A 57671-nucleotide genomic window follows, 5' to 3' on the forward strand; every position below is an offset into this window, starting at 1 on the left:
ACCGAGGGCATTATCGCTTGCGGTGAAGGGGGGCGGATAAGTTTGGCTGAGTTTTCTCCCCACACACCGTCATCCCGGCGCACGCCGGGACCCGGAATGCGACGCAAGCTGTTGCCATGTTTGACAAATCGAGTTTGCGAGACTGGGTCCTGACTTTCGTCAGGATGACGGTTTTAAAGGCGCTGGGCGGGGATAAGCGCGCGTTTCTCCGCCTAGCCTCCACAGCCTCCGCAAATCCAAACACATTTTTCCCGGCCGCAGCCCCGCAAAAGCGGGGCGGAGAGCCGGGACCAACGAAACGCTCCGGCAAGCAATGAGTCTCCCGTTGGTCCCGGATGGCGCTGCGCGCCTCCGGGAAAAATGAAAAGAGGAGACGGCAAGCGCTAGTCAATGTGGCTCGGCGTATAGGCGTGCGGGCCCATCGTGACGCCGACGAAACCGCCGGCGGTGCGGGTGGAGAGGATGGTGCCGTCGGCACCGCGCAGCAGGTTCTGCCAGCCGCCATCGGGCAAGCGATAATCGAAATCATAGTGCGGGCCGCGGGCCGTGGCCCGGACCTCGATCAGGGCGCCCGCGTTCAGTGCGACCTGTGCGGCAGCGATCACCATGCCGTCTGACGGGTCGTCACTGCCAGCGCGGCGGCGCAGGTGGATGGCGAGCCCGTCTTCGGTCTGCTCAAGACCGATGAAATACCAGTATTCGTCATTCTGCAGCACGGCGAGGCCGGCGCGGGCGCCGGGTGTGTCGGGCGTGAAGCTGAAGGCCAGCTCTGCCAGCCCGAACATGTGTTGCTGGCGCCGTCCGAAATAGGACGGGTTGGCAAAATCGCCCAGTCCGACCGGGCGCGGTTCAAGCAGCAGTGCGTCGCCGTCGAGTTGCCACCAGGTCTCGCGCGGATTGCGCATCATCATCCAGTCCGGCCCCATGGCCTCCGAGTCAAACTCGTCGACCACCGTGAAGGCGCCGGTCATTGGCGCTATACCCGGATCGCCGGCCGGCAGGTCAGGTCTTGCCGCGGCATGGGGAATGGCCTCGCCCGGTCCTGTGATGCGCGGCCAGCCGTCTTCCCAGCTGACCGGCATCAGGAAGGTCTCGCGGCCGGTATTGTACTGGTCGTCGCCATAGGGACGCACGGCGAGGAAGGTCGCCCACCAGTCCCCGTCGGGTGTCTGCACCAGATCGGCATGGCCGGCCGAAGTGATCGGATTGGCGCGGTCGCGCGGCAGGTCCCGCTGGGTCAGGACCGGATTGTCGTCATAAGGCGTGTACGGGCCCGTCGGCGCGTCACCAACCAGCACGACCTGGGAGTGGTTTTCCGCCGTACCGCCCTCGGCTGCCATCAGATAGTAGCGGCCATCGACCTTGTAGATGTGAGGCCCCTCGATCCAGATCGGCTGTTCCGAGAAATCGACGCCGCCATCGATCAGCACGACGCGCTCGCCGAAGGTTTCCAGGGTTTCGAGATTGAATTCCTGGATCCAGACGGCCCGGTGGCCTTCATACTCGGGTTCGCGGTCCGGTGGGCCGTTATTGAGGAGGTAGGCGCGACCGTCCTCATCGACGAAGAGTGACGGGTCGATGCCCCATTCCAGATCGGGCAGCCAGACCGGGTCCGACCAGGGTCCGGCCGGGTCGGTGGCGGTGATCAGGAAATTGCCACCGCAATCGACACAGGTATTGAGGATGTAGAACAGACCGTCATGGAATTCGATGGCCGGGGCGAACAGGCCGCGCGACAGGCCGAGCGTGCCGAAATCGACCTGGTCGGGCCGGTCGATCGCATTGCCGATCTGCTCCCAGTTGACCAGGTCGCTGGAGCGGAAGACCGGCAGTCCCGGGAAATAGGAAAACGTCGAGGTGACCAGGTAGTAATCCTCGCCGGCGCGGGTGTTGGAGGGATCCGGATAAAAGCCGCCGAGCACCGGGTTGAGATAGGTGTCTGCGTCCTGAGCCACCCCCTCATGGACCGGGTCGCCGCCGGAATAGGTGAAGCGCTCGAAACGGGCCGGGGTGATGCCCGGAGTCGGGGATCCGGCGGTTTCTGCGGCGCAGGCCGCGAGTGTGGCGAGGCCGGTGCACAGCAACAGGTGGCGGATCATGTCATGGGCTCCATTTCGGCGGCGCAAGTCTTGGCGATGAAGTCGGCATGGGCGGGCATATGATCCGAGGAGGTCTGCATGGCTTGTCGGATCTGGGCCAGGCGGCGGCGCGTCTCGTCCTCGGACAAGCATTCCGCCACCGGATCGAAGGAGCGCGGCTTCAGGCCCTGGCCGATCATGACGGCGAACCAGCTGGTGTCGTTGAAAAGCTCGTCATTTTCCCGGAAGACCCGGCCATAGCTTTCGAAAATGCGATACTTCTCGGCCAGTCCCGGCGGGATCTGCATGGTCCGGCAATGATCCCAGAAGGGCGTGTCATCCCGCGTCGTGGCGTTGTAGTGCAGGATGATGAAGTCGCGCACCCGTTCGAATTCCTCCTTGGTGCGGGCGTTGAAGCGGTCGATATCGGCTTGCTCGAAAGAGGTGCGCGGGAACATTTGCAGGAGTTTGGCGATCCCGCTCTGGATCAGGTGGATCGAGGTCGATTCCAGCGGTTCCAGGAAGCCCGAGGACAGGCCGAGAGCAACGCAGTTTTTCACCCAGGCCTGTTTGCGCCGACCGGTCACGAAACGCAGCAGGCGCGGCTCGGCGAGCGGTTTGCCGTCGAGATTGGCCAGCAGGGTGGCCGCCGCTTCGTCGTCGGAAATATGGTTGGACGAATAGACATAGCCATTGCCGACCCGGTGTTGCAGCGGAATGCGCCATTGCCAGCCGGCCTCGCGCGCCGTGGCGCGGGTATAGGGTGTGATCTCCTCCGACCCTTCACACGGCACAGCCAGCGCCCGGTCGCAGGGCAGCCAGTTGGTCCAGTCCTCGTAACCGGCCTTGAGGGTTTGCTCGATCAGCAGGCCCCGGAAGCCGGAACAATCGATGAAGAGTTCGCCCTCAATTCGTGTCCCGTTTTCCAGCTCGACGGCTTCGATGAACCCGTCCTCGCCGCGCTGGTGGACCTGGTCAATCTTGCCCTCGACGCGTTTGACCCCGCGCTCCTCGGCAAAACCGCGCAGGAATTTGGCATAGAGATGGGCGTCGAAATGGAAGGCATAGGCGATCTGACCGAGCGGGGAGGTGCCGGCATTGGCGATCGGGCGCATGAATTTGCCGTTTTCGCCGGCCACGGACTGCACCGAATAATCGGTGATCGGGTAAGGCTCGCCCAGCTGGTTCATGCGCAGCCAGAAGGCGTGGAACGAGACGCCTTCCATATCGACGCCGAACGGGCCGAACGGGTGGAAATAGCTGTCACCCTTGCGACCCCAGTCACGAAACTGGATGCCAAGTTTGAAACTGCCCTTGGTGTCGCGCATGAAACGGTCCTCATCGAGACCGAGCATGGCGTTGAAGATCTTAATCTGCGGGATGGTCGCTTCGCCGACCCCGACAATGCCGATGGCGTCACTCTCGACCAGGGTGATGTCGGCATAGTCCGGACCCAATACCTTGGCCAGCGCGGCGGCGGTCATCCAGCCGGCCGTTCCGCCGCCGACAATCACGATTTTGCGGATGCGTTGATCGGTCATTTTGTCCTCATGCGGGTGGTGCCGTCATGGCGGCGCGGCAATGCTGGTCGATGAAGGTCTGGTGTTTGGGCATGGAGGCCACAGCTCCGGCCACGGCCTGGTGCATTTGTCTGAACGCGTCGATGATACGGTCTTCCGGCGCCGCATCGACCAGCGGGTCATAGCCGTCGGGCATTACATTCTGGCCCAGCAGGACTGCGTGCCAGCTCGACTCGGCAAACAGCTCGTCCTCATAGCGGAAGAGGCGCCCCTTGAGCCGGAACAGGTCGAGCTTGCGCTGCAATGTCTCGGGGATCGCCATGTTGCGGCAATGATCCCACAGCGGCACGCCATGACGCTCATTGGCGTGATAATGCAGCACGATGAAATCGCGGATATGGCGGTAGAGATATTCCGCCTGGCGATTGTACTCGGTAATGCCCGCCGGATCGAAATCCTTGTCGGGGAACAGCGCCATCAGCCGGGAAATCCCCGCTTGCGTGATGTGGATCGAGGTCGATTCCAGAGGCTCCAGGAAGCCGGATGCCAGCCCGATGGCGACGCAATTCTTGATCCAGGCCTGTTTGCGGCGGCCGGTCGTGAAGCGGATCGGCTTCGGGGTGTTCAGCGGTTCGCCGTCGAGATTGTCGAGCAGGACGCTGGTCGCTTCATCCTCCGACAGATGGTCGGCGGAATAGACGAATCCGGAGCCGATCCGGTGTTGCAGCGGGATGCGCCATTGCCAGCCGGCATCGCGGGCCGTGGAGCGCGTGAAGGGGGTGAGTTCGCCGGCGCTGGCCGAGGAGACGGCGATCGCCCGGTTGCAGGGCAGCCAGTGGGTCCAGTCCTCGAAGCCGGATTTCAGCGTCTGCTCGATCAACAGGCCGCGAAAGCCGGAACAGTCAACAAACAGGTCGCCGGTGATGCGGTCGCCGGATTCCATCTCGACCGAGGCGATGAAACCGTCTTCCGGACGCTGATGGACATCGACCACCTTGCCTTCGATCCGTTGCACGCCGCGCTGTTCGGCATAGCGGCGCAGATGGCGGGCATAGAGTGAGGCGTCGAAATGATAGGCCCAGTGCAGGCTGGAGACCGGCGATTGTCGGTCCCGGGCCACCGGCCCGAAGCGGTTCTGCCGCGCCGCGACATCACACAGATTATACTCGCCAAAGGCTTCAGCCTGGCCGAGCTGGCGCAGTTTCAGCCAGTATTGGTGAAACTTCACGGCATTCATGTCGGCACCATAGGTCCCGAACGGGTGCAGATAGGTGTGGCCCGGCCGGGTCCAGTCGACAAATTCGATGGCGGTCTTGATCGTGCCCTGGGTTGCCCGCAGGAAGTCGCGCTCGTCCAGGCCCAGCAATTCATTGAAATGACGGATTGGCGGGATGGTCGCCTCGCCGACACCGACAATGCCGATGGCCTCGGACTCGATCAGCGTGATCTTGGTATGGCCATTGCCGATCAGGCGGGACAGGGCGGCTGCGGTCATCCAGCCGGCGGAACCGCCACCGACAATGACAACCTGATCGAGGGTTCTCGGATTGATCATGCGGGTGGCACTCCAGCCTTGAGGCGTGACAGGGCGGCTTGGTGGTCCGGCATGGCAGCGGCGGTCTGCTCTGCGAGCGTCCGGATTTGCGTCAGTCGTGCCGATGCGGCCGCCGGGTCCAGCCGGTCGGCCAGCGGGTCATGGCGGCGGGGTTTGACGCCCAGCCCCAGCCAGGCGGTGACCCAATCGCCTTGGCGGTAGATATCGTGTTCGCGCGCGGCAATACGGCCCCGCGCCTTGAACAGGGCGGTCGCGTGGGCAAGCCGGTCGCTCGGTGCGGCGTCGCGGCAGGCCTGCCAGACCGGTTCGGAGCGCGTTTGCGAACCCAGCACCAGGGCGCTGAAATCACGCGCGGCGTCGCTTTCCCGGGCAAAGGCCCGATTGTGGACATCGGCTTCTGCCCGCATGTCGGGGCCGGTGGGCAAGAGGCCGGGCAGGCGCAGGAGTGTGCGGGCCAGCAGCGGCAGGTCGGCATCGGCCAGCGGATCCGGGCGGCAGGCAGCGGCGCCGACGGCCAGACAATTGCCGGACCAGGGCGTGCTCAGGCGTCCGGGTGTGAGCCGGGCAGTATCGCCGTCATCCGCCGTCGCCGTGAAGCGGCGGGTCACGGTCGCATCGGGCAGGGCGATGGCCATGTGCCAGCCCGCCGGGTCGGCGATGATGCGGGTCGCGGGGGTAAGTGGCGACCGGGGCGTTTCCAGCCGGGTCGCTTCAAACAGGAAAGGCGTGTCGTCTGACCAGTCCTCGCAGGCCGCGTTGATCGCCGCCGCCAGTTTCATCTCCGGACCCGTTGCGTCGATATAGAGGTCCGCTTTGAGATATCGACTCTTGTCCAGCGTGACCCCGGCGAGGCCGGTCTCGTCCGTCTCGATGGTCGTGACGCGGCCCGCACAGGCTTCGATGCCGCGTTGCCGGGCGGTGTCGCGCAGCAGGGCCGTATAGGCGGCGCAATCCAGATGAAAGCCGAAGTCCAGCGTCGACACGAAGTCACGCGGGTTCGGCGAGGGCGGTGCAAAGCGGGCCTGTTTGATCGCCTGCGCGGCGAGCGCGTAGTTGGCATAGTCATCGGTGCCCGGGCCATGGGCTGCGACTTGCTGGTGGAAATGGACCGGTCCCCAATTGGCGCCGATGGCGCCATGCGGCTGGACGAAGTCCGGTTCGCCGTCGCCGCGCCAACCGGAAAACAGCCGGCCAAGCCGCGCTGCGCCGCCGGTGCGCGCCAGGATGTCGCCATCATTGAGGCCGAGGCGGCCGTGCAGCATGCGTAAATCGGGCGGCGCGCTGAGCGCGGGCGCGCAGACCGGCCCCTCTTCATGGACAATCCGCACCGAGGCACCCGGCAGACCCGCGACGGCTTGATGGGCCGCGAGCGCCGTCAGCCAGCCGTCCGGACCGCCGCCGATGATGAGGATGGAGAGGGGATTCGCGGCCGGTTCGGTCATGCTAGTCCGCCGTTGCATGGGCGTGGGCGGACAAGACTTCGGCGTGGCCCGGCATGGCGGTCGCGATTCGCGTCAATTCGGCCGCCAGCGGCCGGATCCCGGCGGCGGCATTGACGGCCCGCGGATCGAGCCGTTGCGGTGTGATGTGCTGGCCGAGGAAGACGGCCTGCCAGCTCGGTTTGAGGAAAACCCCGTGCTCATAGTCCGCGATCAGGCCGCGCTCGCGGAAATGCTCGATCTTGCCGGCAAGGCTGTCGGGAATGTCCATCTCGCGGCAGTGGCGCCAGAATTCCGTGTCGTCGCGCTGTGTGGCCTTGTAGTGCAGGATCAGGAAGTCGCGGATGCGGGCATATTCCTGGTCCATGACACGGTTGAATTCGTCGGCCTCGGCCGGGTCCCATTCGCCGGTGGGGAAGAGGTCGAGCAGATGGCCAATGGCCGACTGGATGAGGTGGATCGAGGTTGACTCAAGCGGTTCGAGAAAGCCGGACGACAGGCCGATGGCGACGCAATTGCGGTTCCATTGCCGTTTGCGCTTGCCGGCCAGGAAGCGCAGCCGGTTTGGTTCGGCCAGGGCTTCGCCTTCCAGCTGGTCGCGCAGCAGGGTTTCGGCGCGCTCATCATCCATGAAGGCGCTGGCATAGACATGACCATTGCCGACCCGGTGCTGCAGCGGAATGCGCCAGGCCCAGCCGGCCTCGAGCGCCGTCGCGCGGGTATAGGGTGGCAATTCGCCTGTCGCGGCGGATGGCAAGGCAATCGCCCGATCACACGGCAGCCAGTGCGACCAGTCTTCATAGCCGGTCGCGAGCGCCTGTTCGGTGATCAGTCCGCGAAAGCCCGAGCAATCGATGAAGAGATCGGCCTCGATCCGCTGTCCGCTCTCGAGGCTGACATTGCGCACATGCCCGGTCTCACCATCCACTTGCACGTCGGTGACGCGGCCTTCTGTGCGGATGACGCCGCGGGCTTCGGCAAAATCGCGCAGATAGCGCGCATAGGCCGCGGCATCGAATTGGAAGGCGTAGGCGTAGGTCGAGGCGAGATCGCGGGGATCGGAGGCCGGTCGCGCAAAACGTTGGCCGCGTGCCATCGCGATCGGCAATGAGTAGTCATCGATCGAACCAAGGGCGGTCTCGCCGCCGCTGCGCAACCAGTCATGATGAAAGTCGACGACCGCGCCGGGCACGCCGAAAGCGCCAAACGGGTGCATGTAGCTATCGCCGATGCGACCCCAGTCCCGGAACTCGATCGCGAGCTTGTAGGTGGCGTGGGTGCGCGCCATGAAGTCGGCTTCGTCAATTCCGAGGCTGGCATTGAAGTGACGGATATGGGGAATGGTCGACTCGCCGACCCCGACCGTGCCGATACCCTCGGATTCGACCAATTCTATGCGAACCCGGTCGGCCCGGAGGCGGTGGGAGAGTGCCGCGGCACACATCCAGCCGGCGGTTCCGCCGCCGATAATCAGGATGTGATCGACCTTATTGTCTGACATTGCAGCCCGGCCTCCCCGCCGTTCTTCACGTGAGCTTATCGGCCCACGACAATCGACGTCAACGTTCTGTGTCTGTGAAATAGCAAGCAGGAATAGGGTTCTAGCTATCAATTGACAACGTGGACAACTTCGTTAGCGTTGCAATCGGGGAACACCTAAGTGCGAGGTTCGAATCTATTGGGGGTGAAGGCTTGCCATGCCCGGAAACTAGGGTTACCCATTTAATTAATCAGACATTTGCGACAAGCAAAATTAGTAGCGCTAACAATTGCGCATCAAAGGGGAGGAAGTCTGATGGAAAGATCATCAACGTTACCCGTGTATCTGACGGGACGTGGCCGCAGCCGGGGCTGGAAGGAAGGCGTATCCGCCTTTGCTCTGACCGCGCTGTTGGCCGCAACACCGGCCTATGGCCAGGAAACCGAAGCAACCGATGACACCGATGATGCCGAAGTCATCCAGGTCACGGGCTTCCGGTCCAGCCTGCAGACATCACAAACAATCAAGCGCGACAGCGAAGTGGTGGTCGACTCGATCACCGCTGAAGACATTGGCGCCCTGCCGGATCGTTCTGTCACCGAGGCGCTGCAGCGCGTCCCGGGTGTGTCGATCGACCGTTTCCGGGCTGGTGTCGATCCGGACCACTTCTCGATCGAAGGTTCCGGCGTCGTCGTTCGCGGTCTGACCTGGGTTCGTTCGGAACTCAATGGTCGCGACACATTCTCGGCCAATAATGGCCGCATCCTCAGCTTCTCCGATGTTCCGTCCGAACTCATGGGCGGCGTCGACGTGTTCAAGAGCCCGTCCGCCGACATGATCGAGGGCGGGATTTCCGGCACGATCAATCTGCGGACCCGTCGTCCGTTTGACGGCGCGCCGACGATTTCTGCCTCTGTTGAGTCCAGCTATGGCGACTTTGCCGAGGAATGGGCGCCGACCTATTCCGTGATGGCGTCCAATCGCTGGGACACCGGGACGAGTGGCGAGTTCGGCCTCTTGTTCAACTATGTGAACTCCGAACTGATCTCACGTTCTGATGGTCAGCAGATTTCCAACTACGCGGAGCGCACGCTCTATGACAATGGTGATGTGGTCGATCCGGGTGCGGGTACGGCCGTGGGCCAGGTCTACTTCCCGCGTGGTGCCGCCTTCCGTTCACAGATCTTCGAGCGTCAGCGCGAAGGCCTCGGGGCTGCAGCCCAGTGGCGTTCGGAAGATCGCACGATGGAAGCCACGCTCCAGTATCTGCGCTCCGACTCGCAACAGGCCTGGACCGAGCATGCGATGGAAATCGCGACCGATAATGTGGCGTCATCAGGCGACTCCCGTGCTGTGGCAGGGACGCAGCTGACATTCGGGCCGACCGGCTTGTTTACCGGCGGTGCCATCACGTCCGACGACAATGGCTGGCGCGATGACCAGAACGGTGCCGATGCTCGCTCCCCGATTGGTGGCCTGCAATCGAACAATATCCGTCGCGATGTCATGCAGAACTATCTGACCGAGGATATTGGCTTCAATTTCAAGTGGACACCGAATGAAAGCTGGTCATTCAACTTTGATTTCCAGCGTGTCGAATCCGAGGTTGAGGTCGAAGATATCGGTCTGTGGGCGTCGACCTACCAGAACGTCGTCATCCAGATGAATGGCGATGACATTCCCGATATCAGCTTCACACCTCCCGGCCTCAACGGAGTGCCGTGTGCCGGTGATCCCGGTACAGCGAACTGCCCGGGATATTTCCGTGCGCCGCATGACAGCTTTTCGGATCCGTTCAACTCCTTCCCGCGGGCTGCGATGGATCACATCGAGCAGAGCGAAGGGACGCTCGACTCCTTCCGCGCCGACGGTGAATACCATTTCAACAATCCGGATCGTTGGGCTGAATCCATCCGCTTCGGCTATCGTCACGCTAACCGTGACCAGATCACACGTTTTTCAACCTATAACTGGGGTGTGATCTCCGAGCAGTGGGGCAATGGTGGCCCGGTTTGGCTCGATGGCAATGTCGCCGGTGTCGGTAATCTGGCGGACTATTTCTCACCATTCGCCTTCGACAACTTCATGCAAGGCGATGTTCCTTCCCCGACTGGAAGCACGCCACCTGTGTTCTGGAATTCGAACATTCTTGAGAACTACGACACGTTTGCCAATTTCGCGTCTACGGTGGCCAATAGCTGGCGTCCGACGACGACCTGTGAAAACTGGGAGCCGCTCGCGGAGCGTTGCGGCCAGATGGAGCCGGGCACACCTTTCCTCCTGCAGGAAATCAATCCGATCCAGGAGACCTCAGACGCGCTCTACGCCATGCTGCGTTTCAATCAGGACGTCGGCGATGGTGTTGAAGTGTCAGGGAATTTCGGTCTGCGCTGGGTCAGCATGAACCGCGAAACGCAGGGCTATCATTCCTTCACTGACGTGACGTTCGCCTCAGATGCGGAATGTGCGGCCATCCCGGCGGGGCAGACGCCGCCGAACTTCTGTCTGCTCAGTCAGGGGGATCGTGATGCCGCCCGTAACTTCGCGGACGGCTCGATCACACCGAACACGACCAGCCACGACATGGAATACTACCTGCCGAGCTTCAACATCGTCGCTCGGATGGAAAACGGCTGGCAGTTCCGCTTCGGCGCTTCCAAGACCATCACCATGCCGGATGTCGGCCTGACGCGGAACTACTACAACATCACCCTTCAGGGACCGGAATTCGGTCAGAACAATGAGTTCCTCGGCCCGCGGATCAATTCCACGGTCGGCAATCCCTATCTCGATCCGATCGAGTCGATGAATTTCGACGCGTCGGCCGAATGGTATTTTGCCGATGTCGGCTCGCTGACCGTCGCGTTGTTCTACAAGCAACTCGACAATGTCATCACGAATGGCACCGAACGTCTGGTCTTCACCAATAATGGTGCGACTTTCGACGGTATCGTGACGACCCCGTCGAACTCGCCGGAACAGGGTACGGTCAAGGGCTTCGAGATTGCCTACCAGCAGACCTATGACTTCCTGCCGGCTCCGTTCAACGGTCTCGGCATGAATGCCAGCTACACCTATGTCGACAGTGAGGGCGTGGTCCAATCCACCCTTTCCGCGACCGACCCGGATGTGGCAGCTGGTCGGGTGGCGAATATCGACACCAGCCTGCTCCCGCTGCAGGGCCTGTCCGAGCACACCTTCAATGTGTCCGGCTTCTACGAGACGGACCGGGTGGCGCTGCGCCTTGCCTACGCCTGGCGGTCTGATTTCCTGGTCACGGTCCGTGACGTGATCGTGCCCTACTCGCCGATCATGCAGGAAAGCGGCGGCCAGCTTGACGGGTCGGCCTTCTACACGATCAACGACAATATCCGTGTCGGGGTCCAGGGCGTGAACCTGCTTAACCAGGTCACCCGCACCAGCCAGGTTCTCAATGACGACCTGCTGACGGCGCCGCGGTCCTGGTTCATGAACGACCGCCGGGTGACCTTCATCCTGCGCGCGACCTACTAGTCGCATCGATCAAGGGGGGCGCAGGTGCCGGTTCGCCGCACCTGCGCCCCCTTTTTGTCCGGTAACAGGCCTTGGAGGGGCACATGACCAAGATATTCAATCGGCGCGAAGCCCTTCTCTTGGCTGCTGGCGGTCTGGCTGCCTGTGCGGCTCCCGGCCTGCTGGCCGAGGAAACACCGTCCCTCCATGCGCTCGCCGAGGCGAAGGGAATGCGTTTTGGAACAGCGGTTGGGATGGGGCGGCCCGGCACGTTGACCGGCGCTTTCAATGACCCGGGCTACCGGGCGCTGATCGAACGGGAATGCGGCATCCTGGTCCATGAGAATGCCCTGAAATGGTATGTCATGCGTCCCGATGCCGGGACCTTCTACTACGACCCGGCCGACCAGCTGGTCGAGTTCGCGACCGAGCAGGGCATGGCGATGCGCGGTCACACCCTGTTGTGGAACCGCGAGGAGTTCTCGCCGGCCTGGGTCAATAATTACGATTTCGGCAGCCGTCCCGGCACCGAGGCCGAGCGGCTTGTGGTCGAGCATGTCCGGGCCGTGGTGGCGCGCTATCGCGGTCGCATCACCTCCTGGGATGTCGTCAACGAGACCATTGATCCGGCGACCGGCCAGCTGCGGGAGACCTCGCTGACCCGCCATCTCGGCGAGAACATTATCGATATCGCCTATCACGCCACTCGCGAGGCCGATCCGGACGGGCAGATCGTCTACAATGACTATATGAGCTGGGAGGCCGGTCACGAGACCCATCAGGACGGCGTGCTGCGCTTGCTCGATGGCATGGTGGCGCGCGGCGTGCCGATCGATGCGCTGGGGGTCCAGAGCCATATCGGGTCGGGCAATTACGACACGTCAGTCGGTTTCGACACCGCTCGCGATGAGCATTGGCGCGGCTTCCTCGACCATGCCACCGGGCTGGGCCTCGATCTCGCAATCACCGAATTCGATGTGCACGACAAGAACCTCCCATATGATTTCGCCGATCGCGACCAGGCGGTCGCCGACCTTGCCCGGCGCTATCTCGACCTGATGTTCAGCTATCCGCAGACCCGCGACGTGCTCGTCTGGGGCCTGTCCGACCGCTACACTTGGCTGCAGGGACTTTGGCCGCGGGCCGATGGCGAGCCGAAACGCCCGACCCCGTTTGATGCCGACTTCCAGCCCAAACCCCTGCGGGCGGCGATAGCTGCGGCTTTCGAGGCGGCGGCGCCGCGCGGCTAAGCGGAACCGGCCCAGGCGCTACATCTTGATGCAAGGCGGAACTGTCTGTCACCCTGGTGTGGACACCAACCGGCACGCGCTTACTTCAATACTTGCCTTTGCGCGCCTGTGGGCCATTTATGCGCTCAGGAGAATGCCATGCGTCGTGCCAGTTTCTTGATTGTTGTCCTTGTCGCCTTTGTGGCGATGACCGTCATTGTTGCCGTCCGGGCCTTGTTGCCCGGCGGGGATGAGATGGCGGGACGTGGCGAGCGTGTCCTGCCAGTGGCCGTTGCCGCAGTGCCGAGCGTCGAATTCGCCGATGTCGTCGAGGCGCTCGGAACCGCGCGGGCCAATGAGACCGTGACGGTCACGGCGCGGGTGACCGATACGATCTCGCGGATCAATTTCGAGTCCGGCCAGCATGTCGCCGCCGGTGCAATCCTGGTCGAGCTGACCGATACGGAAGAGGCCGCCGGCCTGGCCGAGGCGCGGACCACGCAGCGCGAAGCCCAGCGTGATCTTGATCGCACCAATGACCTGATCGCGCGCGCCGTTGTGCCGCAATCACGATTCGACGAGGCGACCGCTGCGCTTGAGCGGGCGCGGGCCCGGGTGGCGTCGATCGAGGCGCAGCTGGCTGATCGCATCGTGCGGGCGCCCTTCGCCGGCATTGTCGGCCTGCGCGAAGTCAGTCTTGGTGGCCTGGTCCGCCCGGGCGACACGATTGCGCGGCTCGATGATACCAGCCGTATCAAGCTCGACTTCACCGTCCCGGAGCGCTTCCTGTCGGTGGTGAGTGCCGGCATGCAGGTGGCGGCGGAGACCTCGGCCTATCCCGGTGAGGTTTTTACCGGCGAGATCGCCCAGATCGACAGCCGGATCGACCCGATCACGCGCAGCGTCACCATCCGCGCCGAAATTGAAAACCTCGACGGCCGCCTCCTGCCCGGCCAGTTGATGACCGTCGCTGTTCGGCGTGATGTTCGCAGCCATCCGGCGGTGCCGGGCGCTGCCCTGACCCGCTATCTCGACCAGACCTTCGTCTATGTGGTTGAAGAGGCGGCCGAAGGCATGATTGCACGCCAGCGCAGTATCGAGCTGGGCCGCCGCGCCGGTACCATGGTTGAAGTGCTCGACGGGCTGACGGCCGGCGAGCAGATCATTTCCGAAGGCGTGCATCGCATTCGCGACGGCGCCGCGGTTGAAATTACCCGCGAGATGCGCCTCGGCGCCAATGGCGTGATGGCCGGGGTCGCGGCAGGTGGGAGCAGCGCGGCCCAATGACACTCTCCGATGTCGCCGTCCGTCGGCCGGTCCTGGCCTTTGTCTTCTGCGCCCTGATCGTCGTCTTCGGCGTCCTCGGCCTGCGCGGCCTGCCACTGCGCGAACTGCCGGATGTCGACCGGCCGGTGGTGTCGGTATCGGCGGATTATCCCGGTGCCAATGCCGAGGTGGTCGAGAACCGCGTCACCCAGATCATCGAGGATCAGCTGTCCGGCATTGATGGTGTCGACACCATCACCTCCTCCTCGCGCGACAGCTCGTCCCGGGTCACGATCACGTTCTCGCTTGATCGCAACATCGAGGCCGCGGCCAATGATGTCCGCGACGCCGTTTCACGCATTATCGATCGGTTGCCCCAGGATGTGGAACAGGTCGAGGTCCGCAAGCAGGACAGCGATGCCCGGCCCTTCATCTGGTATAATCTCCTGTCCGATCGGATGACGTCGGAGGAGCTGTCGGACTATGCCGAGCGGGCGCTGCTGGACCGGTTTTCGGTCATTGATGGCGTCGCCCAGGTCCGTATTGGCGGCCAACGCCGCTACTCGATGCGGATCTGGCTTGATCCGCAGGCCATGGCTGCGCGCGGCGTCACGGTGGCGGATATTGACGGCGCCCTGCGTTCCCAGAATGTCGAAGTGCCCGGCGGTTCGGTGGAAACGCCCGACACCCAGATCGTGGTCCGTGTCGAGCGCCTGTTCGCCGACCCTGAGGCCTTTGCTCGCCTGCCGATCTCGCGCACCGGCGAGGGCCATGTCGTGCGCCTTGCCGAAGTCGCCGATGTCGAACTCGCCGCCGAGGAGCCGCGCACCTTGTTCCGCGGCAATGGCCAGAACATGATCGGGCTCGGCTTCGTCCGCCAGAGCCAGGCCAATTCGGTCGAAGTCGCCGATTCCATCGCGGTCGAGGCAGACCGCGTCCGCCTCACCCTGCCGGAAGGCATGGAGATGATTTCGGCGTCGGACGACACGGTCTTCATCGAGGAATCGATCAAGGAAGTCTGGCGCACCCTGGCCATCGCCGCGACCCTGGTCGTGCTGGTGATCTATCTTTTCCTCGGCAGCCTGCGCGCCGCCATCATCCCCGCTGCCGTGGTGCCGGTCTGCCTGATCGGCGTGTTTGCCGTGCTCGCCGTCGCCGGCTTCTCGATCAACATCCTGACCCTGCTGGCCCTGGTGCTGGCGATCGGTCTGGTGGTCGATGATTCGATTGTCGTGCTGGAAAATATCCAGCGCCGGGTCGATCTCGGCGAGCCCCCGGCCCTGGCCTCCCTGCGCGGCGGGCGTCAGGTCTTTTTCGCAGTGATCGCCACCACCGCGGTTCTCGTCGCTGTCTTTGTGCCGCTGGTCTTCCTGCCCGGTTTCATTGGCCGCATCTTCACCGAGCTGGCCCTCACGATTGCCGGTGCCGTGGTGCTGTCCAGCTTTGTCGCGCTGACCCTGTCGCCGATGATGGCGTCCAAACTCCTGCGTCCCAGCCGCGAAGCCAAGGGCTTGGCGAAATGGGTCAATGGCATCGTCAATATGGCCCGGCGCTCCTATCGCGACAGTCTGGAAATCGCGCTGAAAATGCCGCTCCTGATCATCCCCTTCGTCGCCGTGGCGATGGCGGGGTCGGCCTTCCTGCTCGACCGCTTGCCGGCCGAGCTGACACCCCCGGAAGACCGCGGCTCCTTCTTCGGCCGCTTTGCCGGGCCCGAGGGCGCGAGTTTCGACTATATGTCGCAGCAGGCCGACCAGGTCGAAGCCATCGCGATGGAATATGTCGATGCCGGCGAACTGCGCCGCGTGCTGGTGATTTCGCCGGGCTGGGGCGGTAGCGGTTTCAATTCCGGCTTCGTGATCGGCACCATGACCGATTGGGGCGAACGTCGCCCGGGCAGTGACATCATGCGCGACCTCAATGGCCGTCTCGGTCAGCTGACCGGAGTGCAGGCCTTCGCCTCGATGCGCTCCTCGCTGGGCGGCGGCGGCGGCGGTGATGACGTGCAATTTGTCCTGCAAGGCCCTGATTATGGCAGTCTCGACCAGCAGGCCGAGCGGCTCATGGCCGCGATCCGGGCCGGCAATCCGGGCCTTCTGCGAGCCCGCAAGAATTACGAGCCGACCAGTCCGCGCCTCATCGTCGACATCAATCGCGAGCGCGCCGCCGATCTGGGCGTCTCGGTGTCCGAGATCGGCCAGACCCTGCAAACCCATCTCGGTTCGCGCCGGGTGGGTCAATTCATCGACCGCGGCGAGGCCTATAATGTGATCCTCGAAAACCGGCGCGAGGAAAGGTCCAGCCCGCAGGATCTGGAAACGCTTTACGTGTCCGGCCGTGGCGGCCAGCTGATCCCGCTCTCCAACCTGGTCGAACTGCACGAGGTCGGCGAGGCCTCATCGCGCAACCGGGTCGATCGTCAACGCGCCGTCACCATCTCCGCGACCTTGGCCGAAGGTTACACGCTGGGCGAGGCGGTTGAATGGCTCGACGGCTGGGCCCAGCGCGACCTGCCGCCGGAAATGGGCACCACCTATCTCGGCGGCGCCAAGGAATTCCTCAGCGCCAACTCGGCTGTCCTGTTCGCCTTCGGCATGGCCTTGCTGATCGTTTTCCTGGTCCTGGCAGCGCAGTTTGAAAGCCTGATCCAGCCGCTGGTGATCATGCTGACCGTGCCGCTGGCGGTGGCCGGCGGCCTGTTCGGACTGGAACTGGTCGGCTCCAGCCTCAACATCTATTCCCAGATCGGCCTGGTCATCCTGATCGGTCTGGCGGCCAAGAACGGCATTCTCATCGTCGAATTTGCCAACCAGCTCCGTGAGACCGGTCGCGATCTGCGCACCGCGACACTCGATGCCGCAGAGACCCGTTTCCGGCCGATCCTGATGACCGGCATCTCCACCGCCATCGGCGCTTTTCCGCTGGTGATCGGCTCTGGCCCGGGCGCGGAGAGCCGCATCACGATCGGTGTGGTGATCTTCGCCGGCGTCGCCGTGGCAACGCTCTTCACCCTGTTCGTGATCCCGGTCGCCTATGGCGTGCTGGGTCGTTTCACCAAGACGCCGAACTGGGTTTCGCGCCAGCTTGAGGACGAGGCTCGGGCCGCCGGCGATGACGGGGTCGAGACCGCCGCCGAATAGGCGGCGTGTCAGCCTTGCCCGGTAAAGTCGGGCGTCCGCTTGCCCAGGAAGGCGTTATAGCCCTCGCGGAAATCATCGCTCTGGAAAGCGTCGAGGAAGAGCTGGCGGGTCTCGTCGGTATCGCCGTCCACGCCCTGCCGGATGAGGTGGATCACCCGTTTGATGGCGCGCGCCGACCCGGTCGATCGTGACAGCATCATTTCGAGATAGGCGCCAACCTCGGCGTCCAGCTCGTCCGGTTCGAAACAGCGATTGACCAGGCCCATGGCCAGCGCTTCGGTTGCGTCGATCAATCGTGCCGAATAGAGCAGGTCCTTGGCGGTCGACACGCCGACGGCGTCGATCAGGCGCTTGGTGTCGTTGAGCGTATAGGCGAGGCCGAGCTTGGCGGGTGTGATCCCGAAACGGCCATCCGACGCCGTAAAACGCAGGTCGCAGGACAGGGCCAGGCCGCAACCGCCGCCGATGCAGGCGCCGCGGATCACGGCCAGGGTTGGCTTGGGAAAATGGGCCAGCGCGTCGAGCCCGCGCGCAATGGCATTGGTATAGGTTTGGGCCGCCTCGGCGGTGGCATAGACGGTGTCGAATTCCGAGATGTCGGCCCCGGCGGTAAAGCTGCCACCCGCACCGCGCACGACCAGCGCCTTGATCGTGTCATCGCCCGCGGCTTCGTCGAGCAGGTCGGGCAGGGCCGTCCACATGGCCGCGTTGAGCGCATTGCGGCGCTGCGGCCGGTTCAGCACCAGTTCGGCATGATGGTCGTGGCGGTCGAGATGGATCGGCGCGTCGGTCACGGCGGTCTCCGGGCTGGCGGACAGTATCCCTATCTGCGCCAGCCCGGGTGTGCCCGGCAAGTCTTGGCCGATCTGGCGGTCAGTTGGCGGTGTCGCCGCAAGTCCGCATCGCGTCGGTGTCGGAGTCGAGACGGATCTCGCTGATGCCGATTTCGCCGCCGCTCTCGGGCAGGGAGAGAATGAAGGCCGAATTGATCGCCTGCATGTCCACACCCGCATCAGCGAAACAGTTGAGCGAGATGCGATATTCGCTCCAATTGCCCTGCATGATGGTGATCGGGACGCTGGCCTCGCATTCACCGTCGGCGGCGCATCCGATCCCGACGCCGACCTGTTCCGGCGCATTGCCGAAAGCGCGGGCCTGGAAGGCGAGTTCCATGGCGCCATTGGCCTGTCGCTCCAGATCAACCGGCTCGGCCGTATCGAGGCGGAGGCCTGTCATGCCGGCCTGCCAGGTTACTTGAAGGGAGTCTTCCTGCGCAGTTCGGTCCGTCGCCCGCACCTGGATCCCGTCGAGCTCGGCGGGCAAAGTGTCGGCCGATGCGCTGGCCCCGCCTGACCAGATCGAGGCCTGCCACGGCGTTACCGTCTGTCCGCGCGTGTAATAAGTGCCGTCCGGCGCACTGTCGCCATCGGCGAGGCCGGAGACTTCCGACAGTGCAGCCAAAGCGCCGTCATCATCAAAGCCAAGGCCATAGCCAAGCGGGAAGAGGGGCGCGTAGGCGTCATCGCCCGGATTGAGCGGTTCACCCAGAGCATCGCCGGGCCAGGAGAAGGACAGGCGTCCGGTGAAGTCAAAGGCCGGGTCGGTGCGGAACAACATGTCGGCAATGCCGCCGCCCTCGCTGCCCGGCAGCCAGGCCGCGACAAAGGCGTCGGAGGCGTTGATCTCGGGATTGGCCCACATCGGACGTCCCGACAGGAAGACCGAGACGACCGGGGTGCCGTTGGCGCCGAGTTCGGCAAGACGGTTGGTATCAAACCCGTTCGGCACGAAATCGAGATGTTCCCGGTCACCTTGGAATTCCGCATAGGGGTTCTCGCCATAGACCGCGATGACGACATCGGCGGCGGCGGCGGACGTGCCGTCGGGATCATGGATGACGCTGCCGCCGGCCGCTTCCACGGTCTCGCGGATGCCGTCGAGAATGGTCTGGCCGTTGGGGAACTCCGAATTGTCGATGCCACCGCCCTGCCAGGACAGGGTCCAGCCACCCGACGCCTTGGCGATGTCATCAGCCCCGTCGCCGACCACCAGAACGGTCAGGCCGGGATCAAGGGGCAGGGTCTGGTCGGCATTTTTGAGCAGGACGAGGCTTTCACGCACCGCCTGGCGGGCCACGGCGCGGTGCTCGGGTGCCGCCAGCACGCCGGCATTGCCGGCCAGCGGGCGATCGCTAGGCTGAGATATTTCGAAAATACCCGAATTAATCTTCACGCGCAGGATGCGGCGGACGGCATCATCAAGGCGTTCCTGGCTGATCTCGCCGGAGCGCACATGCGCCAGGGTGGAGTGATAAAGCTCACGCCAGCTGTCCGGCGCCATATACATGTCGAGGCCGGCATTGAAGGCCTGCGGGCAATCGGTCGAGGTGCAGCCCGGGATCAGGCCATGCCCGTTCCAGTCGCCGACCACGAAGCCCTGAAACCCGAACCGGTCTTTCAGGATATCGGTTAGCAGCGCCTCATTGCCGTGCATCGGCTGGTGCCACCAGCTCGAGAAGGACGCCATCACCGTCTGCACACCGGCCGGAATGGCGGTCAGATAGCCGGCGGCGTGAATGTCACGCAGCTCGGCCTCGCTGATCAGCGCATCGCCCTGGTCGCGGCCGTTCTCGGTGCCGCCATCGGCGAGGAAATGCTTGGCGCTTGAGATGACATGGCCAGTCGACATGAAGTCATCCGTGCCCGGTCGCCCCTGCAGCCCGTACACGATCCGGTCGCCATAGGAGGCAACGATGGCCGGGTCTTCGGAAAAGCCTTCATAGGTCCGGCCCCAACGATCATCCTGCGGCACGGCCAGGGTCGGTGCGAAGGTCCAGTCATGGCCGGAGACGGAGAGTTCGCGCGCCGTGACACGGTAAATCTCTTCGATCAGGTCCGGGTTTCGCGTCGCGCCAAGGCCGATATTGTGCGGGAAGACGACGGCGCCGCGCAGATTGGCGTGACCATGGACCGCGTCGATCCCCCAGATGATCGGGATCGCGGTCTCCACGCCCTCCGGGTCGATCGAAGCGTTGAAATAGGCATCGGCCGCCTCAAGCCAGGTCTCTGTATCAGCATAGGGCAGCGGTCCCGGCGCAGAATTGCCGCCGCTGAGAACCGAGCCGAGCCGGTATTCGCGGACTTCCTCGGGCGTCACCGATCCGCTGTCAGCCTGGATGACCTGACCGACCTTCTGCTCGACCGTCATGGTGGCCATGATCGCGTCGATGCGCGCCTCGACCGCGGGGTCGAGCGGCGGCGGCGTGAATTCCGGCCACAGTTCGGGGTGGATGACACCGTCGGCGGCGACGGGGGCGGGCGTCTCATTGGCGACATCGACCGTTTGCGACGTGTTGGCGGCGTCGCTCGGCTGGCAGGCGCCCAGCGCCAGCATGGCAAGGAGCGATACGGTGGTGAGGCTATGGGTTCGGGTCAGTCGGGTCATGATGGTGTCCTCAATCCGGATCAGTCATTGCTGTGGGTGGTGTCGAGATAGGCGGCGATCCAGAACAGGGGTGCGTTCCAGTTGATGGCCACCTCGTTGAGCGCATAGGCGCGGTAATTATCGGCCCAGCAGGCCTGCGGCGCACACTGGCCGCGCATTTCGGTCGCGACCGGGTCGCTCATATTGGTGGCGTTGGGTCCGCCGGAGACGGCGCCGGGTGGCGCCGGCGGGTATTCCGGATCGGCGCCGGCGCCCCAGAAACGGTGGTGCGGATGGCGCATCGCACGCTCGCCATAGCCGCTGACATAGGACTGGTCGAGCGCGTTGCGGCCGAGCAGATAGTCGATGGCGTCGATCACGGCGTTGCGGTAATCGGCCTCGCCGGTCAGCGTGTGCGCCATGGCCAGCACAATGCCGCGATTGGCCAGATTGCCGTTCGAACCCCAGACATACTGGTCCGGGCTGAACGGGAAGGCATAACCCTCCATCGCCCGGTCAGCGAGATAGCGATCGGCGGTGTCGATGATCTGCTGACGCGCCGCTGCAAGCAGGGCGTCATCCTCGACCGTTTCGGCGGTGAGCAAGGTGAGGGCTGGCAGCAGGTCAACGGCTGGCCAGGCGATCGTGGCGCCGCGAACCTGCAGCACGGGCGCTTCGGCCGGCGCCGCGGCATCGCCCTGTACATCCGTCAGATAGGCGGTCTCGCCAGTGGTGACAAAGAGCTCCGTCGCCGCCCAAGCGAACTCGTCATCGAGACGGAAATCACCATAGGCGCCGCCGCCGCCGAAATTATTGTAGGCGTAGATCTCCGGATAGGCGCGGGCTGCGGAATAGGCGCGCCGGGCCGCGTCAAGGCAGCGGGCGGCAAAGTCCGGGTCGATCTCGCGCCAGAGCCGCGCGGCCTGGGCCGCAGAGGCGGCCAGGTTCAGGCTAGCCGCGGTGGAGGGCGGCAACAGGAAGCGTTCTTCCTGCGCATCCGCCGGCAGGATGGGAACCGGCAGCCAGGCCCGCTCATGGACCTTGTGGTGGACCAGGCCAGCGGCGTCGATCTCGCTCAATTGCAACGGTTCGCGACCATCCTGGCGACCCAACGGCACCGACAGGCGGGCCCCATCGGGCACTTGCATGGCGAGCATGAATTCCAGCTGCCAGCGCGCCTCGTCCAATATGTCGGAAACGCCATTGCCGTTTTCCGGCATGGGTGCCCGGCCATCGGCCCACATGGCGGCGACCGGGTCGGGTTGGCTGCTCAGGCGTTCGACGAAATTCTGCAGCGTCCACACGGCGATGCTGCCATTGACGACGTATTTGCCGTAATCGCCGGCATCGGCCCAGCCGCCGGTCACATCAAGCCGGTAGTCGCAGCCCGGCCAGACATTGCCCGCCTCGTCCGTGCCGTGAAAACAGGTTGGCGTGCTGTGCGGGAAGCCGGCGTCGCGGACCCAGGCTTCGCCTTGCACATGCGCGGCTTCAATCGGTGTGCCCAGCCGGTTGTGATAAAAATAGGTCAGGCTGTCGACGCTGAGCTGGTCAAAAGGGCGGTCCGAGACGGTGAAGGCGCGGCTTGTGGTGCCACAGGCCTCGATCCGGAATCCCTCTCCCGCCATGTCCAGCGCTGACAGGTCAATCCGGTGCAATGCGTCGGCTGAGGTCGGATTGGCGCCGAAGACCTCGCTCGTCCCGACCGCGATCACCGTCCCGGCAGCGTCGACTACCTGCCAGTCAACGGGTTCGGCGTGGGCCGTTCGCAGGATGGCCAGCTTGCGGCCCCGGGTCTCGAAACCATGCTGTGTCAGGCGAAGGGCGGGTGCGTCTTGCGGTGCGGCTTCGGCGGGCATGCAGCTATCTGCCAGGGCTGGCGTTGTCGCGGCGACAGCCAGGGCCAGGCCGGTTAATCCGACAATCCGCCGCGCACGCGGTTTTGCAACTCGCCTCATCCTCTCCCCCATGGTGTCGCAGTGCCGCGTTTTCGCCCGCCGACCTGTTCCAGCCTGCCGGACCGCAATTGGTTGCTGGCCATGCCCTGCCTTGACAGGTGTCGTTCTTGACGTGAAATTGTCAGTAATTGACAACGCTGTCAATGGCGGTCAACGGGGAGGGTGAGCATGACAAATCCAGTGTTTGACGGTGCTTGGACTCCGCGTCCGCCCGTTGCCGCAGCGGGTCAATTGGACCGGTCTGTTGCCGGTTTCCCATCCCTCTGAACTCAACACCGGGGCGTCGTTGCGGCGCTCCGGTCTTTTCCGCCCGGGGCGAGGCCGTATCCATGAAATCATCCATTCCAGTTCTCGTCGCTGCCGCGGCGCTCGCCGCATGCCAGCCGGTGGCATCCGACCCCGACAGTGCGGTTGCCGCAACCTTGCCGACCGCTCCGGCCGAGCAGGTGGCGATCTGGTCGCCACGCGTGGCGGGCCTGCTCGCCGAGATGACGTTGGAAGAGAAGCTTGGCCAGCTCAACCAGGTTGCCGGCGGACGGTCGAGAAACCTCAATTCGCGCCTCACCCCGGACGAGCTTGACCGGGTCCGGCGCGGCGAGATCGGGTCTTACCTGCATGTCGCCGGCGCCGCGCCCTTGGGGGCTTTGCAACAGGTCGCGGTGGAAGAGAGCCGGCTCGGCATTCCGCTCCTGTTTGCGATGGACGTGGTGCACGGCTATCGCACGATCTTTCCGGTCCCGATCGCCATGGCCAGCAGCTGGGACACGGACGACCTCGTGACCGCCAGCCGGATCGCGGCCGATGAGGCCAGCGCCGCCGGTCTGCACTGGACCTTCGCCCCGATGATCGACATTGCCCGCGATCCGCGCTGGGGGCGGATCGTGGAGGGCGGCGGCAGCGACCCCTATCTCGGCGCCCGCCTGGCGGTGGCGCAAGTGACGGGCTTCCAGGGCGATGATTTGACCGCCGGCAACACGATCATGGCGACGGCCAAGCATTTCGGCGCTTATGGCGCGCCGATCGGCGGTCGCGACTATGGTACCGCCGACCTGTCCGAGCGCAGCCTGCACGAAATCTACCTGCCGCCCTTCCATGCTGCCAGCGCGGCCGGAAGCGGTTCGATGATGACCGCGTTCAACGATATCGCCGGTGTGCCGAGCACGGCCAATGAGCATTTGATCGATGATGTGTTGCGGGCCCGCTGGGGTTTTGACGGCATGATCGTCAGCGACTGGAATGCGGTCGCCGAGCTGATCAATCACGGCGTCGCCGAGACCCGTGTCCAAGCGGCAGCCCTGGCCCTGCGTGCCGGTGTCGACATGGATATGACCAGCGCCGTTTTCGCCAATGACCTGGCCGCTGCCATCGAGGCCGAGCCGGCGCTGATGGCCGATCTCGACCGCGCGGTCGGCCATGTCCTGACCGCCAAGGAACGCCTCGGCCTGTTTGACACGCCGATGGCCTATCATGATGCCGACCGCGAGGCGGCGATGCTGACGGAGACCGCCCGGGCCGAGGCCCGGCGCATCGCGGCGCGCAGTATCGTATTGCTGCAGAACCGGGACGGGGCGTTGCCGCTGGGCGCGGGGACTGGCCGGGTCGCGGTGATCGGGGCGCTGGCAGAAGACGCCTCCACCCAACTCGGTTCCTGGCGAGCGCGCGGTACGCCCGACACGGGTATCTCGCTGCTCGATGGCTTGCGGGATGAGGCGCCTGCCGGTGTCGATATCCGCTATGCATCCGGCGCCGATCCGCGCAGCGATGACCTGTCCGGCCTGCCGGAGGCGGTGGCCGAGGCGATGGCTGCGGATCATGTCATTCTGGTTGTCGGTGAGGATTATGACCTGTCCGGCGAGGCGCGCAGCCGCTCCGACCTGTTCATGCCGGCCAGCCAGCGGGCGCTGGCGAGCGCGGTGCTCGATACCGGGCGCCCGGTCACGGTGGTGCTGGTCAGTGGTCGCCCGCTCGCCATTCCCGATATCGCCGAGCGCGCCGATGCGGTGCTGGCGAGCTGGATGCTCGGCGTCGAGGCCGGACCGGCGCTGGCCGATATCATCTATGGCCGGGTCTCTCCGGCCGGTCGCTTGCCGGTTTCTTTCCCGCGCACCACGGGCCAGGCGCCGTTCACCTATTCGGAATATCCCGGCGGACGCCCGGCCGATCCGGATTTGTCGAATGACAGCAATCGCTTCCATGACCTGCCGATCACGCCGTTATATTCGTTCGGCCACGGGCTGAGCTACGCGGCCTTCGAATATGGCGAATTGCAGCTGGACCGCACGGCGGTCGCGCCCGGAGAGACCGCGCGGCTCACGCTCGCGGTCACCAATACCGGCGACCGCGCTGGAGATGAGGTCGTCCAGCTCTACATGCGCGACCCGGTCGCCTCGGTGGCGCGTCCGCGTCTTGAATTGCGGGGCTTTGCCCGGGTGGCGTTGGAAGCCGGTGAAACACGATCGGTCACCTTTGCGCTGGAGCCGGCGCAGTTTGCGATCTTCCAGTCGCCCGGCGTTTGGCGGATCGAGGCCGGCGATATCGAGCTCAGCGTCGGGGCGTCCTCGGCCGATCTGCGCCAGTCAGCCCGTCTGACCATCACCGGCGACGGCGTATCTGATCGCCCTGCCACCGCCATTGCTACAGGGGTCGAGGTGGAATGATGACGACACGCCGCGCCGTGTTGGCCGGCGCCACGGCCAGTTTTCTGTTGGGCGCGTGTTCACGCAATTCCGGCACGCCGGACCGCAAGATCACGGTCGAGCGGCTTGACCCTCGGCTCGACACCTTGATCGACCCGACCGCAGGGGCTGACCTGCTCGGCACGGGTTACCAATGGGCCGAGGGGCCGGCCTGGGATCGCCAGCGGGCTTGCCTGTATTTCACAGACGTTCCCGGCAATCGCGCCTATCGCTGGCAGCCGGGTGGTCAGGTGGAGACCTGGCTCGACCCGTCCGGAATCCCGCTGGCGGAGGCAGAGGGCTTTCGCGAGCCCGGGGCAAATGGTCTCTGGATGCGCCCCGACGGGCAATTGCTGGCCTGTGTGCATGGTACCCGCTCGGTCGTGATGATCGATCCCGACACGCAGGTCCGGACGCCGCTCGCGACCGGCCTGGCCGGCCAGCGTTTCAACTCACCCAATGACCTCGTGGAAGCGGCAGACGGCAGCATTTATTTCACCGACCCGCCCTATGGGCTGGACGGGCTTGATGCGTCGCCGCTCAAGGAAATGTCGGTCAATGGCGTCTATCGCCGCCGCCCCGACGGCGTGATCGAACGCCTGCTGGACGATATGAGCTTTCCCAACGGGATTGCCCTGTCGCCCGATGGGCGCCGTCTCTACATCGCGCAATCAGATCCGCAAGCGCCGGTAATCCGCGTCCTTGGTCTGGGCCCGCACGGTGCAATCGACAGCGATGAGCTGTTCTATGATGCCGCATCGCTCGACGGCCCCGGCCTGCCGGACGGGATGGCCGTCGATGCGGCCGGCAACCTGTTCGCGACCGGGCCTGGCGGCGTGCTTGTCCTGTCACCCGGAGGCGAGCTTCTGGGACGTATCCTGACCGGGCGCGGAACAGCGAATTGCGCCTTTGGCGGCGCCGACGGACGCAGTCTTTTCATCACCGCCCAAGACCGTCTCCTGCGGGTCGAAACGCAAAGCCGGGGCGTGCAATGGAGCTAGGGGCGCTGCTACAGGAGTTTCGGCCGCTGCTGGCCACCCTGGCGGCGATCATCGCCCTGCTGGTCCTGATCCTGCGGGCGCGCATGCCCGCCTTTGCGGCGCTGATCCTTGTGAGTTGTTTCGCGGCGGTCGCCGCCGGGCTGGCACCAGCGGCGGCGTTTGACACCATCACGCGCGGCATGGGCGGCACGCTCGGCTTTGTGGCGATCGTGATCGGACTTGGCGCCCTGTTTGGTGTCATCATCGAACGCTCAGGCGGGCTGGAGCAATTGGCAAACCGGCTTCTGGCTGGGCGCACGCCGGCCGGCGGGCGCTGGTTGATGGGCGGGCTGGGATTGCTGGCCTCCATCCCGGTCTTCTTCGATGTCGCCCTGATCATCCTCGCACCCCTCGCCTTTGCCTTCGCCCGCAAGACGGGACGGGCCGCCCTGACGTTCGGCCTGCCGCTCGCCTGCGGCCTGGCGGTGGCCCACAGTTTCATCCCGCCCACGCCGGGACCGATCGCCGTGGCCGAAATTCTCGGGGCCGAACTCGGCCTGGTCATCCTGTTCGGTGTGGTGGCGGGTCTGCCGGCCCTGGCCCTGGCCGGGCCGATCTATGCTGGCTGGCTCGACCGCCGTGGATTGCTGGCAGGGACGCCAGATCGCGGCCTGACAATGGAGACACCCGCCGGGGCGTCCGACGCCACACCGGCGCGGGCAGGAGCCGCTGTCTGGGCGGCCGGTCTGATTTGCTTGCCGCTTGTCCTCATCCTGGCCGGAACGCTGGCCGCCCGTCTGGGGATTGGCGGTCTTGCCGGCGATGTGATTGCTTTTGTCGGCCATCCCTTCATGGCGCTCCTGATTGCGTGCGGTGCAACCTTTCTGGTCTTCCGACCGACCGATGATGCGGCGCGGGCGCGTCTCGGCGAGGGATTGTCGCGGGCGCTCGAGCCGTCGGGGGCGGTTATCCTCGTGACCGGCGCCGGCGGTGCTTTCAAACAGGTCCTGGTTGACACCGGCGCCGGTGCCCAGCTGGCCAACGCCGCGACGGCGCTGGGCTTGGCCCCGCTGGTTGCCGGCTTCGTGCTGGCCCTGCTGGTCCGTGTTGCCCAAGGCAGCGCGACGGTGGCGATGATCACGGCGGCCGGTCTGACCGCCCCGCTGGCCAGCGCCGCCGGTCTGGCACCGCCGGACCTGGCCCTGTGCGTGATCGCGATCGCCGCTGGCGCGACCGCTTTGTCGCACGTCAATGACAGCGGATTCTGGCTGGTCAGCCGGATATTCGGCCTCAATGAACAACAAACCCTGCAAAGCTGGACCGTCGCAACGCTGATCATCGGCCTTGCGGGTTTCGCCACGTCGCTCATCCTGTCCCTCTTGGTCTGATGCGGGCCAGAGGGGGAGGCATCTTGGCAACGGGCAATGAGTTTCGGCGTTATGCCGGCTACGGGGTCGGCGATTTCGGCCTGAACATCTATTGGAACGCGCTCTCGCTGGTCCTGATGTTCTGGTATGCCGAAGTGGTCGGGCTCAGCCCTGCCGTCGCAGGGGCAATCTATTTCGTCGGCATGGCCTGGGACGCGGTCACCGATGCGGTTGTGGCAAGCTTGTCGGAACGGACCCGGTCACGCTTTGGCACCTATCGCCCGCATATCCTGTTCGGCGGCGGGGCGCTGGGACTCAGTTTTTGCCTTCTGTTCTGGATCCCGCCGCTCGAGGGCATGGCGTTGATCGCCGTGCTGACAGCGGCGCATGTCCTGTTCCGCACCGTCTATACGATCGTTGCCGTACCCTATTCGGCACTGGCGTCGCGGCTCAGCTATGACAGTGTCGAGCGGACCACATTCTCGGGCGTGCGCATGTTCTTTGCCTTCGCGGGCCTGCTCACCGTGTCCGGCTTGTGGTTCCCGCTGGTGCGTCATTTCGGGGGCGGCGAGGATACGGCGGCGGCCGGCTTCCAGGCGGCGGCTGTTATCGGGGCGCTGGTCGCAACCATCGCGTTGATGCTGTGCTTTGCCGGCACGCGTGAAAAACCGCCACCGGGGCGCTGCGCATCGGCACGGCCGCCGAGCATTTGGCGCTTCATCCTCGCCATCCGTGACAATCACGCTCTGGCGATCCTTCTGATGATGATTTTCCTGCAGTCGGGCGCGGTCGCCAGCCTGTTGATTCCGCTCAGCTTCTTCATCGACGTCAATGCGCCGGTCTTTGCCCGCAAGGAAGTCGTGATGACCGCCTATGCGACGGCGACGCTGGCCTCGATCCCGGTCTGGACCGTCTTCATTCGCCGCTTCGGCAAGAAGGCGGGCTGGGCGCTGGCCTGCGTGTTGGCGATCCTGTGCGGGCTCGATCTTGCCATCAGTGGCGCCCGTGTCGTGGCCGGCGTGCCACTGCAGATCATCGGCTATGGCGCTGCCTTCGGGGCTTTCGGTGTGCTGGTCTGGTCCTTCGTTCCCGATACGGTGGAATACGGGCAGTGGAAGACCGGCGAGCGCAATGAAGGCGCGGTTTTCGGCTCGGTCCTGCTGGTCCAGAAACTGTCCGGGGGACTGATGGGGTTGTTCGTTGGTTTCATGTTGTCGCAGGTCGGCTATGACATTGATGCGACCACCCAGAGCGCTGCAACGGTTGACGGAATCCGCTTCCATATCTTCCTGATGCCATCGTTGCTTCTGGCCCTGTCGACCTTGCTGATTCTGAAATTACCATTGAATCGCACCCTGCATGCCCGCATCGTCGGGCAGATCGGGGGATCGAAATGACGGGTTCGTCGGCTGATGCGCGGGATCCGGTTCCGGGGGAGGCATGGCCATGGCTAGAATGATCGACGTCGCCAACAAGGCGGGTGTCTCCATCAAAACCGTGTCGCGCGTCCTCAACAATGAGCCGCACGTCAAGGAAAGCCTGCGTGACAAGGTCCGCACGGCTGCGGCCGAGGTTGGTTATGTGCCGTCGACGACGGCCCGGGCGCTGCGCAGCCGGCGCTCCTATGCCATCCACCTGGTTAGCCACTCGCACCGTTCGGCCTATGTCAACGCGATCCAGTTCGGCGCAGTGCAAACCTGCCAGCAGCGCGGCTATCAGTTGATGGTGTCGTTGATGGAGGATTTGCGGGACATGCCGGAGGCGGATCTGGTCGCACGCTTTGAGCGCCTGATGGCGGCGAGCAAGCCGGACGGGCTGATCCTGGTGCCACCCTTATCCAATGATGAGCGCCTTTATGGCGTGCTCGAACGGTTTGACGTGCCGGTCGCCCGGGTGGGGCCAAACAATCTGCCCGATGCCCGGATCATCGTGAAAATCAATGAGCGCGAGGCGGCGCGTGAGTTGACCGAACACCTGATATCGCTCGGCCACACGCGGATCGCCTTTGTGCGCGGCAAGGAAGACCAGAACGCCACCCATGAGCGTTTCGCCGGATATCGTGACGCGCTTGACGGGGCTGGAATCGCGCTCGATGAGGCGCTGGTGCAACCCGGTGATTTCAACTTCCCGACCGGGCTGGAAGCGGGCGATGCCCTGTTTGCCCTGGCCAACCGGCCGACGGCCGTGTTTGCGGCCAATGACGACATGGCGGCCGGCGTCCTGATGTCGGCACACCGTTTGCGGATCGATGTGCCGGATGATCTGTCGGTGGTTGGGTTCGACGATTCCGAGATCGCCGAGAAAATGTGGCCGGCGCTCACCACCGTCCGCCAGCCGCTCCTGACGATGGGTAATGAGGCGACGCGTCAGCTGATCGATGCGGCGACCAATCAGCTCCCGGGCATGCAAGACGTGCCGAACGAGTATCTCGACTACGAGATCATCCATCGCGATTCCACCGGGCCCGCCCCCCGGAACTGACGCCAAGGTCACGACTGCGCAATGTCATGCGTTTAATTTGACTCTGCCCTCCCGGCATACTCAAACTTGGAAAAGCTGGCCGATCCGACACAATAACACGGACGGTCAGCGTACTGGGAGGATAATCATGACCGCAGATGTGCCGGCTGCCCCGGTCGCGCCGACGTTGCCCGCGCCCGGCGACGGACCCGAGCCGACGATCAAGCGCTCGACCATTTTCCTGCATGGTTCGCTGGCGCTGCCGCTCGCGGTTTATGGCTATCCGCTGGCGATCTGGCTGCCGGCCCACTATTCCGGCCAGCTCGGCCTGTCGCTGCAGGCGATCGGCCTGATCATCATGATCGCACGCTTCACGGATGTTTTCACCGACCCGCTGATGGGGGAAATTTCCGATCGCGGACGGACCCGGTTCGGGCGCCGCAAACCCTATATCGCGCTGGGCGCGCCGGCCCTTATGGTGTCGGCCTGGTTCCTCTTCGTGCCGCCAACGGGCGCCGGCATTCTCTATTTCCTGGTCTGGCTGACCCTGTTTTTCGCCAGCGCCACCATGATCCAGATCCCCTTCCGGGCCTGGGGTGCGGAATTATCGGCCAATTACCATGTCCGCAGCCAGGTCACGGCAGCGCGGGAATTCTACTATCTGACCGGTCTGCTGATGGCGGCCGCCGTGCCGATGGTGATCGAGATTTTCGCCGATGGCGGCGCGGTGACTGAGATTTTCGCGGCAATCTGGCGCGATGTGACCGGCGCTTTCACCGGCGAACTGATGACCCGCACCCCGACCAGTCGGGCGGCGCTCACCGGGCCGGTCCTGATGGGGCTGGCGATTGCCATCATCATTGCCGTTCCCCTGCTTTCGACCCTGATCATCACCACCGTCAAGGAGCCACCACCCGCCTTGCGTGAGCGGGTGCCGATGGTCGAGGGTTTCCGTCATCTTTGGCGCAACGGGCCGATGCGCCGGGTTCTCATCATCGCTTTCCTGGTGATTGCCGGTGAGAGCCTGCGCAACGCCGTCTCACTCTTCTTCATCCGCGACATCATCGGCATTCCGACGATCGGCGCGGCCTATTTCCTGTATTTCATCTCCGGAATTGCGGCGATCCCGTTCTGGCTCTGGCTGGGCAAGAAACTCGGCAAACACCGGGCTTTCATGGTCACGCTCGGCTTTGTCAGCGTGGTCAGCGCCAGCAATCTCTTGCTTGGCCGCGGTGATTATTTCGCCTTTTTCTGCCTCTTCCTGCTCAAGGGCTTCGCCTTTGGCGGTTTGCAATTCCTGCCGCTGGCCATGCTCGCCGACGTCGTCGATATCGACAGTGTCCGGTCCGGTGGCCGTCGCGCCGGGACCTATTTTGCGGTGCTCGGCCTGTCGGAAAAACTGGCGGCGGCGATCTTTACCGGTCTGGCGCTGGGGATTGTCGGCCTGCTGGGCTATCAGGCGTCGGGCAATCTGGAGGCGTCGAGTGCCATCGGCGTGCTGTCGCTGCGGCTGGTCTACTGCCTTGGACCGATCGCGCTCTATGCGCTCTCAGTTCCGCTGATCTGGAGCTATCCGCTGACACCGATGCGCCACGCCCGGTTGCACGCGGGGCTTGCCAGGAAACTCGACAGGCGCGCCCGCGCTGCCGCGGCGGCACAGGCAAGCGATATGTGAGTCAGCCCGGATCGGCGACAGGCATCATGGCGCTCGACCGTAATCAGGCCGCCTTACCGGCGCCGCGCGCCTTGAGCTGGGATGCCGGCAGCGGATGTCCGAAATGCCAGCCTTGCAGGTATTCAAAGCCGAGCAGTCGCAGCATTGCGGCCTGGCCTTCGGTTTCCACGCCTTCAGCGACCATTTCCAGGGACAGGGCGTCGCCCAGCAGGGCGAGGGCCTGAAGCATCTTGTTGGGGCCTTCGCCGCGGCCGATCGTCTGCACGAAGCTCTTGTCGATCTTGATCTTCGAGAAGGGCAGCATGTGCAGATAGCCCACCGAGGCGAATCCGGTCCCGAAATCGTCGAGATTGACCTTGAAGCCAGCGTCGTGAAGTTCCATCAGGCGCGCCTTGGCACGGTCGAAATCCTCAACGAGAACCGCCTCGGTCAGTTCGAATTCGATCTGGTCTGCCGTCATGCCGTGGGAGCGCAGCTCGCGCAGATAGCGTTCGCACAGGCGTTCGTCGGTCAGCTGGGCCGGTGACAGGTTGATCGATACCGAATGGGGCGCGTCGGCCCCGATCTCTTCGCACACTGAGCGTACCACGAAATCGCCCAAGCGGCGGATCAGCTTGGAGTTTTCGGCAACCGGAATGAAGACGTCCGGCGGCACCGCGCCGCGGGTCGGATGCTCCCAGCGCAACAGCGCCTCAACCGAGGCCGTGCTGCCATCGGACGAGCGGGCGATGGGTTGGTAGACAACGAAGAATTCATTGCGCTCAAGACCGGCTTCGATGTCGGCTTCCAGCGCCCGGCGGGCATCGGCTTCAAGTCCGAGGCTGGCATTGAAGACAAGCGGCTTGTCGAGCTGGTCCGCCTTGGCGCGATACATGGCGAGGTCGGCGTCATGGATCAGCTGGGTGAAGGGTTTGGGATTGCCCGGGTCCGAATGGGCAATGCCGATCGCGGCCCCGATCTCGAAGGCTCGACCGTCAATATCGAACGGTCGAGCGAGGCAAGCGGATAGGTTGCGCGCGATGTCGAGCGCCGCCTGGGCGCCATCGGCGCCGATCAGTGCGCAGGCGAACTCATCACCGCCAATGCGCGCGATGTGGACGGTGCCATCGACCGCGCCGCGGAAGCGGTGGGCCACGCGACGGATCACGTCATCACCGGCGCGGTGACCGGCTTTGTCATTGACCGCCTTGAAGCCGTTGAGGTCGATATAGATTACCGCCGCTTCGCCATTCCCGGCCGCTTGCCGCGCGGCGCGACTTTCGATGAAGCTCGTGAAGCCCAACCGGTTCGGAAGGCCGCTCAGATTATCGGTTCCGGCCGCGATGACGGCGCGTTTTTCGTTGTTTTCGGCGTGCCGGGCGAGTGTCCGCGCCTTGTGGGCGATCAGCTGGGCGCCGACGAAGAAGATGGCGATGTAGGCCAGCAACGGGATGAAGGCGAGGCGCAGCGTGTCCAGTCCGGGCCGAGAGGCTTGCCAACTCATCCAGCCCACAAGGTGGCCATTATCGTCCCTCAGTTCGAGCCCGGTGGTGTTTCGCGGCATGGCGCCGTCGTGCAAGGCAGCCCCCGACACCAGGAAAACGTCATGGGTCGCGGTCAGGAAGTCATCATCCATGGCCGCGCCAAGCACGATGATCGGATCCTTCATGGGATCTGTCATCGACGCCCGGTCGTCATATTCACCCATCACGGTCACCGAAGCGAGATAGGGGATGCCGCCGATGTCGAGGAAATGGGTCGCGATATAGCGGCCTTGCTCATAGGCCGCCGCCAGGTCGGCACGCAGGGCTGCGATGTCGTCATGTGTCAGGACATCGGTCCGGACTTGGCTGCCGGTATCCCGGTGCCAACTCATGCCGTCGACATTGTCGGTTGAAGACAGGGCGACAAAGTCGAATGCGCCGTGGTCGGAGAAGGATGATGACAGGCTGCCGGTTAGAACGCGCTCTTCCTGTTCATTCCACAGCGTGAGCACTTCGCCCCACCAGCCATAATCCGTGACCCAGATCTCGTTCTGGCGGGTTGTGGCCTCGATGCCTGCGGACAATAGTCGGCGATCATTGCGTTCGGCGTTGCGGTTCAGGGCGCCGACGAAGAAGTAGATTGTGAGAACGGAGGCAATCAGACTCACCAGCGTCGCCACATTGATGTAGCGGCTCAAAGTGCTGTCGAGTGTCCGTCCCATCCAGTCCACCTTTTGGTCGTCTTGGACGGGAAAGCGTGCCGGAAACTCGTAAAGGCCTCGTCAGCAAAGCGACGGAATTTGGGGCAAATTGCAGTTGTCAAACGCAAGTTGCGTCATATTTCATGCAGGTGTGCAGCCTGTGAGCGTGTCCTGGAGCGTTGCTGCCAACGGTTTGGCGTAGACAAATTGCCCGACATCGATCCGCCCTGTGCGGAAGCCGGCCTCGCAATAGGCAAGGTAAAAGCGCCAGATTCGGTCAAACCGGGCGTCAAAGCCCATCGCTTCAATATCGGGCCAGCTCGCCCGGTAGCTGCGATGCCAGGCTGACAGGGTGCGGGCATAGCTGTCGCCGAACATGGTCTGTGCCTGCGGCACCAGCTCGGCCTCGCGGGCGAGTTCTGCGAGAAGGGGGACCGGCGGCAGCATCCCGCCCGGGAAGACATATTTCTGGATGAAATCCGCCGAGGTCCGGTAGTCGGCGAAATCGAGTTCCCGGATGGTGATGATCTGGAGGGCCGCCTTCCCGCCGGGCTTCAGGCAATGATGCAGGCGCTGGAAATATACTGGCCAATGGGCCTCGCCGACCGCCTCGAACATCTCGATGGAGGCGATGGCGTCGAAGCGCTCATCGACATCGCGATAGTCCTGCAGGCGAAGATCGGCCCTGTCAGCCAGTCCGGCCGCATCGAGGCGCGCGCGGGCAAAGTCGAGCTGTTCCTGGGACAGGGTTACCCCGGTGACATGGCAGCCATAGTCGCGGATCGCGACCTCGGCGAACCCGCCCCAGCCGCAACCAATCTCAAGCACCCGATCGCCGGGTTTGAGTTTGAGGCTGTCACAGATGCGGCGATATTTGCGCGCCTGGGCGTCGGCCAGGCTTTCATCGTCATTGGCAAAGACCGCCGAGGAATAGGTCATGCTGTCATCGAGCCATTGGCGATAGAAGTCATTGCCGAGGTCGTAGTGGAAAGAGATGTTGCGACGACTGCCGCGCCGGGTGTTGCCGTTCAGCCAGTGCTGGACCCGGCCCAGAATGCGGCTTGGCCCTCCGCGCCCACGCGCCGCCGAGACCTGGTCGAGTTCGCGGGCAAGCGCGGTCAGCAGGACCGGCAGGTCGGCGGTGTCCCACTCGGCATTCACGAAGCCCTCGGAAAAGCCGAGCGTACCGCTCGCCGCGATCCGCAACAGGGCGTTCCATTTGTGGATGGTCCAGTCGGCGCTGAGTTCGGATTGTTCCGGTCCGACGGTAAAACGATAGCCTCCGGGCAGCTCGACCCGCAGCCGGCATGAGGTCAGTCCGGCGAGGGCCTGCGAAATCCGGCGCGCGGCGAAGGCTTGCAGGCGCGACGGCCTGAGGCTCCGCGCCTGGGATTTGTTGCTGTACGCGTCCATCAATGCCTCCCGGGCGTTGTGTCAATGGTTCCGCGGCGGGGGGCAAAGGTCGCCAACCCCTTCAGGCGCAGTTTCAGCGCCTCCCACAGGATAGCAAAAAAGATGCGTGCCGTATTGCCCCCGACGAGCCAGGCTACGGCGCCAAGCGCTGACGGGGTGAGCGGCTTCAAGGTGGCAGTGTGCACGGCGCTGAGGATGCGTTGTCCGTCACGCACCAGCTGGATGCCGAGCTGATAGGTCGCGCCGTGGCGCGCCAGCCGGAATATGTATTCGCCGGCCACCGGATTGAAAGGCGAGACGAAGAAACGCTTGTCCGCCACGAAACGCACGGCTTCGTCCGGGTCGTGGTCCCGCGGCAGGTTTACGGCGTAGGCGCCGCGACCGCTGTGGAAATTGCTGACCTCGAAGACCAGCCCGGCCAGCGAACCGTCGGGCCGGAAGGCGAAGAAGACCGAGACCGGGTTGAAGGCGAGGCCAAGAATGCGGGGGGCGGCGAGCAGCTGGATACGGCCCAGCTCGCTTTCGAGACCGACCGCGCGCAGGCGTGCCTCGACCCAGGCGCGCACTGTCATGTCGGGACGCCCGAAATCGCGTGTGAACAGGCTGACCAGGGCGGGCCTGTTGAAACCGAACACGACATTGCGTGAGGCCGGCGTGTCGGGGCCGTCGATATCCACCAGTACCGACGCCATGCGATAGCGCAGGCTGTGATGGCGCGGCCGATGGCGCGTATGGCCGACCTGACCAATCGCGAGGGAGGCAGGCAGAGCCCTCATTCGGCGGCGATGGCGAGCGTGTCCGCCGCCGTGTCCGCTTCGGTGTCGGTCGGCATGTCGACCCGCGTGTCGGCCAAGTGTCCGGGCCAGGCGATGCGGGCGTTCATCTCCGGGTGTGACCATGGACGCAGCGGCGCGCCCAGCGCTTCGGCAACCAGCAGGCCGGACTGCAGCCCGTCCTCATGGAAACCGGATCCGAGCCAAGCGCCGCTATACCAGACGCCGCCGCGTCCCTGGATCGCACCGATTGCGCTTTGGGCGGCAATCGCGGCTTGGTCGAACACCGGATGATCGTAGTGATCGGTGCGCAGGACACGCGCCGGATCGGGCTCGGTCTGCGGGTTCAAGGTCACCAGGACCGGGCTTGAAACCGGCAGGGGCTGCAGCCGGTTCATCCAGTAGGTCAGGGAAATTTCCCGGGTATCGCCCCGGCTGCGCTCGAGATAGTTCCAGCTCGCCCAGGCGGATCGGCGTGCCGGCATCAGTCGGGTATCCGTGTGCAGCACTGCCGTGTTGGGACGATAGCGGATGGCCGAGAGCAGGCTGGTTTCCTGCCGGTCGGCATCGGCGAGCAGGGCCAGCGCCTGGTCGGAATGGCAGGCAAAGACCACGGCGTCGAAGTCTGCGGTGGCGCCATCGCCCAGGGTCAGCGTCACACCCTCGGCATTGCGCCGGACGGCATGGACCGGTGTCGACAGCGCGATCTCGCCTTTGATCGCACCGGCAAGCGCGCTGACATAGGCTTGGCTGCCACCGGTGATGGTCCGCCATTGCGGGCGGTCGGTCAGCTGCAGCAGCCCGTGATTGAGGAAGAAGCGGAAGAAGGCGTCGGCCGGGAAGCCGCGCATCTGGTCGACCGGCGACGACCAGATCGCCGCACACATCGGCAGGATGTGATCTTCGCGGAAAGCGCGCGAATAACCTTTCTGCTTCAGGAAGTCGTCGAGCGTGAGGGCGCTTGCCGTGCGTGCCCTGTCGCGGGCGTGACGGTTCAGGCGCAGGATATCGGCGATCATCCGCCACATGCGCGGGCGCAGCACGTTGCGGCGCTGGGCAAACAGGCCCGACGGGTTGGACGAATACTCGAACCCGCCATTGCCGATGGATGCGGCAAAGGACATGTCGCTCTCGGCGGTTTCGACCCCAAGTTCATCAAGCAGGCCGACAAAATTCGGGTAGTTGCGCGGATTATAGACGATGAAGCCGGTGTCGACCCCGAAGGCCCGCTCCCCGATCTCGATCTGCGCAGTATTGGCGTGCCCACCCAGCCGGTCAGCCGCTTCGAAGAGTGTCACCGCCTGCGTTTGCGACAGGCGCCAGGCGGCGGCAAGACCGGAGATGCCGGATCCGATGACGGCGATGCGGCGGGGGATTTGATGGGACATGCGCTGTCTCGCATTCGAGCTGGTGGCCGGGTTGGTGTTGATGGCTACGCAGCGCACCGGTCCGCGGATCACATCGCAATCCATGTAAAATGCGGTCGCTCGAGTGATCCGCTTCGCGGCTGTCATCGTAGGGCGAAGCATGTACGCTGCGGCCGAGATATCCATTCGTCCGGCCCGGAGCCGGGCCGTCGACCCGGGAAAGGGGCGCATGACGGACATGACGGACAGGCCGACCCTTTCGGATGCGGCCCGGGAAATGTCAGCCCTTTTGGTGCGGGTGGGTCAGACACACGACCGGGCTGCGTTTCGCGTCGTGTTTGATCATTTTGCGCCGCGTATCCGGGCCTTCCTGTTGCAACGGAGACTGGCTCCGGCGCAGGCGGACGATCTGACCCAGGACGTGATGCTGGCCGTCTGGCGGCGTGCGGCGAGTTATGACCCGGCCAAGGCCGCTGCCTCGACATGGATTTACACGATCGCGCGCAACCAGCACATCGACCAATTCCGCAAGGCTCAGCGCGCCAGCAAAATGGACGAAACCGACCCGTCGCTGCAGCCGGTCCCGATGCCGGCGGCGGACCTTCTGTTTGAACAGGCCGAGTCTGCCGAGACGGTCGGTGCGGCGCTCGAAAGTCTCTCAGCGGACCAGCGCGAGGTTGTCGCGATGGCCTTCAATGAAGGCCTTTCCCACAGTGAAATCTCCGAGCGGCTGAATGTGCCGCTCGGAACCGTCAAATCCCGCATACGGCTGGCCATGAGCAAGCTGAAGACCACCCTTGGAGAACTGGAATGACCCAACGCGGTCACGTGCTTGACGATGCCTGGTATCTTGATTTCGCGGCCGGTTCGCTGGCCAGCGAAGCGGAGGCCGTGCTCGTTCGTTCGCATGTTGAACTCAATGAAGATGCCAGTGAACGTGTCGCCAGGCTGGATCGTGTCGGTGGCGTTTTGTTGGAGCGTCTGCCGGCCGGACAAGCCCTGCCCTTCAATGCCGATGATTTGCTGGCCCTGGCCGAGGCGGACGATGTCGTTCCTGCCGAGACGCCGGCATTTGAGTTGCCCGGGGAACTCGACGGTATCGATGTTCCACAGGCCCTGAAGACCTATCTCGCGGAAACCGGTGTGCGTGTGAAATGGGAGTTTCTCGGTCCCGGACTTCGCAAGGCGATCCTGTGGCGGGGCGAGGGAGACACCAATTTGTGGCTGCTCAAGGCTGAGCCCGGGGTGGCGATCCCGCACCATGGTCACAACGGATCTGAACTCACCCTGGTGCTGAAAGGCAGTTTCTGGGACGGGGACCAGGAATATCGTCGCGGCGATGTTGAAGAGGCGCATCCCGATATCGAGCACGATATCCGCATTGACCCGTCCGGCGTTTGTGTCTGTCTGGCCCTGACGCATGGCAAGTTGCGATTTGCCAACCCGCTTTTGCGGGCATTTCAGGTCTTTACCGGACTCTGATCCGGCGAGGTGCGGCCCGCCTGGGCTTTTGCGCGAGTGACGAAGGCGGGTGCGGGCGCCATGCGTTTGCGCTACCATCACGGATCACGTGATTTCGTCAGGTGCCGGGGTGACGGTCAGCATGAGTGTGAAGACGCGGGCGAACAAGCAGTCCGGAGCGACGATCAAGGACGTGGCCAACGCCGCTGGCGTCTCGGCGATGACGGTGTCACGCGTGCTGAACGCTGAGCCCAATGTCCGCCCGGCAACGCGCGAACGGGTCCAGTCGGCCATTCTCGAGCTGAACTACCGTCCCAATCTGTCTGCCCGCAATCTGGCGCGCGCCAACGCCTATTTCATCGGCTTGCTGTATGACAATCCCAGCGCCGGCTATATCAGCGAATTGCTGATCGGCGCCCTCAATCGCTGCCGCTCCTCGGGCTATCATCTGGTGCTGGAGAGTTGCGGTGCCGCAGACGAGGACTGGACCAGCCAGATCGCTGACATGCTGCGGACTTCCAATTTCGACGGCGTGATCATGCCGCCGCCGGTCTGTGATCATCCTGACGTTCTTGATGCCGTTGCCGAGGCCGGCATCCCCTATGTCCGCATTGCGCCCGATACAGACATAGACCGGGCGCCCTGTATCCTGACCGATGACCGGGCAGCAGCGCGCCGGATGACCGAATATCTGATCGGCCTTGGCCATACGCGGATCGGTTTCATTCTCGGACCGACCGAGCACGGTGCCAGCCGTGAACGTCATGCCGGCTTCCTTGAAGGCCTGGCGGCGCACGGGATCGAAAGTGATCCGGCGTTGATCGCCGCCGGGGCGTTTACCTACAAGTCCGGTCTTGAGGCGGCCGATGTGCTGCTGTCACTCGAACAGCGCCCGACCGCGATTTTTGCCTCGAATGACGACATGGCCGTGGCGGTGATTGCGCTGGCACACAAGCATGCGCTGGACGTGCCGCGTGACCTGACCGTGGTCGGCTTTGACGACACCCAGACCGCGACCGCGATCTGGCCGCAACTGACCACGGTCCGGCAACCGATTTCCGACATGTCGAGTGCCGCCGTCGAGCTGTTGGCCAGCCATCTCAATGGCGATGAGAATGCCGTCGCCCGGTGTGAAATCCGGTCCGAAATCGTGATCCGTGACTCGTCGACCGGACCTGCCCGCTAGCTTCACAAACCGGTCGACAGCGGCCAAGCTGCAACGGTGGCTTCGTGCCGGCGGCAAACCGGTGGACAATTGTCTGCCATGCCATGGCACGAGGCTTGGCCTGCAGTGACGGAGACCTGATTTGAGCAATTGGCAAGACCATCCGGAAGTGGACCCAACGATCATCCAGGGCCTGATCGATGCTGTCGGGCATGATGCCTTTTCGGGCATGCGGGATCAGTTCGTGACCGATCTGCGGTCTCTCGCCGAGGCGTACAAGCAGGCTCATGCCGGCGCCGATTTCGACCAGGCGCGCGCGCATGCGCACGCTCTCAAAGGGGCGGCTGCCAATATCGGACTGGTGCAGCTCAGCGTGATCGCCGGTCAGCTTGAGCGCGACGGGTCTGATCCGGGTTCCGATCTCGCCGCCATCCTCGACCGGTCAATTGTGCGTCTGGAAGCTGCGTCTTGAGGCTGGCCGCAGCTGGTTGTCTGCCAGGCTGCGCACATGACAGATTGGGAGAATGCCATGGACTATCGTTGTGAAACCCGCGGAGATCGTTTCCTTGTTTCGATCTCGGGCGTGCTCACCTTTGATGATCATGAGAAATTCCGTCAGGTCGTGGCCGAAATCGCCGATTGCGCACCGGCGACCGTCGAGCTGTCGCTGGCGACCACACGGATGATCGACTCGGCCGGGATCGGCATGTTGTTGTTGGCCAATGACAAGGCGGGGCGATGCGGCAAGTCGCTGCGTCTGTCGGGTGTGACCGGGCATGTCGCCAAGGTGATCGAACTCTCGAAGATCGACCAGCTGATCCCGGTTGATTGACGACGCGATGGGAGGCGATCCGCAATCTTCCACCAGCCGCTGCGTCGATGATGACGCGGTGATCCTGGTCGTCGATGATCTTCGCTCGTCCCGCCTTCTGATCGGTTCGGTGCTCAATGCGGCCGGCTTCACCAATCTCCTGTTTGCCAGCGATGGCATCGAGGCGGTCGAGCGCCTTGAAAGCGAACCGGTCGACATGATCCTCCTCGATATCGTGATGCCGCGCATGGACGGGTTCGAGGTCTGCCGCCAGGCACGGGGTCGTCTGGGCCTCAACATCCCGATCCTGATCCAGTCCGGCCTGCAGGATGCCGACCAGCGGGCCTCGGCCTTTGATGCCGGCGCTTCGGATATCGTCTCCAAGCCGATTCACGCCCATGAGCTGGTGTCGCGCGTCCGCCTTCATCTCGAGCGGCGGCGCATGATCGACAGCCTGCAGACCTATCAGCGGCGGATGGAGGATGAACTCCGGGCCGCCGAGTCGATGCAGGTCTCCTTGCTCAAGTCCGACGCCGATGTCGCCGCCATCGCCCAGCCGCGCGGCGCGGCGTTGACCACTTTCTATCAGGCGTCCAACCAGCTCGGCGGCGATTTGTGGCAGGTGTTCGAGATCGATGCGAGCCGGTTCGGCCTGTTCATGGTTGACCTGTCCGGCCATGGCGTCGCTGCCGCGATCAACGCCTTTCGCGTTCACATGCTGGCCGAGGCGCGGCGTCGCGACCGGGGTGATCCGGGCAAGTGGCTGGCGGCATTGAATGATGATCTCTGCCAGATGCTGTCGATCGGGCATTTCGCGACGGCCTTCTATGGCGTGGTTGATGTCGCCGGCGGACGGTTGGACTACGCCGCTGCTGGCGCGCCGCCTCCGATCCTTCTGGAGGCGGGCGGCGAGTGGCGGCCGCTTGATGGGTCGGGACTTATCCTGGGCTGCCGGGAAGGCGTGACCTACGATACCCATTCGGCGCGACTGGCTGTCGGTGATCATGTCCTGCTTTACAGCGATGCCCTGTACGAGAATTTCGACGTGCCCGAAGAGTCGCTGGATCCGCACGACATGGCGGCGCTGGCGCGTGAGGTGCTCGCATCTGCCACCGGCGCCGATTTTCACCAGGCGCTGATAAACCGGGTCTTTGCCGACGAGATGGCGCAGCGCCGGGACGATCTGACGCTCATGCTGCTGGAGGTCACGGGTGACGTCTGATGCCGCCCTCGCCGGTGCCGTCGAAGACGGCATCTGGGTTCGCTTGGCCGACCCGCAAATGGCAGCGGCGGTTTTGGCCTGTTTTGCCGAGCGCTTTCGGGACTCTGTGACCACGGTGGATGTTTTGCCGGAGGGGGCGACGATCGGCCTGGTCATCGTCGATGATGCGCATCATGCCGACATTGAAACGGCGGGTGCACACGCGGCCGGTGTCCTGCAATCGATCCTGATCACCGCCGACCCGTCGGCTGACGTGCGGGCCGATTTCGTCCTCGCGGCGGATGTCGGCATCGAGGCCGTGAAGTCTGTCCTGCGCGCGGCCAAGGATTTCCACGACCAGGTGATGACCCTGAAAGCCGATGTCGCCCGGCGCAAGTCGGCGATCGGCACCATCATCACCGGCCAGTTCGTGCTGCGCACGCTCGATGAGGCACGCAATCTGGCCACCATGCTGGCGCTCGCCTGTCCCAATGCCGACCTGGTTGCGATCGGGCTTCAGGAATTGCTGATCAATGCCGTTGAGCACGGCAATCTCGAAATCGATGCCGCGATGAAACAGGAACTCCTGATGTCCGGGCGCTGGCGCGAGGAAATCGAAAAACGGCTCAACGATCCCGCTTTCGCTGACCGTGTGGTCAACGTCACCTTTCAGCGCAGCGAGCGCATCATATCACTCACGGTTCAGGATGAGGGCGCCGGCTTTGATCATGCGCGTTATCTCACGAGCAGCGCGCCGGGCGATGGCTATCGTGGCCGCGGTATTGCCATGGCGCGGGACCTGTCCTTCTCCTCGCTGACCTATCACGGCGCCGGAAACCTGGTGGAAGCGACCATCCTGATTGAACCTGCCTAGCGCCGCCCGTTCGTCATTCCGGCATTGCTGTCGCAGATCGCGTCGACGCGGGCAGGTTTCCCGTAGATTCGAATATTCTCGCGTTCAGCTTTGGTTCAGTCGAAAATGCCCCTAATCTGCACCAGACCAGGGGTGGGATCGAAACGCAGGGGCGTTTCGCGCTGTCTGGGGGGAAGGGGATCATGATGAAAACCCAAATTTTCACGAGTGTGGTGGCATCTGTGCTGCTGGCCGGAGCCGCCATTGCTCAGGACACGTCGGCTCCGCCGAGTTTCGGCTCCGTCAATCTGAGCGCCGGTTTCACGCCGGACCCGTACAATGTGACACTCACATCGGGTGGCCAATTGCGGGCCAGCAACATCTCCAGCTCCTGCCGTGGCTGGATCGCCAATGCGCCGGACTATTCGGTCTATTACCAGGCCGGCAATATGTTCGATCTGACCATCGGTTCGGTGTCGAGCTCCGACACCACGCTTGTGGTCAATGGCCCCTATGGCAATTGGTACTGCGATGATGACAGCGGTGAAGGCCTCAATCCGAGCCTGACCTTCAACAATCCGCAATCGGGCCGCTATGACATCTGGGTCGGTTCCTATTCCGAAGGCGATTATGCCCAGGCAACGCTGTCCGTGTCCGAACTCGGCATGGCCGGTGGCCAGCCGTCACAGGGCAATATGGGTGGAATTGACTGGTCGCTGCAGTCCAATTTCGGCTCGGCCAGTCTGCGCGGCGGTTTCACGCCGGACCCCTATCGCGTCAACATCATCTCCGGCGGCAGCTACCGCGCCGACTCGGTGCGCACGGGTTGCCGTGGCTGGGTCTCGGCGGCCCCGGATTTCGAGCTCAGCTTCACCGCTGGCTCGCTGCCCCTGATCCTGTCGGCGGCGTCCAGCTCTGACACGACGATTTTGGTCAATGATCCCAACGGGAACTGGCATTGCGATGATGATGGCGGCAATGCTGGCCTCAATCCGGCGCTGACCTTCAACAACGCCCAGTCGGGCACCTATGACATCTGGATCGGCTCCTACAGCCAGGGCGATAATGCCCAGGCCACGCTGTCGATCTCGGAGCTTTACAGCGAATAGGTCTTCGCGGTTTTGAGACAGGGGCGGTCGCTGGCAAGCGGCCGCCCTTTTTTCGTGCGCCGTTCCGGTCTATGGCTTTGAGCCTCAAAATCGGGCGGGGTCATCATGCGTATCTTCTTCGGCATCATCCTGGTGGTCATCCTCGGCGCCGCGATCACAATCTTCGGAATTGTCCCGGCGCGCATTGATGACGGCATGAATGTCGTCACGCCGCACGCCCCCTATGAGCTGAGCGGTGAGGCCGAGGCCCTGCACGAAACCCTCCGCGTCGCCGATCTTCACTCCGACATGCTGCTGTGGATGCGCGACCCGACGCGCTGGAATGATCGCGGTCATACCGACCTGCCGCGCCTGCGCGCCGGCGGTGTGGCGCTGCAGGTCTTCGCCAGCGTCACCAAGACCCCGTCCGGCCAGAATTATGACAGCAATACCGCCGACAGTGACGACATCACCGCCCTCGCAATCGTCCAGCGCTGGCCGATGCGGACCTGGGACTCAATCCTCGAACGTGCCGTCTACCATGCCGACCGCCTCAACCGCCTGGCCGACCGCGATGACAGTTTCACCGTGGTGCGGACCCGCGCCGATCTCGAGGCCGTCCTCGCCGCGCGCGAAACCGATCCGACCGCCCTGGCCGGCCTCCTCGAGACCGAAGGCGCCCACCCGCTCGAGGGCGATCTCGCCAATATCGATGTGTTGTGGGAGGCCGGCTACCGCATGCTCGGCCTGCAGCATTTCTTCGACAATGAGCTTGGCGGCTCGCTGCACGGCGTCTCGAATGCCGGGCTGACGGATTTCGGCCGCGACGTCATCCGCCGCATGGATGAGCGCGGCCTGATCATCGATGTCGCCCATTCCTCGCCGCAAGTCGTTGAGGAGGTCCTGGCCATGACCGACAGCCCGCTCGTGGTCTCCCATACCGGCGTGCACGGCCATTGCGAGGTCAAGCGCAACATCCCCGACGCCCTGATGCAGCGCATCGCCGCCGGCGGCGGGCTGATCGGCATCGGCTTCTGGGCCGATGTCACCTGCGACGACAGCCCCGAAGGCGTCGCCGCCACCCTGCTGGCCGCCATCGAGCTGGTCGGCATCGACCATGTCGCCCTCGGCTCCGACTATGACGGCACCGTCACCACCACCTTCGACGCCTCCGAATACGCCGTCCTCACCGACCGCCTCCTCGCCGCCGGCCTGACCGAAAGCGACATCCGCCAAGTCATGGGCGAGAATACGGTGCGGTTCTTTTTGGAGAATTTGCCGGGGTAGGGGGGTGTTGGTTTGATGCAGGGTGGGGGCTTCCGGTGAAATCAAAATATGGTGCCCAGGAGAAGGGCGTGGGAGAATTTTAGCGCTCTTTAAGGCTGTTTTATTTCAATGCGTTATGCTTGTCCGTTTGTTTGATACATGGCGCGTTGTCTAACTCCATGTACCAAGTCGTCGCGTGGCCTTGGGTTAAGTGTCCTCGCCGCATGGCGCTCGACTTTTGCTGCCTTGATGTGTGTCTGCCTCTATGAGGGTATAAGGGGGCTTGTGTGAACATTGATACGGCATCGCTGGGTTATGACATCGGCGTCAAGTTCATCGCGGCTCATCTCTTCGCATTTTCGGGCGGCGCCTGGGCGATGATGCGGCGCGGGTTCGGCCTAGTGCGGGTTTCGGGGCGACGTAAGATCGTTCACGAACAACGCAGGTCGGGGGCGACCCGTCGATTGAATTCGTTTACACGTTGAAGCGGTTAACATGTAGCGCTGCCGGCGTATCAATGGGGTCTTAGGCGTGGATCAAGATCAGTTCGAACGGTTAGTTCGAGAGCTTCGAGCTTTGCCTTCAGAAACCTCTTGGGCAGAGTTCAAGGAAAACAATTGCGACCCGCAGATGATCGGCGATTTGATTGCTTCACTTTCGAATGCGGCGACTCTGGAAGGCAAGGAGTCGGCTTGGATTGTTTGGGGGGTACGAGACGCGGCACATGAACTTGTGGGCACATCGTTCGTTCCCGGGGCGGCCAAAAAAGGAAACCAGGACCTTGAGAGCTGGCTGGTCCAGATGCTCGCGCCTCGTATCAACATCCAATTCCACTCTGGGGTCATTGATGGGGAGTCGGTAGTTGTACTTCAGATACCGACGGCCCGCGTGCAGCCAACAGCCTTTGCCGGCAAGGAGCTGATTAGAGTGGGCTCCACCAACCGTGCTTTACGCGATGTGCCTGAAAAGGAACGCGCCCTGTGGCGGTGCTTTGACCAAACGCCATTTGAGTTGCAGTCGGCATTAACTGACCAGAGCGGCGCAAGCGTAGCCGGATTGCTTGATACTGCAGCGTTCTTCGGCCTTCAAAAGCTGCCGGTTCCGGACGATCAACGCGCGGTGCTTCGAGCACTTGAAGAAGACAGGATGGTGAAGCCGAATGACGCCGGTCATTGGGATATAACTAACTTGGGTGCGATCCTGTTCGCCAATGACCTCAGCAAGTTTCCTACGGTGAATCGCAAAGCTGTTCGTTTGGTAGTTTATGGAGGCAAGGGGCGGATCAAGACGGAGCGGGAGCACGAGGGCAGGCGAGGCTATGCTATCGGTTTTGAGGCGCTTGTCGGCTTCTTGAAAGCCCTTCTGCCACGCAACGAAGTGGTCGGCGATGCATTTCGTGAAGACGTCGCGATGTATCCCGACTTGGCATTGCGGGAGTTGATCGCGAATGCACTTATTCATCAGGATTTTACGATCTCCGGTGCTGGGCCGATGGTCGAAATGTTTGAAGACCGCGTTGAGATTACTAATCCGGGCGAGCCGTTGGGCGATGTCCGCCGCCTTTTGGACCAGGCACCTCGGTCTCGAAACGAAGCGCTTGCGGCCTTCATGCGGAGAATTGGTCTGTGCGAAGAGCGGGGTAGCGGCGTAGATAAGGTTGTTTTCGAAACGGAGTTCTATCAGCTTCCGCCCCCGCGTTGGGAGGTAAGCGAAGGGGCTTTCCGAGCCGTCCTATTCGCACACAAGGATTTCAAGGATATGGATCGCGAAGAGCGGGTCCACGCTTGTTATCTTCATGCCTGTTTGAAGCACGTGCAGCGCGAGGCTATGACTAATACTAGCTTGCGTAAACGGTTCGGTATTGCACAGAAGAATAGTGCGCAGGCGTCACGTATTATCCGGGAGGCTCAAGATGCTGGGGCTATTAAGCCTTACGATCCCGAACAGGGGAATCGAAACGCACGTTATGTTCCGTTTTGGGCTTAAGTCGCGTGCTAGCTAGGCCTGATGTCATTACGTTCCCGATAGATTCCATATGTTATTTGATTCTTAAGCAATTGATCGCTCATGTTGGAGTGTGATTGGCAGAATTAAATCAATTAAAACAATTGATTGGTGTGATTGGCGTTTCTTGATGGTTATTTGACCGGCGCGCCAGGTGGATCAATTTCAAGTTGCAAAATAGATGGGCAGGCAAGCTCAACGTCGACAACGCTCGAATTCGAGGAATAATCTGGCGAACTCGGGTGTTGCGCGCCAATAGCCCTTGTCCTAGTGACGCCGCTGAACAACGTCCTGTACCCACTTGGTCACATGGTGTCCTGTCTCAGGATTGAGCGGTATCGCCAAACCTTAGAGCCGTGCGCATCGCTTCGTTCCCTCGCGCACCAAAGCCGACACCGTCCTCTCACACGCCAAAATTCGACACCCCCGCCACCCCCTACTCCGCCGCCACAGCCTCCGCCTCCAGGCGCTCCACCAGCTTCACCCCAGCCTGCGAACAGCTCAGCGATCCACCCAGATCCCCCGTCCACTCACCCGCCTGATGCATGGCATCAACAGCGTCGCGGATCCGTCTTGCCGCCCCCGTCTCGTCCAGGCTTTCCAGCAATTGCGCCGCTGCCTCGATGGCGCCGAAGGGGTTGGCCTTGTCCTGGCCGGCGATGTCGGGGGCCGAGCCGTGGATGGGTTCGAAGAGGCCCGGCTTCTGGTCGCCTAGCGAGGCCGAGCCTAACAGGCCGATCGAGCCGGGGAGCATGGAGGCTTCGTCGGAGAGGATGTCGCCGAACATGTTTTCGGTGACGATGACGTCAAAGCTCGCCGGGGCGCGCAGCATGTGCATGGCGGCGGCGTCGACATACATGTGGTCGAGCTCGATATCGGGGAAGTCGCGGGCGCCCATCTCGGAGACGGTTTCGCGCCACAGACGGCTGGTTTCCAGCACATTGGCCTTGTCGACCGAGGTCAGCTTGCCGCGCCGCAGACGGGCCTGCTGGAAGGCGATGCGGGCGACCCGCTCGATCTCGCCGCGCGAATAGGTGCAGGTGTCGCTGGCGCTGCCGGCGCTGCGCTCGCGCGTCCCGAAATAAATCCCGCCGGTCAGCTCGCGCACGATCAGGAGATCGGTGCCGGCCACCAGGTCCGGGCGCAGGGGGGATTTGCCGGCCAGGGCCGGATGCACGGCGGCTGGTCGCAGATTGGCATAGACGCCAAGCGCCTTGCGCAGGGCCAGCAGGCCCGCTTCCGGGCGGACATCGGCCCGGTCCCATTTCGGTCCACCGACCGCGCCGAGGAAGATCGCGTCCGAGGCCCGACAGGTCGCCAGTGTGGCCTCGGTCAGCGGTTCGCCGAATTCATCGATCGAGGCGCCGCCAAAGGCGCAGGTCTCGAAGGTGACGCCAAAGCCTTCAAGCGCGGCGACATAGTCCAGCACGGCGCGGGCGACAGCGGTGATTTCCGGTCCGATCCCGTCGCCGGGCAGGAGTGTGATGCGGTAGGTCATGCGTGGTCGGCCTCATATGCGTCGATCGCATCGGCATGGCTCATCAGGAAGCCGAGCGGATCGGTGCCCTCCATCAGGCAGTGTTTGGCAAAGGGTTCGATGGCGAAGTCGAAACTGGGACCATTGCCCAGATCGACATGCTGGCTGGCCAGGTCGACCTTGATCGCGACGCCGGGATTTTCCAGCAGCCAGTTATGCGCCGCTTCCGGCGCCACGATCGGCAACAGTCCGTTGCGGGCCGAGTTGGAGCGGAAAATATCGGCAAACTCGCTGGAGATGACCGCCCGGAAGCCGAAATCATGCAACGCCCACGGGGCATGTTCGCGCGACGAGCCGCAGCCGAAATTGCGCCCGGCAACCAGCACGCGGCATTCGGCCGTGTCGAGACTGTTCAGCGAGACCGCGTCCAGCGGCTTGCCCTCGCCATCATAACGCCAGTCATGGAAGGCCAGCCTGCCCAGCCCGTCGCGGCTGGTGGTGGTCAGGAAGCGGGCCGGGATGATCTGGTCGGTGTCGATGTCCTCCTGGTCGATCACGAAGGTGCGGCTGTCGATCTGGCGGATATCGTCGATTTGATCAGGCATGGGCGGGCTCCATCAGCTCGGCCGGGTCGATGACATGACCGGCAATGGCCGCCGCCGCAGCGGTGGCCGGACTGGCCAGCACGGTGCGCACGCCCGGTCCCTGACGGCCTTCAAAATTGCGGTTCGAGGTCGAGACGACCAGCTGGCCCGGCTCACCGCGATCGCCATTCATCGCGATGCACATGGAGCAGCCCGGCTGGCGCCATTCGGCGCCGGCCGCGGTGAAGATTCGGTCCAGCCCTTCGGCTTCGGCTTGCGCCCGGACAGCGACCGAACCGGGGACGACGAGGGCGCGGACGCCCTCGGCGACGCGGCGTCCGCTCATGATGGTCGCTGCCTCGCGCAGATCGGTGATGCGCGAATTGGTGCAGGAGCCGATGAAGACCTGATCGACCTTGGCGCCGGCGACTGGCTTGCCGGCTTCCAGGCCCATATAGGTCAGGGCTTTCCTGTGCGAGGCGCTGCGCGGCTGCGGGATCGGCGTGTTGACGGCAATGCCGGTATCCGGCGCCGTGCCCCAGGTCACCATCGGCCGGATACTGGCGGCGTCGATCATGATTTCATGGTCGAAATGCGCGCCCGGATCACTGCGCAGTGCGCGCCAGCCCTCGACGGCTTGGTCCCAGCCGGCGCCAGACGGGCAGTGTTCCCGGCCTTTCAGCCAGTCGAATGTCGTTTCGTCCGGCGCGATCATGCCGGCCCGGGCGCCGGCTTCGATCGACATGTTGCAGACCGTCATCCGGCCTTCCATGTCGAGTGCCTCAATGGCGCTGCCGGCATATTCGATCACGCAGCCCGTGCCGCCATCGACGCCGATTTCGGCAATCACGGCGAGGATGATGTCCTTGGCGGAAATACCCTTCGCGACCTCACCATCGACGGTGACCCGCATCGATTTTGGCTTGCGTTGCAACAGGCATTGCGACGCCAGGACATGACCGACTTCCGTCGTGCCGATGCCGAAAGCCAGCGCCCCGAACGCGCCATGGGTGGCGGTATGGCTGTCGCCGCAGACAATTGTCATGCCCGGCTGCGTCGCACCGAGTTCGGGGCCGATCACATGCACGACGCCGCGATGGCCGCTGCCCCAGCCATGCAGGGTGATGCCATGCTTTTTCGTATTGTCCTGCAGCCGCTCGACCTGGCTTTGCGCCGCCGCTGTCGCATAGGGCGGCGTGTCGCCGGGCGCGAAATCCAGCGTCGGTGTCGAATGGTCGATCGTCGCCAGGGTGCGGTCGGGACGGCGCACGGCCAGGCCGCGCTCATCGAGCACGGAGAAGGCCTGCGGCGAGGTGACCTCGTGCACCAGGTGCAGGTCGATATAGAGCAGGCCCGGCGTCTCGGCCGTTTCGGCGCGGACCTGGTGAGCCTCCCAGACCTTGTCGAACAGCGAGCGCGGGCCGGAGTCCGTCATCGTGCCTGCGCGCTCAGTCTCAGGCGACATGCTGAACCTCCATCGCATTGTCCTGGACCGGCTGCAGCCAGCCATGCCGGTCCGGCGTCTTGCCCGAGAACAGGCCGAAGAAACGGTCCTGCATCAGCTCGGCGATGGGGCCGCGGCCACCGGCGCGCACGACATGTCCGTCGACCGAGCGGACCGGGGTGATCTCGGCCGCCGTACCGGTGAAGAAGATCTCGTCGGCGAAATACAGGCTCTCGCGCGACAGGGTTTGCTCGCGCACGTCAAAGCCTTCCGCCTCAGCCAGCTTGATGACGCTGTCGCGGGTCAGGCCCGACAGGATGGAGGCCGAGCTCGGCGGGGTGCGGATGACCCCGTCGGAGACCACGAAGATATTCTCGCCAGCGCCTTCGGAAACCAGCCCGTTGACGTCCAGCCCGATGCCTTCGTCAAAGCCGCGCGAATGGGCTTCATGGCTGATCAGCATGGAGGAGATATAATTGCCGCCGGCCTTGGCGCCGGTCGGGATGGTGTTGGGGGCCGGGCGGCTCCACGAGGAGATGCAGCAATCGACGCCCTTGGTCAGGGCTTCCTCGCCCAGATAAGCGCCCCAGGGGAAGGCCGCGACGCAGATTTCCGGCTTCGTATCTGCGCCCGGCAGCACGCCGATCCCGCCATAGCCGAAAAAGGCGACCGGGCGGATATAGGCGTCCTTGAGATGGTTGGCGCGGATCACCATGCGGCAGGCCGCTTCGACCTCTTCCTCGGTGTGATTGATCGGCATGTGATAGACCTTGGCGCTGTTGAACAGGCGCCGGACATGGTCGGTCAGCCGGAAGATCTGCGGGCCGGTTGGCGTGTTGTAGCAGCGGATTCCCTCGAACACCGAGGAGCCGTAATGCAAGGCGTGCGAGAGAATATGGGTCTGGGCTTCGTGCCAGTCGATCAGTTCGCCATTGCGCCAGATGAAGTCGGTTTCCTGGATAGCCATTGTTTCAAGTCCTGTCAGACGGCCGCGGCCGGTTGTTTTTGGGTCATGTCGGCCCGGCCATAGGCCTCGCCGCGATCGAGGGTGAAGAGCAACGAGTCGATCGCTGCGGTAACGACATCAGGGCCGCGGGCACGGCCGGAGAAGGTCTCGCCGGCGATGTCGACGCTGATATCGGCAACAAATTCACGGCCAGTGGTGGTCGAACGCATCCGCGTTTCCAATCCGATCACGGTCGCGTCAGTGCCGGTGATGCGTTGCACCGCCGCGAAGGCCGCCGCCATCGGGCCGTCGCCGGACGCAATGTCGGAGACACGACCCCGGTCGGGATGTTCCAGCTCTACCCGGGCAAACTGTTTCGGTTGGCGACCGGCCGTGGTGCGCAGCTCGGTGCGCAGAACGGTCCAGCGTGAGCCGCTGGGCGAAAAGCCCTCCATCATGGCGACCAGGTCGGCATCGTTGACCTCGCCCAGCTCGTCGGCGAGATGTTTGAAGTCCTTGAAGACCTGGTTCAGCTTGTCCGGGTCGGGCTGATAACCCAGCTTGGCCAGGCGCTGGACCAAAGCGTGCTTGCCGGAATGCTTGCCGAGCACCAGGGCCGAACCGGGCGCGCCGACGCTTTCCGGGGTCATGATTTCATAGGTGCGGCGATCCGAGATCATGCCGTGTTGGTGGATGCCGGCCTCATGGGCGAAGGCATTCTTGCCAACAATCGCCTTGTTCGGCGCCACGGGGGCACCGGTCACCCGCGACAGGCGCTGGCTGGCGGCCCAGATCTTGGTCGCATCGACATGGCTGATGGCCGGGAAGATGTCGGCCCGCACCTGCAGCGCCATGACGATCTCTTCGAGCGAGCAATTGCCGGCCCGCTCGCCGATCCCGTTGATGGCGCACTCGACCTGGCGGGCGCCGCCCTTGACGGCGGCCAGCGAGTTGGAGACGGCGAGGCCGAGATCATTGTGGCAATGGGCCGAGAAGATCACGTGCTCGGGGCGCTCGACCTTGGCGATCAGGCGTTCGAACACGGCGCGGATCTCGTCCGGTTCGGAATAGCCGACCGTGTCCGGCACATTCAGCACGTCGGCGCCATGGGCCGCGGCGCAGCTCATCGCCTCGACCAGGAAGTCAGGCTCCGTGCGCAGCGCGTCCTCGGCGGAAAACTCGATTTCGTCGAAGGTTCCGGCGGCGTGCTTGAGGCAGCGTTCGATGGTCTGCAGCACTTCGCGTCGCGACATGCGCAGCTTGGCTTCACGGTGGATCGGGCTGGTGGCCAGGAAGATGTGCAAGCGCTTGCGGCGAGCCGGTTCCAGCGCGATGGCCGCTGCATCGATATCTTTCTCGGTGGCACGGGCCAGCGAGCACAGGGTCGAATTGCGGATTTCCGAGGCAATCAGGCGGATGGCTTCGCTGTCGCCCGGTGAAGCGGCGGCAAAGCCGGCCTCGATCGTGTCGACGCGCATGGCTTCGAGCAGGCGGGCGATCTCCAGTTTTTCCGCCGGATTCATCGAGAAGCCGGGCGCCTGTTCACCATCGCGCAGCGTGGTGTCGAAGATTTGCAACCGGTCCGGCTGCGGGCTGTTTACGGGTCTCAGTGTCGGGGCGGACATGCTTGTCTCCATCGGTCCGGACCGCCAGCCGCCTGGGCTGCGATCTCCGGTGCAATCTGGGGGTGGTTGTCACGGGTGAAGACGCCGCGCACGTCGAGCAGGCGCGCGACCTGGCGCGCCAGCACGTCCATGTTGCGGGCGCCGTCACGGGCATCGAGCGTCATGGTGACAGTCGACTGACCATTGCTGGCCGCATCTTTGTCGAGTGTGGCGATGGTGAAGCCGCGGCGTTCCACAAGACCGATAAGCCGCATCAGGGCGCCTTCGGCGTCAGCGAGTTCAATACGAAGAGAGGTGCGCATGATCAGTCCTCCATCATGTCGGCATTGGACGCGCCCGGCGGCACCAGCGGCCAGACATTCTCGCGCGGGTCGATCAGGACATGCGCGAGGATCGGGCCGCGGGCGTTGAGCAGGCGGTCGATGGCCGCGGGAACTTCCTCGCGGCTGTGAACGGTGAAGGCCTCGATGCCGAAGGCATGGGCCACTTCCGCGAAATCGGGATTGTCGTAGAGGTCGATCTCGGAGAAATTCTGGTCGAAGAAATATTCCTGCCACTGCCGGACCAGGCCCAGCGAGGCATTGTCCAGCAGCAGGATCTTGACCGGCACGCCATAGCGGCGGGCGGTCGCCAGCTCCTGGATATTCATCATGATCGAGCCGTCGCCGGTGATGGTGACGACCTTGGCGTCGGGCCGCGTCATGGCAGCCCCGATCCCGGCCGGCAGGCCATAGCCCATGGCCCCCAGACCGGCCGAGGTCAGATGATGTTCCGGGCGCGAGAAGCGGCAATGCTGGGCGACCCACATCTGGTGCTGGCCGACATCGCAGGCGGCGATGAAATCGTCACCGGCCGCCTCTGATAATTGTTTCAGCATGGCCGGGGCGTAGACGCCGGATCCGGGCGCGTCATAGCGAAAGGCGTGGCGATGTTTGCGATCGACACAGGCATCACGCCATTCGGCGATGCCCAACCAGTCATTGGTGATGCCGGCCAGGATGGCGGTGATGTCGCCGGCCAGACCGATCTCGGCCCGGCGCAGCTTGTCGATCTCGGCGGCATCGCCATCAATATGGATGATGCGGGCGCCCGGCGCGAAACTGTCCAGCCGACCGGTCGCCCGATCGTCGAAACGGGCGCCGCAGCAGATCAGCAAATCGCTCTCATCGACGGCGACATTGGCGGCGCGGCCGCCATGCATGCCCAACATGCCCAGAAAGGTCTCGCTGTCCGGATCCGGACAGCCCAGCCCCTTCAGCGTCGCGACCGTCGGGATTCCGGTGCGGGCCATGAAGTCACGCACGGCCTCGACCGCGCCGCCAAGTGTGACGCCGCCACCGATATAGAAGACGGGGCGTTTGGATTGGGCCAGCAGGGCCGTCGCGGCTGCCAGGTCTGATTCAGGCGGCTGCGACGGCCCGGCCTCAGGCCGAGGCTCTGGGGGTAGGGTGGGGTACGCCTCGGCTTGTAGGACATCCTTCGGCAGGTCGATCAGGACGGGGCCGGGGCGGCCACCCTCCGCGATCGCGAAGGCTTCGGCGATCATTTCCGGAATCCGCATCGGGTCGCGGATGATGATCGAGTGTTTGACGACCGGCATCGACATGCCGAAGACATCGACTTCCTGGAAGGCATCCGTGCCCATCAGCCCGGACGGAACCTGGCCGGTCAGGATGATCATTGGGACGCTGTCCAGATAGGCATTGGCAATGCCGGTCAACAGGTTGGTGGCCCCCGGGCCGGAGGTCGCCAGGCAGACGCCGGCCTTGCCGGTCAACCGCGCCTGGGCGTCGGCGGCAAAGGCGGCGGCCTGCTCATGGCGGACCAGGATATGCTGCAGGGACGAGCCGGTCAGCGCGTCATAGACCGGCATGATGGCCCCGCCCGGATAGCCGAAAACGCGGGTGACACCCAGGGCTTCCAGCGTGCGCACGACCGCGTGCGCCCCGGTCTGTCGGGGGGCGGGGCGGGCGGCAGCGGCGGCGGTCGCCGTGTCGTCGATTTCGGTGGCGGGCAGGGCCGTCATCTCACTCAGTCCTTCTTTGCAGTCACGGCCGGGTCAGGCATTGGCGCCGGGCTGCAGCCACGGCATGTCGGCGCGCAGGGCGGCGCCGGTCTTTTCGATCGGGTGTTCCAGGTCCTTGCGCAGGAGCGCCTGGTATTGCGGCTTGCCGGCCTGGTTCTCGGTGATCCAATCGCGGGCAAATGTGCCGTCCTGGATGTCCTTGAGGACTTCGCGCATGCGGGCGCGGGTCTCGTCATTGATGACGCGCGGGCCCGAGCGCAGATCGCCGTAAATGGCCGTTTCCGAGATGAATTCATGCATCTTGGCCATGCCGCCCTCATAGAGGAGGTCAACGATCAGCTTGAGCTCGTGCAGGCATTCGAAATAGGCAACTTCCGGCTGGTAACCGGCATCAACGAGCGTCTCATAACCAGCCATGACCAGCTCGGTCGCACCGCCGCACAAGACGGCCTGCTCGCCGAACAGGTCGGTTTCGGTCTCTTCGGCAAATGTGGTTTCGATGATGCCGGAATTGGCGCCGCCAATACCGGCGGTATAGGCCAGCGCCCGATTGCGGGCTTCGCCGGTGGCGTCCTGCTGGACCGCGAACAGGCAGGGCACGCCGCGCCCGATCTCGTATTCACGACGGACCAGATCGCCGGGACCTTTCGGGGCGACGAGGATGATGTCGACGCCTTCGGGCGGGGTGACGCGGCCGAAATGGACCGAGAAACCGTGTGCGAACAGGACGGCATCGCCGGCCGACAGGTTGGGCGCGATCGACTCGCGGAACAGGGCTTCGTGGCTCATGTCCGGGGTCAGGATGGCGATCAGCTTGGCGCCCTTGGTGGCTTCGTCCGGCGTCGCCGTCTTCAGGCCATCAGCCTTGGCCTTGGTTTCGCCGGCACCGCCGGGACGGACGCCGACCGTCACGTCAAAACCGCTCTCCTTGAGGTTCATGGCGTGGGCGCGGCCCTGGCTGCCATAGCCGATCACGGCGATCGGCTGGGCTTTATAGGCTGTCGTGTCGACCTCGAAGGCGGCACGGCGGGACGGGGTGGACGCGGTCATGCGGGCATCTCCTGCTTGGATTGCATGGCTGTGGGTTGCGGCGACGCCTTGGCGGGCGACGGCGCGATGAGGGTGGTGGCGCCGCGCGAGGCCGAAGCGACCAGGGCGGCGTATTTGGCGAAGACACCGGTCGGTGCGGGCCGGCCGGAGGTGGATTGCGGGCGATTGGCCAGATCGGCCTCGACATCGATCCGGCGGGCGGCGACATCGATACGGATCATGTCGCCATTGCGGACCCGGCCGATCGGGCCGCCATCAGCCGCTTCCGGGCTGACATGGCCGATCACGAAACCCTTGGAGGCGCCGGAAAAGCGGCCATCGGTGATCAGGGCGACATCGCCGGCCAGGCCCTGGCCGACCAAGGCCGCGGTGACGCCCAGCATTTCACGCATGCCGGGGCCGCCCTTGGGGCCTTCATTGCGGATGATGATGATGTCGCCGGCCTTGACCGAATTGGACTCGACGGCGGCGAAGGCATCTTCCTCGCACTCAAAAACGCGGGCCGGACCGGAGAATTCCGAGCGGTCATGGCCGGACAGTTTCAAGACGGCGCCCTCGGGCGCCAGATCGCCGGTCAGGATGCGGAAACCGCCATCGGGTTTGACCGGATTGGCGACCGTGTGGATGACGCGCTGATTTTTGGCCTCGGTGGCGCTGGCGCATTCGGCGTGCAGGCTCTGACCGGTCACGGTCGGTGTGTCGGTCAGGAGACCGCCCTCGATCAGGCGTTGCCCGAACAGGCGCGAGCCGCCGGCCAGGAACATGTGGTGGGCCAGGAAACGACCGCCGGGCTTCAAGTCGGTGATGACCGGGGCCTGGCTGGAGATGCGGTCGAACTCGGCAATGTCGAACGGCACACCCGCTTCAGCCGCGATGGCGGCGACGTGCAGGACGGCATTGGTTGAGCCGCCGGAGGCCGAGGCGGCGATGACGGCATTGCGCAGGGAGGCTTCGGTGATGAAACGGCGCGGCGTGGTGCCGGATTTCGCCAATTCGACAGCCAGTCGGCCGCAGCGGGCGGCGGCCGCTGGTTTCTCAGGGTGCGGCGCCGGGATGTCGTTCACGCCCATCGGTGACAGGCCCAGCATGGTCAGGATCATGGCCATGGTATTGGCCGTGAACTGGCCACCACAGGCACCGGCGCCGGGGCAGGCGGCTTTTTCGACCTTGGCCAGGCCGGCATCGTCGAGTGTGCCGGCGGCGTGGGCACCGACGG

The 57671-nt window shown here is 64.0% G+C and carries 41 protein-coding genes (1 of these 41 running past the window's edge); 20 read left to right on the plus strand and 21 right to left on the minus strand.

What is annotated here, in order from left to right; translation table 11 throughout:
- Window positions 1-383: 383 nt before the first annotated feature.
- From AWH62_RS00005 to AWH62_RS00025, 5 genes are read right to left on the minus strand one after another with little or no spacing between them, the layout of a single operon-like run.
- Window positions 384-2099 (minus strand): glycoside hydrolase family 43 protein, encoded by a 1716-nt coding sequence (locus tag AWH62_RS00005; RefSeq protein WP_075188419.1) that lies wholly within the window; start codon window positions 2097-2099, stop codon window positions 384-386.
- Complete coding sequence (locus AWH62_RS00010) at window positions 2096-3619, minus strand: tryptophan halogenase family protein (protein ID WP_075188420.1); 1524 nt, start codon at window positions 3617-3619, stop codon at window positions 2096-2098. Before AWH62_RS00010 ends, AWH62_RS00005 begins: the two co-directional genes overlap by 4 nt.
- A gap of 7 nt (window positions 3620-3626) precedes the next feature.
- Complete coding sequence (locus AWH62_RS00015; protein ID WP_075188421.1) at window positions 3627-5153, minus strand: tryptophan halogenase family protein; 1527 nt, start codon at window positions 5151-5153, stop codon at window positions 3627-3629.
- Window positions 5150-6595: a tryptophan 7-halogenase gene (locus tag AWH62_RS00020; protein WP_075188422.1), complete on the minus strand. Its 1446-nt coding sequence runs from the start codon at window positions 6593-6595 to the stop codon at window positions 5150-5152. The genes AWH62_RS00015 and AWH62_RS00020 overlap by 4 nt, the downstream gene beginning before the upstream one ends.
- Before the next feature lies 1 nt (window position 6596).
- Window positions 6597-8093 (minus strand): tryptophan halogenase family protein, encoded by a 1497-nt coding sequence (locus AWH62_RS00025; RefSeq protein ID WP_075188423.1) that lies wholly within the window; start codon window positions 8091-8093, stop codon window positions 6597-6599.
- Window positions 8094-8387: 294 nt separating this feature from the next.
- On the opposite strand from AWH62_RS00025, the gene AWH62_RS00030 reads away from it, so the two are divergent.
- The 4 genes from AWH62_RS00030 (at window position 8388) to AWH62_RS00045 (ending at window position 17199) form a co-directional block, all read left to right on the plus strand.
- Window positions 8388-11585: a TonB-dependent receptor gene (locus tag AWH62_RS00030; protein ID WP_075188424.1), complete on the plus strand. Its 3198-nt coding sequence runs from the start codon at window positions 8388-8390 to the stop codon at window positions 11583-11585.
- A gap of 83 nt (window positions 11586-11668) precedes the next feature.
- The gene (locus AWH62_RS00035; protein ID WP_075188425.1) at window positions 11669-12814 is read left to right on the plus strand and encodes an endo-1,4-beta-xylanase; all 1146 of its coding nucleotides are present in this window, start codon (window positions 11669-11671) and stop codon (window positions 12812-12814) included.
- Window positions 12815-12952: 138 nt separating this feature from the next.
- Window positions 12953-14080: an efflux RND transporter periplasmic adaptor subunit gene (locus AWH62_RS00040; protein WP_075188426.1), complete on the plus strand. Its 1128-nt coding sequence runs from the start codon at window positions 12953-12955 to the stop codon at window positions 14078-14080.
- Complete coding sequence (locus tag AWH62_RS00045) at window positions 14077-17199, plus strand: efflux RND transporter permease subunit (RefSeq protein WP_075188427.1); 3123 nt, start codon at window positions 14077-14079, stop codon at window positions 17197-17199. Before AWH62_RS00040 ends, AWH62_RS00045 begins: the two co-directional genes overlap by 4 nt.
- Before the next feature lie 8 nt (window positions 17200-17207).
- Here the strand turns inward: AWH62_RS00045 and AWH62_RS00050 are convergent, their stop codons facing one another.
- The 3 genes from AWH62_RS00050 to AWH62_RS00060 all read right to left on the minus strand — a co-directional run bounded on the left by AWH62_RS00050 (window position 17208) and on the right by AWH62_RS00060 (window position 22580).
- Window positions 17208-17993, minus strand: coding sequence for an enoyl-CoA hydratase/isomerase family protein (locus AWH62_RS00050; protein WP_075188929.1), 786 nt, complete (start codon window positions 17991-17993; stop codon window positions 17208-17210).
- A 79-nt stretch (window positions 17994-18072) separates the two neighbouring features.
- Window positions 18073-20643 (minus strand): exo 1,3/1,4-beta-D-glucan glucohydrolase, encoded by a 2571-nt coding sequence (locus tag AWH62_RS00055; protein ID WP_075188428.1) that lies wholly within the window; start codon window positions 20641-20643, stop codon window positions 18073-18075.
- A 20-nt stretch (window positions 20644-20663) separates the two neighbouring features.
- Window positions 20664-22580 (minus strand): glycoside hydrolase family 9 protein, encoded by a 1917-nt coding sequence (locus tag AWH62_RS00060; RefSeq protein WP_198928848.1) that lies wholly within the window; start codon window positions 22578-22580, stop codon window positions 20664-20666.
- 329 nt (window positions 22581-22909) lie between these two features.
- On the opposite strand from AWH62_RS00060, the gene AWH62_RS00065 reads away from it, so the two are divergent.
- The 6 genes from AWH62_RS00065 (at window position 22910) to AWH62_RS00090 (ending at window position 31737) form a co-directional block, all read left to right on the plus strand.
- The gene (locus AWH62_RS00065) at window positions 22910-25237 is read left to right on the plus strand and encodes a glycoside hydrolase family 3 N-terminal domain-containing protein (protein WP_075188429.1); all 2328 of its coding nucleotides are present in this window, start codon (window positions 22910-22912) and stop codon (window positions 25235-25237) included.
- Entirely contained in the window at window positions 25234-26256 is a 1023-nt protein-coding gene (locus AWH62_RS00070; protein ID WP_233128210.1) for an SMP-30/gluconolactonase/LRE family protein, read from the plus strand. Before AWH62_RS00065 ends, AWH62_RS00070 begins: the two co-directional genes overlap by 4 nt.
- The gene (locus AWH62_RS00075; protein ID WP_075188430.1) at window positions 26247-27623 is read left to right on the plus strand and encodes a GntP family permease; all 1377 of its coding nucleotides are present in this window, start codon (window positions 26247-26249) and stop codon (window positions 27621-27623) included. The genes AWH62_RS00070 and AWH62_RS00075 overlap by 10 nt, the downstream gene beginning before the upstream one ends.
- Window positions 27624-27646: 23 nt before the next feature.
- Window positions 27647-28999 carry an MFS transporter gene (locus AWH62_RS00080; RefSeq protein WP_233128211.1) on the plus strand — a complete coding sequence of 451 codons (1353 nt, stop codon included), beginning with the start codon at window positions 27647-27649 and terminating at the stop codon, window positions 28997-28999.
- 49 nt (window positions 29000-29048) lie between these two features.
- Window positions 29049-30083, plus strand: coding sequence for a LacI family DNA-binding transcriptional regulator (locus tag AWH62_RS00085; RefSeq protein WP_075188932.1), 1035 nt, complete (start codon window positions 29049-29051; stop codon window positions 30081-30083).
- A gap of 127 nt (window positions 30084-30210) precedes the next feature.
- Window positions 30211-31737, plus strand: coding sequence for an MFS transporter (locus AWH62_RS00090; protein WP_075188432.1), 1527 nt, complete (start codon window positions 30211-30213; stop codon window positions 31735-31737).
- A 43-nt stretch (window positions 31738-31780) separates the two neighbouring features.
- On the opposite strand, the gene AWH62_RS00095 is transcribed toward AWH62_RS00090, so the two are convergent.
- The 4 genes from AWH62_RS00095 to AWH62_RS00110 form a co-directional block, all read right to left on the minus strand.
- Complete coding sequence (locus tag AWH62_RS00095) at window positions 31781-33922, minus strand: bifunctional diguanylate cyclase/phosphodiesterase (RefSeq protein WP_075188433.1); 2142 nt, start codon at window positions 33920-33922, stop codon at window positions 31781-31783.
- Between the two features lie 120 nt (window positions 33923-34042).
- On the minus strand, window positions 34043-35314 hold the full coding sequence (locus tag AWH62_RS00100) for a cyclopropane-fatty-acyl-phospholipid synthase family protein (RefSeq protein ID WP_075188434.1): 1272 nt from the start codon (window positions 35312-35314) through the stop codon (window positions 34043-34045).
- On the minus strand, window positions 35314-36090 hold the full coding sequence (locus AWH62_RS00105) for a DUF1365 domain-containing protein (RefSeq protein WP_075188435.1): 777 nt from the start codon (window positions 36088-36090) through the stop codon (window positions 35314-35316). The genes AWH62_RS00100 and AWH62_RS00105 overlap by 1 nt, the downstream gene beginning before the upstream one ends.
- On the minus strand, window positions 36087-37475 hold the full coding sequence (locus AWH62_RS00110; protein ID WP_083634938.1) for an NAD(P)/FAD-dependent oxidoreductase: 1389 nt from the start codon (window positions 37473-37475) through the stop codon (window positions 36087-36089). Before AWH62_RS00110 ends, AWH62_RS00105 begins: the two co-directional genes overlap by 4 nt.
- Window positions 37476-37683: 208 nt before the next feature.
- Between AWH62_RS00110 and AWH62_RS00115 the strand changes: the two genes are divergently transcribed.
- The 10 genes from AWH62_RS00115 to AWH62_RS00160 all read left to right on the plus strand — a co-directional run bounded on the left by AWH62_RS00115 (window position 37684) and on the right by AWH62_RS00160 (window position 47285).
- Window positions 37684-38268, plus strand: a complete 585-nt coding sequence (locus AWH62_RS00115) for a sigma-70 family RNA polymerase sigma factor (RefSeq protein WP_158025515.1) — start codon at window positions 37684-37686, stop codon at window positions 38266-38268.
- Window positions 38265-38936 carry a ChrR family anti-sigma-E factor gene (locus AWH62_RS00120; protein WP_075188436.1) on the plus strand — a complete coding sequence of 224 codons (672 nt, stop codon included), beginning with the start codon at window positions 38265-38267 and terminating at the stop codon, window positions 38934-38936. The genes AWH62_RS00115 and AWH62_RS00120 overlap by 4 nt, the downstream gene beginning before the upstream one ends.
- Before the next feature lie 121 nt (window positions 38937-39057).
- On the plus strand, window positions 39058-40101 hold the full coding sequence (locus tag AWH62_RS00125; RefSeq protein ID WP_075188437.1) for a LacI family DNA-binding transcriptional regulator: 1044 nt from the start codon (window positions 39058-39060) through the stop codon (window positions 40099-40101).
- Between the two features lie 121 nt (window positions 40102-40222).
- Window positions 40223-40552 carry an Hpt domain-containing protein gene (locus AWH62_RS00130; protein ID WP_075188438.1) on the plus strand — a complete coding sequence of 110 codons (330 nt, stop codon included), beginning with the start codon at window positions 40223-40225 and terminating at the stop codon, window positions 40550-40552.
- A gap of 57 nt (window positions 40553-40609) precedes the next feature.
- Window positions 40610-40912 carry an STAS domain-containing protein gene (locus AWH62_RS00135; protein WP_075188439.1) on the plus strand — a complete coding sequence of 101 codons (303 nt, stop codon included), beginning with the start codon at window positions 40610-40612 and terminating at the stop codon, window positions 40910-40912.
- Between the two features lie 7 nt (window positions 40913-40919).
- On the plus strand, window positions 40920-42113 hold the full coding sequence (locus AWH62_RS00140) for a PP2C family protein-serine/threonine phosphatase (RefSeq protein WP_075188440.1): 1194 nt from the start codon (window positions 40920-40922) through the stop codon (window positions 42111-42113).
- Window positions 42103-42966, plus strand: coding sequence for an ATP-binding protein (locus AWH62_RS00145; protein ID WP_075188441.1), 864 nt, complete (start codon window positions 42103-42105; stop codon window positions 42964-42966). Before AWH62_RS00140 ends, AWH62_RS00145 begins: the two co-directional genes overlap by 11 nt.
- A gap of 185 nt (window positions 42967-43151) precedes the next feature.
- Complete coding sequence (locus AWH62_RS16665; RefSeq protein WP_075188934.1) at window positions 43152-44054, plus strand: hypothetical protein; 903 nt, start codon at window positions 43152-43154, stop codon at window positions 44052-44054.
- A 105-nt stretch (window positions 44055-44159) separates the two neighbouring features.
- Window positions 44160-45320: a dipeptidase gene (locus AWH62_RS00155; RefSeq protein ID WP_075188442.1), complete on the plus strand. Its 1161-nt coding sequence runs from the start codon at window positions 44160-44162 to the stop codon at window positions 45318-45320.
- Between the two features lie 510 nt (window positions 45321-45830).
- Window positions 45831-47285, plus strand: a complete 1455-nt coding sequence (locus tag AWH62_RS00160) for an ATP-binding protein (protein ID WP_198928849.1) — start codon at window positions 45831-45833, stop codon at window positions 47283-47285.
- Between the two features lie 454 nt (window positions 47286-47739).
- Here AWH62_RS00160 and leuB read toward each other — a convergent pair whose 3' ends face one another.
- The 9 genes in view from leuB to AWH62_RS00205 are tightly spaced (at most 33 nt apart) and all read right to left on the minus strand, a layout consistent with a single transcriptional unit that may run on beyond the window.
- Window positions 47740-48801 carry a 3-isopropylmalate dehydrogenase gene (leuB, locus tag AWH62_RS00165; protein WP_075188443.1) on the minus strand — a complete coding sequence of 354 codons (1062 nt, stop codon included), beginning with the start codon at window positions 48799-48801 and terminating at the stop codon, window positions 47740-47742.
- Window positions 48798-49385, minus strand: a complete 588-nt coding sequence (gene leuD, locus AWH62_RS00170; RefSeq protein ID WP_075188444.1) for a 3-isopropylmalate dehydratase small subunit — start codon at window positions 49383-49385, stop codon at window positions 48798-48800. Before leuD ends, leuB begins: the two co-directional genes overlap by 4 nt.
- Complete coding sequence (gene leuC / locus AWH62_RS00175) at window positions 49378-50829, minus strand: 3-isopropylmalate dehydratase large subunit (RefSeq protein WP_075188445.1); 1452 nt, start codon at window positions 50827-50829, stop codon at window positions 49378-49380. The genes leuD and leuC overlap by 8 nt, the downstream gene beginning before the upstream one ends.
- Window positions 50819-51775 (minus strand): branched-chain amino acid transaminase, encoded by a 957-nt coding sequence (locus AWH62_RS00180; protein WP_075188446.1) that lies wholly within the window; start codon window positions 51773-51775, stop codon window positions 50819-50821. The genes leuC and AWH62_RS00180 overlap by 11 nt, the downstream gene beginning before the upstream one ends.
- Window positions 51776-51789: 14 nt before the next feature.
- Window positions 51790-53379, minus strand: a complete 1590-nt coding sequence (locus tag AWH62_RS00185) for a 2-isopropylmalate synthase (RefSeq protein ID WP_075188936.1) — start codon at window positions 53377-53379, stop codon at window positions 51790-51792.
- The gene (locus AWH62_RS00190) at window positions 53361-53681 is read right to left on the minus strand and encodes an ACT domain-containing protein (RefSeq protein WP_075188447.1); all 321 of its coding nucleotides are present in this window, start codon (window positions 53679-53681) and stop codon (window positions 53361-53363) included. Before AWH62_RS00190 ends, AWH62_RS00185 begins: the two co-directional genes overlap by 19 nt.
- Window positions 53682-53683: 2 nt before the next feature.
- The gene (gene ilvG, locus AWH62_RS00195) at window positions 53684-55405 is read right to left on the minus strand and encodes an acetolactate synthase 2 catalytic subunit (RefSeq protein WP_075188448.1); all 1722 of its coding nucleotides are present in this window, start codon (window positions 55403-55405) and stop codon (window positions 53684-53686) included.
- A gap of 33 nt (window positions 55406-55438) precedes the next feature.
- Window positions 55439-56455 carry a ketol-acid reductoisomerase gene (gene ilvC, locus AWH62_RS00200; protein WP_075188449.1) on the minus strand — a complete coding sequence of 339 codons (1017 nt, stop codon included), beginning with the start codon at window positions 56453-56455 and terminating at the stop codon, window positions 55439-55441.
- Window positions 56452-57671, minus strand: the 3' portion of a protein-coding gene (locus AWH62_RS00205) for a dihydroxy-acid dehydratase (RefSeq protein ID WP_075188450.1). It continues 505 nt past the right edge of the window; only the last 1220 of its 1725 coding nucleotides appear in the window; its start codon lies off the right edge, out of view; the stop codon is at window positions 56452-56454. Before AWH62_RS00205 ends, ilvC begins: the two co-directional genes overlap by 4 nt.

Source organism: Maricaulis sp. W15 (assembly GCF_001924955.1).
GTDB lineage: Bacteria > Pseudomonadota > Alphaproteobacteria > Caulobacterales > Maricaulaceae > Maricaulis > Maricaulis maris.

Coding starts and splice junctions, on each gene's coding strand:
- AWH62_RS00190 (WP_075188447.1), bottom strand. CDS start 53,681: ATGCGCACCTCTCTTCGTATTGAACTCGCTGACGCCGAAGGCGCCCTG.
- AWH62_RS00030 (WP_075188424.1), top strand. CDS start 8,388: ATGGAAAGATCATCAACGTTACCCGTGTATCTGACGGGACGTGGCCGC.
- AWH62_RS00180 (WP_075188446.1), bottom strand. CDS start 51,775: ATGGCTATCCAGGAAACCGACTTCATCTGGCGCAATGGCGAACTGATC.
- AWH62_RS00105 (WP_075188435.1), bottom strand. CDS start 36,090: ATGAGGGCTCTGCCTGCCTCCCTCGCGATTGGTCAGGTCGGCCATACG.
- AWH62_RS00095 (WP_075188433.1), bottom strand. CDS start 33,922: ATGGGACGGACACTCGACAGCACTTTGAGCCGCTACATCAATGTGGCG.
- AWH62_RS00125 (WP_075188437.1), top strand. CDS start 39,058: ATGAGTGTGAAGACGCGGGCGAACAAGCAGTCCGGAGCGACGATCAAG.
- AWH62_RS00135 (WP_075188439.1), top strand. CDS start 40,610: ATGGACTATCGTTGTGAAACCCGCGGAGATCGTTTCCTTGTTTCGATC.
- AWH62_RS00045 (WP_075188427.1), top strand. CDS start 14,077: ATGACACTCTCCGATGTCGCCGTCCGTCGGCCGGTCCTGGCCTTTGTC.
- AWH62_RS00115 (WP_158025515.1), top strand. CDS start 37,684: ATGACGGACATGACGGACAGGCCGACCCTTTCGGATGCGGCCCGGGAA.
- AWH62_RS00075 (WP_075188430.1), top strand. CDS start 26,247: ATGGAGCTAGGGGCGCTGCTACAGGAGTTTCGGCCGCTGCTGGCCACC.
- AWH62_RS00055 (WP_075188428.1), bottom strand. CDS start 20,643: ATGACCCGACTGACCCGAACCCATAGCCTCACCACCGTATCGCTCCTT.
- AWH62_RS00110 (WP_083634938.1), bottom strand. CDS start 37,475: ATGTCCCATCAAATCCCCCGCCGCATCGCCGTCATCGGATCCGGCATC.
- leuB (WP_075188443.1), bottom strand. CDS start 48,801: ATGACCTACCGCATCACACTCCTGCCCGGCGACGGGATCGGACCGGAA.
- ilvG (WP_075188448.1), bottom strand. CDS start 55,405: ATGACGGCCCTGCCCGCCACCGAAATCGACGACACGGCGACCGCCGCC.
- AWH62_RS00155 (WP_075188442.1), top strand. CDS start 44,160: ATGCGTATCTTCTTCGGCATCATCCTGGTGGTCATCCTCGGCGCCGCG.
- AWH62_RS00025 (WP_075188423.1), bottom strand. CDS start 8,093: ATGTCAGACAATAAGGTCGATCACATCCTGATTATCGGCGGCGGAACC.
- AWH62_RS00140 (WP_075188440.1), top strand. CDS start 40,920: ATGGGAGGCGATCCGCAATCTTCCACCAGCCGCTGCGTCGATGATGAC.
- AWH62_RS00070 (WP_233128210.1), top strand. CDS start 25,234: ATGATGACGACACGCCGCGCCGTGTTGGCCGGCGCCACGGCCAGTTTT.
- AWH62_RS00085 (WP_075188932.1), top strand. CDS start 29,049: ATGGCTAGAATGATCGACGTCGCCAACAAGGCGGGTGTCTCCATCAAA.
- leuC (WP_075188445.1), bottom strand. CDS start 50,829: ATGTCGCCTGAGACTGAGCGCGCAGGCACGATGACGGACTCCGGCCCG.
- AWH62_RS00020 (WP_075188422.1), bottom strand. CDS start 6,595: ATGACCGAACCGGCCGCGAATCCCCTCTCCATCCTCATCATCGGCGGC.
- AWH62_RS16665 (WP_075188934.1), top strand. CDS start 43,152: ATGAAAACCCAAATTTTCACGAGTGTGGTGGCATCTGTGCTGCTGGCC.
- AWH62_RS00065 (WP_075188429.1), top strand. CDS start 22,910: ATGAAATCATCCATTCCAGTTCTCGTCGCTGCCGCGGCGCTCGCCGCA.
- AWH62_RS00040 (WP_075188426.1), top strand. CDS start 12,953: ATGCGTCGTGCCAGTTTCTTGATTGTTGTCCTTGTCGCCTTTGTGGCG.
- AWH62_RS00060 (WP_198928848.1), bottom strand. CDS start 22,580: ATGAGGCGAGTTGCAAAACCGCGTGCGCGGCGGATTGTCGGATTAACC.
- AWH62_RS00010 (WP_075188420.1), bottom strand. CDS start 3,619: ATGACCGATCAACGCATCCGCAAAATCGTGATTGTCGGCGGCGGAACG.
- AWH62_RS00185 (WP_075188936.1), bottom strand. CDS start 53,379: ATGTCCGCCCCGACACTGAGACCCGTAAACAGCCCGCAGCCGGACCGG.
- AWH62_RS00015 (WP_075188421.1), bottom strand. CDS start 5,153: ATGATCAATCCGAGAACCCTCGATCAGGTTGTCATTGTCGGTGGCGGT.
- leuD (WP_075188444.1), bottom strand. CDS start 49,385: ATGCCTGATCAAATCGACGATATCCGCCAGATCGACAGCCGCACCTTC.
- ilvC (WP_075188449.1), bottom strand. CDS start 56,455: ATGACCGCGTCCACCCCGTCCCGCCGTGCCGCCTTCGAGGTCGACACG.
- AWH62_RS00120 (WP_075188436.1), top strand. CDS start 38,265: ATGACCCAACGCGGTCACGTGCTTGACGATGCCTGGTATCTTGATTTC.
- AWH62_RS00035 (WP_075188425.1), top strand. CDS start 11,669: ATGACCAAGATATTCAATCGGCGCGAAGCCCTTCTCTTGGCTGCTGGC.
- AWH62_RS00100 (WP_075188434.1), bottom strand. CDS start 35,314: ATGGACGCGTACAGCAACAAATCCCAGGCGCGGAGCCTCAGGCCGTCG.
- AWH62_RS00005 (WP_075188419.1), bottom strand. CDS start 2,099: ATGATCCGCCACCTGTTGCTGTGCACCGGCCTCGCCACACTCGCGGCC.
- AWH62_RS00090 (WP_075188432.1), top strand. CDS start 30,211: ATGACCGCAGATGTGCCGGCTGCCCCGGTCGCGCCGACGTTGCCCGCG.